Source organism: Flavobacterium sp. LMO8, from assembly GCF_009495755.1.
Lineage (GTDB): Bacteria > Bacteroidota > Bacteroidia > Flavobacteriales > Flavobacteriaceae > Flavobacterium.
The window spans coordinates 115,343-158,494 of sequence record NZ_WIBJ01000015.1 but is presented as its reverse complement, the minus strand read 5'-3'; the positions used below and the strand labels follow the sequence as shown (position 1 = coordinate 158,494).

At 32.7% G+C, this 43,152-nt stretch carries 41 protein-coding genes and 1 tRNA gene (1 of these 42 running past the window's edge); 27 read left to right on the top strand and 15 right to left on the bottom strand.

The features are described from left to right. The first annotated feature begins 57 nt into the window (after window positions 1-57). The 3 genes from GFJ94_RS02640 to GFJ94_RS02630 are packed head-to-tail and all read left to right on the top strand — an operon-like array spanning window position 58 to window position 2,190. Window positions 58-753, top strand: coding sequence for a head GIN domain-containing protein (locus tag GFJ94_RS02640; RefSeq protein WP_153200042.1), 696 nt, complete (start codon window positions 58-60; stop codon window positions 751-753). A gap of 49 nt (window positions 754-802) precedes the next feature. Next, the gene (locus GFJ94_RS02635) at window positions 803-1,498 is read left to right on the top strand and encodes a LysE family translocator (RefSeq protein WP_153200041.1); all 696 of its coding nucleotides are present in this window, start codon (window positions 803-805) and stop codon (window positions 1,496-1,498) included. A 53-nt stretch (window positions 1,499-1,551) separates the two neighbouring features. After that, a complete protein-coding gene (locus GFJ94_RS02630; RefSeq protein ID WP_153200040.1) occupies window positions 1,552-2,190 on the top strand; it encodes a GldM family protein in 639 nt (212 codons plus the stop codon). Between the two features lie 31 nt (window positions 2,191-2,221). On the opposite strand, the gene GFJ94_RS02625 is transcribed toward GFJ94_RS02630, so the two are convergent. Both GFJ94_RS02625 and folB read right to left on the bottom strand, forming a co-directional pair. After that, window positions 2,222-2,292, bottom strand: a tRNA-Cys gene (locus GFJ94_RS02625). Window positions 2,293-2,454: 162 nt separating this feature from the next. Beyond that, window positions 2,455-2,814: a dihydroneopterin aldolase gene (gene folB, locus GFJ94_RS02620; RefSeq protein WP_153200039.1), complete on the bottom strand. Its 360-nt coding sequence runs from the start codon at window positions 2,812-2,814 to the stop codon at window positions 2,455-2,457. 131 nt (window positions 2,815-2,945) lie between these two features. Between folB and GFJ94_RS02615 the strand changes: the two genes are divergently transcribed. Then, on the top strand, window positions 2,946-4,628 hold the full coding sequence (locus GFJ94_RS02615) for a glutamine--tRNA ligase/YqeY domain fusion protein (RefSeq protein WP_153200038.1): 1,683 nt from the start codon (window positions 2,946-2,948) through the stop codon (window positions 4,626-4,628). Between the two features lie 418 nt (window positions 4,629-5,046). On the opposite strand, the gene GFJ94_RS02610 is transcribed toward GFJ94_RS02615, so the two are convergent. Beyond that, on the bottom strand, window positions 5,047-6,021 hold the full coding sequence (locus tag GFJ94_RS02610; RefSeq protein ID WP_153200037.1) for an SPFH domain-containing protein: 975 nt from the start codon (window positions 6,019-6,021) through the stop codon (window positions 5,047-5,049). A 98-nt stretch (window positions 6,022-6,119) separates the two neighbouring features. Here GFJ94_RS02610 and GFJ94_RS02605 point away from each other — a divergent pair, with 98 nt between their 5' ends. Next, window positions 6,120-6,767 (top strand): PorT family protein, encoded by a 648-nt coding sequence (locus GFJ94_RS02605; RefSeq protein ID WP_153200036.1) that lies wholly within the window; start codon window positions 6,120-6,122, stop codon window positions 6,765-6,767. 34 nt (window positions 6,768-6,801) lie between these two features. Here the strand turns inward: GFJ94_RS02605 and gltX are convergent, their stop codons facing one another. After that, a complete protein-coding gene (gene gltX, locus GFJ94_RS02600; protein ID WP_153200035.1) occupies window positions 6,802-8,316 on the bottom strand; it encodes a glutamate--tRNA ligase in 1,515 nt (504 codons plus the stop codon). A gap of 210 nt (window positions 8,317-8,526) precedes the next feature. Between gltX and GFJ94_RS02595 the strand changes: the two genes are divergently transcribed. The 7 genes from GFJ94_RS02595 (at window position 8,527) to GFJ94_RS02565 (ending at window position 18,682) form a co-directional block, all read left to right on the top strand. After that, on the top strand, window positions 8,527-11,841 hold the full coding sequence (locus tag GFJ94_RS02595; protein ID WP_203228638.1) for a DUF4175 family protein: 3,315 nt from the start codon (window positions 8,527-8,529) through the stop codon (window positions 11,839-11,841). Beyond that, window positions 11,834-12,253, top strand: a complete 420-nt coding sequence (gene ybeY, locus GFJ94_RS02590; RefSeq protein ID WP_153200034.1) for an rRNA maturation RNase YbeY — start codon at window positions 11,834-11,836, stop codon at window positions 12,251-12,253. Before GFJ94_RS02595 ends, ybeY begins: the two co-directional genes overlap by 8 nt. Window positions 12,254-12,309: 56 nt before the next feature. Beyond that, window positions 12,310-14,181 (top strand): tRNA uridine-5-carboxymethylaminomethyl(34) synthesis enzyme MnmG, encoded by a 1,872-nt coding sequence (gene mnmG, locus GFJ94_RS02585; protein WP_153200033.1) that lies wholly within the window; start codon window positions 12,310-12,312, stop codon window positions 14,179-14,181. Window positions 14,182-14,285: 104 nt separating this feature from the next. Beyond that, a complete protein-coding gene (locus tag GFJ94_RS02580) occupies window positions 14,286-15,134 on the top strand; it encodes a bifunctional 2-polyprenyl-6-hydroxyphenol methylase/3-demethylubiquinol 3-O-methyltransferase UbiG (protein WP_153200032.1) in 849 nt (282 codons plus the stop codon). A 241-nt stretch (window positions 15,135-15,375) separates the two neighbouring features. Next, window positions 15,376-15,951 (top strand): OmpH family outer membrane protein, encoded by a 576-nt coding sequence (locus GFJ94_RS02575; RefSeq protein ID WP_153200031.1) that lies wholly within the window; start codon window positions 15,376-15,378, stop codon window positions 15,949-15,951. Window positions 15,952-16,027: 76 nt separating this feature from the next. After that, entirely contained in the window at window positions 16,028-18,301 is a 2,274-nt protein-coding gene (locus tag GFJ94_RS02570) for a helix-turn-helix domain-containing protein (RefSeq protein ID WP_153200030.1), read from the top strand. A 69-nt stretch (window positions 18,302-18,370) separates the two neighbouring features. Next, window positions 18,371-18,682, top strand: a complete 312-nt coding sequence (locus tag GFJ94_RS02565; RefSeq protein ID WP_153200029.1) for a GIY-YIG nuclease family protein — start codon at window positions 18,371-18,373, stop codon at window positions 18,680-18,682. Between the two features lie 182 nt (window positions 18,683-18,864). Here the strand turns inward: GFJ94_RS02565 and GFJ94_RS02560 are convergent, their stop codons facing one another. Together GFJ94_RS02560 and GFJ94_RS02555 are read right to left on the bottom strand one after the other, a co-directional pair. Next, the gene (locus tag GFJ94_RS02560) at window positions 18,865-19,254 is read right to left on the bottom strand and encodes a DoxX family membrane protein (RefSeq protein WP_153200028.1); all 390 of its coding nucleotides are present in this window, start codon (window positions 19,252-19,254) and stop codon (window positions 18,865-18,867) included. Between the two features lie 2 nt (window positions 19,255-19,256). Then, window positions 19,257-20,408: a DNA polymerase III subunit delta' gene (locus tag GFJ94_RS02555; RefSeq protein WP_153200027.1), complete on the bottom strand. Its 1,152-nt coding sequence runs from the start codon at window positions 20,406-20,408 to the stop codon at window positions 19,257-19,259. A gap of 156 nt (window positions 20,409-20,564) precedes the next feature. Here GFJ94_RS02555 and pgk point away from each other — a divergent pair, with 156 nt between their 5' ends. From pgk to GFJ94_RS02535, 4 genes are all read left to right on the top strand, one after another. Next, the gene (gene pgk / locus GFJ94_RS02550; protein WP_153200026.1) at window positions 20,565-21,752 is read left to right on the top strand and encodes a phosphoglycerate kinase; all 1,188 of its coding nucleotides are present in this window, start codon (window positions 20,565-20,567) and stop codon (window positions 21,750-21,752) included. Between the two features lie 65 nt (window positions 21,753-21,817). Beyond that, on the top strand, window positions 21,818-23,332 hold the full coding sequence (locus GFJ94_RS02545) for a lytic transglycosylase domain-containing protein (RefSeq protein WP_153200025.1): 1,515 nt from the start codon (window positions 21,818-21,820) through the stop codon (window positions 23,330-23,332). A gap of 15 nt (window positions 23,333-23,347) precedes the next feature. Further along, window positions 23,348-24,331 carry a DUF4837 family protein gene (locus GFJ94_RS02540; RefSeq protein ID WP_153200024.1) on the top strand — a complete coding sequence of 328 codons (984 nt, stop codon included), beginning with the start codon at window positions 23,348-23,350 and terminating at the stop codon, window positions 24,329-24,331. A gap of 37 nt (window positions 24,332-24,368) precedes the next feature. Continuing rightward, complete coding sequence (locus GFJ94_RS02535) at window positions 24,369-24,815, top strand: GNAT family N-acetyltransferase (RefSeq protein ID WP_153200023.1); 447 nt, start codon at window positions 24,369-24,371, stop codon at window positions 24,813-24,815. 159 nt (window positions 24,816-24,974) lie between these two features. Here GFJ94_RS02535 and GFJ94_RS02530 read toward each other — a convergent pair whose 3' ends face one another. From GFJ94_RS02530 to GFJ94_RS02505, 6 genes are all read right to left on the bottom strand, one after another. Continuing rightward, window positions 24,975-25,826, bottom strand: coding sequence for an OmpA family protein (locus tag GFJ94_RS02530; protein ID WP_153200022.1), 852 nt, complete (start codon window positions 25,824-25,826; stop codon window positions 24,975-24,977). Between the two features lies 1 nt (window position 25,827). Then, on the bottom strand, window positions 25,828-27,462 hold the full coding sequence (locus GFJ94_RS02525; protein ID WP_153200021.1) for a S41 family peptidase: 1,635 nt from the start codon (window positions 27,460-27,462) through the stop codon (window positions 25,828-25,830). A gap of 73 nt (window positions 27,463-27,535) precedes the next feature. Beyond that, entirely contained in the window at window positions 27,536-27,907 is a 372-nt protein-coding gene (rnpA, locus tag GFJ94_RS02520) for a ribonuclease P protein component (RefSeq protein ID WP_153200020.1), read from the bottom strand. A 49-nt stretch (window positions 27,908-27,956) separates the two neighbouring features. Further along, on the bottom strand, window positions 27,957-29,834 hold the full coding sequence (locus GFJ94_RS02515) for a M1 family metallopeptidase (RefSeq protein ID WP_153200019.1): 1,878 nt from the start codon (window positions 29,832-29,834) through the stop codon (window positions 27,957-27,959). A 77-nt stretch (window positions 29,835-29,911) separates the two neighbouring features. After that, window positions 29,912-31,507, bottom strand: coding sequence for a S8 family peptidase (locus GFJ94_RS02510; protein WP_153200018.1), 1,596 nt, complete (start codon window positions 31,505-31,507; stop codon window positions 29,912-29,914). A 73-nt stretch (window positions 31,508-31,580) separates the two neighbouring features. After that, a complete protein-coding gene (locus GFJ94_RS02505; protein ID WP_153200017.1) occupies window positions 31,581-32,441 on the bottom strand; it encodes an MBL fold metallo-hydrolase in 861 nt (286 codons plus the stop codon). A 144-nt stretch (window positions 32,442-32,585) separates the two neighbouring features. On the opposite strand from GFJ94_RS02505, the gene GFJ94_RS02500 reads away from it, so the two are divergent. The 4 genes from GFJ94_RS02500 to sufD are packed head-to-tail and all read left to right on the top strand — an operon-like array spanning window position 32,586 to window position 36,481. Further along, window positions 32,586-32,915, top strand: a complete 330-nt coding sequence (locus GFJ94_RS02500) for an iron-sulfur cluster assembly accessory protein (protein WP_133609171.1) — start codon at window positions 32,586-32,588, stop codon at window positions 32,913-32,915. A 10-nt stretch (window positions 32,916-32,925) separates the two neighbouring features. Further along, the gene (gene sufB, locus GFJ94_RS02495) at window positions 32,926-34,374 is read left to right on the top strand and encodes a Fe-S cluster assembly protein SufB (RefSeq protein ID WP_153200016.1); all 1,449 of its coding nucleotides are present in this window, start codon (window positions 32,926-32,928) and stop codon (window positions 34,372-34,374) included. A gap of 36 nt (window positions 34,375-34,410) precedes the next feature. Further along, on the top strand, window positions 34,411-35,163 hold the full coding sequence (gene sufC / locus GFJ94_RS02490) for a Fe-S cluster assembly ATPase SufC (RefSeq protein WP_153200015.1): 753 nt from the start codon (window positions 34,411-34,413) through the stop codon (window positions 35,161-35,163). A gap of 1 nt (window position 35,164) precedes the next feature. Further along, window positions 35,165-36,481: a Fe-S cluster assembly protein SufD gene (gene sufD, locus GFJ94_RS02485; protein WP_153200014.1), complete on the top strand. Its 1,317-nt coding sequence runs from the start codon at window positions 35,165-35,167 to the stop codon at window positions 36,479-36,481. A gap of 62 nt (window positions 36,482-36,543) precedes the next feature. On the opposite strand, the gene GFJ94_RS02480 is transcribed toward sufD, so the two are convergent. The 3 genes from GFJ94_RS02480 to GFJ94_RS02470 all read right to left on the bottom strand — a co-directional run bounded on the left by GFJ94_RS02480 (window position 36,544) and on the right by GFJ94_RS02470 (window position 39,138). After that, window positions 36,544-38,187, bottom strand: a complete 1,644-nt coding sequence (locus GFJ94_RS02480) for a serine hydrolase (RefSeq protein ID WP_153200013.1) — start codon at window positions 38,185-38,187, stop codon at window positions 36,544-36,546. A 169-nt stretch (window positions 38,188-38,356) separates the two neighbouring features. Further along, window positions 38,357-38,803: a hypothetical protein gene (locus tag GFJ94_RS02475; protein ID WP_153200012.1), complete on the bottom strand. Its 447-nt coding sequence runs from the start codon at window positions 38,801-38,803 to the stop codon at window positions 38,357-38,359. After that, on the bottom strand, window positions 38,800-39,138 hold the full coding sequence (locus GFJ94_RS02470) for a PadR family transcriptional regulator (RefSeq protein ID WP_153200011.1): 339 nt from the start codon (window positions 39,136-39,138) through the stop codon (window positions 38,800-38,802). Before GFJ94_RS02470 ends, GFJ94_RS02475 begins: the two co-directional genes overlap by 4 nt. A gap of 140 nt (window positions 39,139-39,278) precedes the next feature. On the opposite strand from GFJ94_RS02470, the gene GFJ94_RS02465 reads away from it, so the two are divergent. The 7 genes from GFJ94_RS02465 to GFJ94_RS02435 form a co-directional block, all read left to right on the top strand. After that, window positions 39,279-40,493 (top strand): aminotransferase class V-fold PLP-dependent enzyme, encoded by a 1,215-nt coding sequence (locus GFJ94_RS02465; RefSeq protein ID WP_153200044.1) that lies wholly within the window; start codon window positions 39,279-39,281, stop codon window positions 40,491-40,493. Window positions 40,494-40,505: 12 nt separating this feature from the next. Continuing rightward, window positions 40,506-40,976 (top strand): hypothetical protein, encoded by a 471-nt coding sequence (locus GFJ94_RS02460; protein WP_153200010.1) that lies wholly within the window; start codon window positions 40,506-40,508, stop codon window positions 40,974-40,976. Between the two features lies 1 nt (window position 40,977). Next, window positions 40,978-41,397, top strand: coding sequence for a SufE family protein (locus GFJ94_RS02455; protein WP_153200009.1), 420 nt, complete (start codon window positions 40,978-40,980; stop codon window positions 41,395-41,397). Between the two features lie 48 nt (window positions 41,398-41,445). Next, window positions 41,446-41,859 carry a GxxExxY protein gene (locus tag GFJ94_RS02450; RefSeq protein ID WP_153200008.1) on the top strand — a complete coding sequence of 138 codons (414 nt, stop codon included), beginning with the start codon at window positions 41,446-41,448 and terminating at the stop codon, window positions 41,857-41,859. Between the two features lie 42 nt (window positions 41,860-41,901). Next, window positions 41,902-42,225, top strand: a complete 324-nt coding sequence (locus GFJ94_RS02445; RefSeq protein WP_153200007.1) for an SUF system Fe-S cluster assembly protein — start codon at window positions 41,902-41,904, stop codon at window positions 42,223-42,225. Window positions 42,226-42,297: 72 nt separating this feature from the next. Continuing rightward, the gene (locus tag GFJ94_RS02440) at window positions 42,298-42,801 is read left to right on the top strand and encodes a DUF2480 family protein (RefSeq protein WP_153200006.1); all 504 of its coding nucleotides are present in this window, start codon (window positions 42,298-42,300) and stop codon (window positions 42,799-42,801) included. A 36-nt stretch (window positions 42,802-42,837) separates the two neighbouring features. Continuing rightward, window positions 42,838-43,152 carry the start of a DUF3078 domain-containing protein gene (locus tag GFJ94_RS02435; RefSeq protein WP_153200005.1) on the top strand. It continues 528 nt past the right edge of the window, so only the first 315 of its 843 coding nucleotides appear in the window; its start codon is at window positions 42,838-42,840; its stop codon lies beyond the right edge, outside the window.

Here is a 43,152-nt window from a genome sequence, read left to right as displayed (position 1 = left end):
ATACAAATGTTAATAATCATATTGACATTAATGTATTTTAAAAAATATATTTAAAAAATGAAAAAAATAGTTTATAGTTTACTGTTAATTAGTTCGATAGCTTTTGCTCAAACCGGCACGAGCGATAGCGAACTGGCGAAGCAAAAACAAGTTGGCGATTTTACCAAAGTAACCGCTTTTGATAAAATTGATGTAAACTTAGTAGCTTCATCTGAAAATAAAATTGTTTTAACTGGAGCTAATTCGCAAGAAGTAGAAGTAGTTAACAAAAATGGTGAATTAAAAATCAGAATGCCTTTAACTAAAATGTTAAGTGGAGACGATGTTTCCGCTACGGTTTATTATAAAAAATTAGATGCTGTTGAAGCAAATGAAGGAAGTAGAATTGCTTCAAAAGATGAAATTTCAGCGATTAATTTTGATATTATTTGTAAGGAAGGTTCTGAAATTAAACTAATTAATTTACAAGCTGATAGATTGCAAGTAAGAACTTCTGCAGGAAGTATTGTTACCATTAAAGGAAATGTAAAAAATCAAGATATTTTATCCAATTCTGGTGGAAAATACGATGGTCAAGATTGTAAAACGCAACAAACAGTAGTTACAGTAAACGCTGGTGGAATAGCTCACGTATATGCAACTGATTTAGTCGATGCTAAAACAAGAGCAGGTGGTGAAATAAAAATCTACGGTAAACCAAAACAAATCAACGAAAAGAAAATAGCTGGAGGAACTATCGAACAAGCGAAGTAATTTGATAATAATTTCTTAACTTCGTAGTTCCAACTTTTAACTTCGTACTTTGTACTTACACGATATACTTACCGCAATTCCTTGGGGACTTTTGTTAGCTTTTTCAATTGGTCCTGGTTTTTTTGTTTTACTTGAAACCAGTATTACCAAAGGTTTTAGAGCGGCATTTACTTTTGATTTAGGAATTGTTTTTAGTGATATTATTTTCATTTTAATAGCTTATTTAAGTACCAATCAACTTTTAGAACAATTAAAAGATAATCCAACTCTTTTTGTTATTGGCGGAATTATCATGTTGGCTTACGGATTAATTTCGTTTATTCAACTCAAAAGAAATTTCAAAAAGCAAACAGAAATTGAGCAAGACGATGATAATATTCCAAAGAAAAATTACTTTGCTTTATTTTTTAAAGGTTTTTTATTGAATTTTATCAATATTGGTGTTTTAGGTTTTTGGATGATGATTATCATTACATATGGACCTCAAATGGAAATGAACACTTCACGAATTTCTGTCTTTTTCGCCTCAATTTTAGTATTTTATTTATTGTTTGATGTGGCTAAGATATTATTAGCAAAACAATTGAAGCACAAATTAATTCCAGCAAATATTTACAAAATCAAACGAGTGATTAGTATGGTAATTCTAATTTTTGGTTTGTTTTTTATCCTACAAGGTTTCTTCCCAAAAGAAAAAGAAATGATAACGAATAAGTTGTTACCTGATACAACCGTTAGTGAGTAATATTTTTAATGTTTGTCATCCTGAACTCGTTTCAGGATCTAATTTTTAAACCTATGAAATACATTTTATTCTTCTTGTTTTCTCTATCAATTTACGCTCAAGACACCATTCCAGCTTCAAAAAGTGTTGTTGCTTTAGATAAAATGAATGTGGTTTATCGTGGTGTTCCAAATCCTATTTCAATTGCTGTAAATGGGGCAAAATCATATCTTGTTTATGGAAAAGGTGTATCAAAAAAAGAGGACGGAAGTTATGTTCTTCGTCCCGGTTCTGGAAATGAAACCATAGTATTTGTTGAAATAGAAAATTTTAATGGTTATAAAGTTATTGAGGAACATGTTTTTAGGGTTATAAATTCATCTGCACCAAAAGGAACATTAAACGGTTATTATACTAATAGAGGAGAGTTGCTATTTACTTTAAATGAGTTAAAAAGCGCTATTGTTGGTGTAAATTTTATAGAATATTTTGGAAATGAAATTGAAGTAAAACAATTTAATATAAAAATTCCTAATCAACCAACGATTACAGTCTCAGGAAATACTTTTTCAGAAGAAATTGTTAATCTTTTTAAAAAAGTTAAAAAGAATGATGTGATAATCATTTTTGATATTAAAGGTGTATACGCAGGAAAATATGACGGTTTAATAAAAAAACCAGCACCTATAACTTTTAGAATTGTAAAAGAATAAAAAAACCTCCTAATTTCTTAGAAGGTTTTAGAGGCATCGCCCGGATTCGAACCGGGGTAGACGGTTTTGCAGACCGCTGCCTAGCCGCTCGGCCACGACGCCATTAGTTGAACGGACTGCAAATGTATATAAAAAGTTTAAAGTTTAAAAGTTTAAAGTTTAAAAGTTTACCATTTTACCTTATTTTTTAGTTGAAAAAATAAACATTAAAAATCATTATAGACTTAATTTTTTAACTGCCAACTATTTACTGAACACTGAATACTAATTTCTAAACTCTTCCATTTCAATAGTCACCGCTTCTACATCACCACCAATTGGAGGATTTAGTTTTGAAACCGCTAATTTTATTCGAGAAATTGACGGAATTTCCGCAAAACATCTGGTAATAATGCGTTGGGCAACATGTTCTAATAATTTAGAACGAATCGCCATTTCTTCCACTACAATTTTATTTAATAACACATAATCAACCGTATCAGCTAATTCATCGGTTTGAGAAGACTTACGTAAATCGGTTTTAATTTCTAAATCTACACTATAATCCGAGCCAATTTTTCCTTCTTCTATCAAACAACCATGATAAGAGAATGTTCTGATATTTTGTAATTTAATAGTTCCCATAAATTTTTAGTTTCAAGTTTGAGGTTTTTTTGGTTTCAAGTTGTTTTTCTTTATTCAAAGTTACATAAAACCTGAAACTTTTAAACTTGAAACCTGAAACATTTTCTATCTTTGCATAAATTTTTGATACTATGTCAACAGAAGAAAAATCATTGAATTTTATAGAACAAATCATTGAAGAAGATTTAAAAAATGGTTTGTCAGCAGATAAATTACGTTTTCGTTTTCCACCAGAACCAAATGGGTATTTGCATGTAGGTCATGCCAGTGCTATTTGTTTAAATTTTGGTTTAGGAATCGATTATAAAGCGCCAGTAAATCTTCGTTTCGACGATACTAACCCTTCTAAAGAAGAGCAAGAATATGTTGACGCTATTAAGCGCGATGTAGAATGGCTTGGTTTTCAATGGGATAAAGAATGTTATGCTTCTGATTATTTCCAACAATTGTATGATTGGGCAGTGGAATTAATCAAAAAAGATAAAGCGTATGTAGATAGCCAAACTTCGGAAGAAATGGCGCAACAAAAAGGAACTCCAACGCAACCAGGAACCGATTCTCCTTACAGAAATCGTTCTATCGAAGAAAATTTAGACTTATTTACTCGCATGAAAAACGGAGAATTCGAAAAAGGAACTCACGTTTTACGTGCTAAAATTTCGATGGGTGCTAACAATATGTTGATGCGTGATCCTATTATTTATCGTATCATGCACGCACATCACCACAGAACAGGAAACGATTGGTGTATTTATCCAATGTATGACTGGGCACATGGTGAAAGTGATTATTTAGAACAAATTTCGCATTCATTTTGTACGTTAGAATTCTTACCTCACCGTGAATTATATGATTGGTTCTTGAATCAAATTTATGACCCAACAAAGGTGCGACCAAAACAAAGAGAATTCGCGCGTAGAAATTTATCACATACTGTTGTTTCTAAACGTAAATTATTGCAGTTAGTTGAAGAAAAGCATGTTACAGGTTGGGATGATCCGCGTATGAGTACGATTTCTGGTATGAGAAGACGTGGTTATACACCAAATTCTATTGTAAATTTTGCTAACACAATCGGAATTGCAAAACGCGATAATTTGATTGATGTTTCGCTTTTAGAATTCTGTGTTCGTGAAGATTTGAATAAAGTTGCACCTCGTGTAATGGCAGTTTTAGATCCTGTGAAATTAGTAATTACGAATTATCCTGAAGGTCAAGAAGAATGGTTAGAAGCCGAAAATAATCCGGAAGAAGAAGTAATGACATACAGAAAAGTGCCATTTTCTAAAGAATTATATATCGAAAGAGAAGATTTTCAAGAAGAAGCACATAAGAAATTTTTCCGATTAACTTTAGGAACTGAAGTACGTTTAAAAAATGCGTATATCATTAAAGGTGAATCAGTTGTAAAAGATGAAAACGGAAAAATCACAGAAATTCACGCTACTTACGACGTAGATTCTAAATCAGGAAGTGGAACAGAAGCAAGTCAAAGAAAAGTAAAAGGAACTATTCATTGGGTTTCGATTCCTCACGCAAAAGAAGCTGAAGTTCGTGTGTATGATAGATTATTCACCAACGAAAGTCCAGATAAAGACAAAGAAGTAGATTTTAAAGAATTTATCAACCCAAATTCATTAAAAGTAATTACAGGTTATGTGGAACCAAGTTTAGTTACTTCAAAAGAATTAGATCATTTTCAATTTCAACGTTTAGGATATTTCTGTGTTGATAGAGATTCAACAGCTGAAAAATTAGTTTTCAACAAAACGGTTGGTTTAAGAGATACTTGGGCAAAAATTTCGGAATCTTAAAAATTTCGCTTTTGTCATGCTGAATTTATTTCAGCATCTAAATTTATATTTCAAACGTGTCAGGTTTTTAAAACCTGACACGTTTTATTTTATATATAAATCTTATTTAATAATTAAAAAATAATCATAAAAAACTATTATTAGTAAAATCTATTAAAACTCAATTTTTAATAATTAAAAACTTAAAAAAGTGACTTTCATAAATAAATTCTAATACAACAACTTTTTTAAGTAAAGTGTTTTTACATCTTTGTTAATGAAAGTGGCTGAAATCGCTTATTTTAATTTTAAGCAAAAAATCACTTGTTTTTAATCCTGACAGGTTTCAAAAACCTGTCAGGATTCTTTTTTAAAAATGATATACAAAAAAACCACCAATTAAAAATTGATGGTTTTGAAATTTAATTTGATAATTCAATTATACTTCTTCAGATTCTTCTTCAGTTCCAAATTCGTCTTTTTGATTTTTCTTACTCACTTTTTTGATGTTACCTTTTTTCATCATTTCACCTACTTGGTTTGAAGCACTAAAAGAAGCTACCATGTTGTTTAACATATCACTTCCGGCTTGAGGTGAATTTGGTAATAAAATTAAATTACTATTTGCATCTGCACCAATGGCTTGTAAAGTATCGTAATGTTGCGTTACAACAATTAAAGCGGAAGCTTCTTGAGAATTAATTCCCACTTTGTTCAACACATCTACAGATTCTACTAAACCACGAGCAATTTCTCTTCTTTGGTCAGCAATACCTTGACCTTGAAGTCTTTTACTTTCTGCTTCTGCTTTTGCTTTGGCAACAATTCTGATTCTTCCAGCTTCTGCTTCGTATTCTGCTGCTGTTTTTTCACGGTCAGCCGCGTTAATACGGTTCATCGCATTTTTAACTTGAATATCTGGATCAATATCTGTAATTAATGTATTGATGATGTCATAACCATAAGTTGTCATCGCTTCGTTTAATTCACGTTTTACTGCAACTGCAATATCATCTTTACGTTCAAAAACGTCGTCTAATTTTAATTTTGGAACTTCAGCACGTACTACGTCAAATACATAAGAAGTAATCTGATCGTGTGGATATTCTAATTTATAAAATGCTTCGTATGCTTTTTCTTGTAATACTTTAAACTGAACCGAAACTTTCATTTTAACAAATACGTTATCTTTAGTTTTGGTTTCGATGATGACATCTAATTGTTGAATTCTTAAATTAACTCTTCCAGCAATTCTATCCACAACCGGAATTTTTAGATGTAAACCTGAATTTCTCAAGCTAAGGAATTTTCCAAAACGTTCTACAACCACCACAGTTTGTTGTTTTACGGTAAAGAAAGAAGATAAAAGGACAATTAATCCAACGAAAATAATTGGAAACATAATAAACTCCATAATGTTTAGTTTTTAGATTTATAGTTATACGCTTTTTAAAGTAAAAAGTTACAAAAACAAATTTATAAACCCTATTTTTGCCACCTAAATTTATATAAATGAAGAAATTAGTTTTTATTTTTCTAATAATTTCAAGTGTTGCAATGGCGCAACGTGGACACAAAGACAGTAACCGAATAGGAATTGGTGCGGGTTTAACCCAATTAAATATTTATACCGATAATTTTACCGTAACTCCAGAAAGTGGATGGATTGGTGGTTTAAGTGTTAGAGGAAACTATTATAACAACTGGCAAATGAGTTTTGGTATGTTTTTTACGGATAGTAATTTCTCTATTCCAACATTAAAAGGATTGCAACAAACGCAAACGAATTTTAAAATGTCGGCGGTTCAAATTTATATTGTACCAAGTTATGTAGCGGTTAAAGACCATTTAAATTTAGAATTTGGTCCAGTTTTACAAGTAAATGGTAAATTAGGAATTGATAAAGACGATGAAAACAATTTATTGTTAGATCAACCCGGTTTAATTGCCAAAGACATTGTAGATGTTTCTAAAATTAACGCCAATTTCTATGTGGGAATTAACGGTGGAGTCAAAAATGTAAGAGCAAGAATAGGTTATCAATATGGTTTAACGAATTTCTTCGGAAACTTAAAAAACAACGATAACGTAAAGTTACTTGGCGAAAAAATGAAAGGAAATATTGGTTTGATTAGTGGTCAGATTACGATATATCTTTAACCAAAAACCCTCTGAATTCAGAGGGTTTTCTTTTTTATAAACTAGCTATTGCTTTTTCAATTCTTTTCACCGTTTCGGCTTTTCCTATCATTTCGATAATGTCGAATAAATGTGGGCCTTTTAAAGTTCCTACTAAACTCAATCGCAACGGTTGCATTACTTTCCCCATTCCAATTTCGTTTGTTGTCATCCATTCTTTTAATAAGGTTTCGATGTTAACTGAAGTAAAATCTTCAATTTTCTCTAATTCTGAAATCACATGTTGCATTAATCCTGGTGTTTCTTCTTTCCAGTTTTTAGCTGCTTTTTCATCGTAAGATGTTGGCGCTTCAAAGAAATAATCGGCTAAATCCCAAAACTCATTCACAAAATGCGCTCTTTCTTTAATCATTCCCACAATCTTTGTCAAATCGAGCGATTCCGAAACTTCGGAAGAGATTCCTTTTTTATTTAAAATTGATTTAAAGCTTTCCGCTAAACTTGCATCACTTTGCTTTTGTAAATACTTATGATTGAACCATTTATTTTTCTCTGGGTCAAACTTCGCTCCTGCTTTGTGAATTCGGTTTAAATCAAATTTTTCTACCAGTTCTTCTAATGAGAAAATCTCTTGTTCGGTTCCGTCATTCCAACCTAATAAGGCTAAAAAGTTGATCACCGCTTCTGGGAAAAATCCGTTTTCTCTATAACCTGACGATTTTGTCATGCTGGAAGCATCATTCCATTCTAAAGGAAATACTGGGAATCCCATTTTATCACCATCACGTTTTGATAATTTTCCGTTTCCAATTGGTTTTAAAATCAATGGTAAATGTGCAAATTCGGGTGCGTTCCAACCAAAAGCTTTGTATAATAAAACGTGTAAAGGCATCGATGGCAACCATTCTTCACCACGAATTACATGCGAAGTTTCCATCAAATGGTCATCCACAATATTCGCTAAATGATACGTTGGCATTCCATCCGATTTGAATAAAACTTTATCGTCTAATAAATTCGTATCAAATTTAATATCGCCACGAATGATGTCTTTTAATTCTAAAATTTCATTCACAGGCGTTTTAAAACGGATAACATAATGTTCACCATTTGCAATTCGTTCCGTTACTTTTTCACGTGAAACTGTCAACGAGTTATCCAAATGTTCTCTAACCGAATGATTATAAATGAATGTATTTCCATTGGCTTCTGCTTCTTTTCGCATTGCATCTAAACTCTCAGCCGTATCAAAAGCATAATACGCCCAACCTGAATTAATCAATTGGTCCGCATATTGTTGATACATCGCTTTACGTTCGCTTTGACGATAAGGTCCGAATTTTTCATTTTTCCCAACGGTTTCTTCTGGCGCAATTCTCAGCCATTCTAAAGCTTCAAAAATATAGGCTTCTGCTCCTGGAACAAAACGCGTTTGATCGGTATCTTCGATTCTTAAATAGAAAGTACCACCATGTTTTTTTGCAAATAAATAATTGAATAAAGCGGTACGAACACCACCAATATGCAAAGGTCCGGTTGGACTAGGTGCAAATCTTACTCTTACTGACATTTCATTAAATTTTGTGCAAAGATACGATTTGAATTTTGATTTCGTTGATGATGGATGATGGAAGTTAGATGATGGAAGTATGAAATAAAACCTGAAACCTGAAACTTTAAACCTGAAACAAAACTCATATGTTAAGTTTCACCAAAAACCTATTGACTAATCACGTAAGATGTTGTAATTTTATCGGTTATAAATAGTATATCAACAATATTGGAAGCAAAAAGCATCATTTTCGATAAGCTCGAAGGGTTTATCAAGAAGTTTTACACCAACGAACTGATAAAAGGAGTCATTCTTTTCATCGGTTTAGGCTTGTTGTATTTCATTTTTACTTTATTGATTGAATACTTTTTATGGCTATCCACATCCGGAAGAACTATTTTATTCTGGTTGTTTGTTGGTGTTGAATCGTTTTTATTGATTAGATTCATCGCTTTTCCGTTGTTTAAATTATTCAAATTACAACAAGGAATCAATTACGAACAAGCGTCGGAAATCATTGGAAATCATTTTTCGGAAGTACAAGATAAGTTGTTGAACTTTTTACAATTGGCCAATCAAAGTCAAACTTCCGAATTATTAGCAGCCTCAATCGAACAAAAAGCAGCTTCGTTACAACCGATTCCATTTTCAAATGCTGTGAATTTTGCTAAGAACAAAAAGTTTTTGCCTTATGCGATTATGCCAATTCTATTACTGATTTTGTTCTTCGTTACCGGAAATTCCGAAATCATTTCGAATAGTTTTGCTCGAGTTGTGAATTATGAAACGAAATTTGCTCCACCAGCTCCTTTTGAATTTGTGGTGTTGAATAAATCTTTAACCGCACAACAGAATTCCGATTTTGTACTTCAAGTTAAAACGCAAGGAAAAGTAATGCCTGAAAATATTGCCATTCAAATTGGTGATGAAGAATATTTTCTACAAACCACTAAACCTGGAGTTTTCGAATATACGTTTTCAAAATTATCAAAAGATGTTACCTTTTCTCTTTTAGCAAATGGATTAAATTCGAAAGAGTATCAGATTAATGTTGTCGATGTTCCTACGATTGCCAACTTTGAAATGGTGTTGCAATATCCTTCTTATTTAGGTAAAAAATCCGAAGTTATTCAAGGAACTGGAAATGCTGTGGTTCCCGAAGGTACAGTTGTGAATTGGAGAATTAATGCTTTGTCAACGGATAAAGTGAGTTTCAAATCGAATAATCAATTGAGTGTTTTTGCCAATAAAGAAAACAATTTTTCGCTTTCAAGAAGAATATCGGATAATTTGAGTTACGAAGTAATTACATCGAATAGAAACATCAACGAGTTCGAAAAATTGTCGTATCAAATCGCAACGATTAAAGATCAATATCCAACAATTTCTGTTCAAATTGCTCCTGATTCATTAAAATTAAAATCAAAAATGATGATTGGTCAAGTTGCCGATGATCATGGTTTATCGAAGTTACAAGTTGTTTTTTATCCAAAAGGAAATCCTTCTGCAACACGAAAAGCGAATTTAGCCATTAATAAACAAGCGGTGGATCAATTTATTTATTCATTTCCTAATGGTTTATCTATTGAAGAAGGTGTAAATTACGAATATTACTTTGAAGTATTTGATAATGATGTAGTTAACAATTATAAAAGTGCAAAATCTTCGGTTTTTCTTCATTATGAATTGACTGAAGAGCAAAAAGAAGACAAACAGTTGCTAGAGCAAAATGAGAACATTAATAGTTTAGAAAAATCGCTTCAAAATCAAGAGAAGCAAATTTCTGAATTGGACAAACTGCAAAAGATGAATAAAGAGAAATCTAGTTTAGATTTCAAAGATCAAAAGAAGGTAGAAGACTTTATCAATCGTCAAAAACAACAAGACGAAATGATGAAAGAATTCACTAAAAAGTTAACTGAGAATTTGGAAGAATTCAATCCAAAAACACAAGATAAAGACAAAGAAGAATTATTACGTCGTTTAGAAGATGCCGAAAAGCAAGTAGAAAAGAATGAAAAACTTCTTAAAGAATTAGAAGAGCTTTCTAAGAAATTAGAGAAAGATAAATTATTTGACAAAGCGGATAAGTTAAAACAAAATGCAAAAAATCAACAACAGAATTTAGAACACTTAGTCGAATTGACGAAACGTTTTTACGTAGAACAAAAGGCTGAACAGATCGCAGATAAATTAGACAAGCTTGCTGAGAAGGAAGAAAAATTAGCTGATGACACTAAAGAAAATAACAAGGAAAATCAAGATGCCATCAATAAAGAGTTTGACGATATTAAGAAAGAACTTGAAGATTTAGACAAAGAAAATAAAGAATTAAAAGCTCCAATGGATATTCCTAATGATAAGAATGAACAAGAGGATGTGAAAAAAGACATGGAGAAAGCTTCTGAGGAATTGCTAAAACAAAACCAGCAGAAAGCAAAACCAAAACAAAAATCTGCTGCTGCAAAGATGAAACAGATGAGTCAGAAAATGGCCCAATCTATGCAATCAGGTGAAATGGAACAAATGCAAGAAGATGCTAAATTGTTACGCCAGATTTTGGATAATTTATTAGCTTTTTCATTCGATGAAGAGAGTTTAATTAAGACAACTAATTCATCTCAAGTTCGTTCTTTGCAATTAAACAAAGTATTAAAAAAGCAACAAGATTTGAAGCTTCAATTCAAACACGTAGATGATAGTTTGTTTGCTGTTGCCTTACGTAATCCAAAAATTACCGAAACCATTCTAAATGAAGTTGGCGAAATTCATTATAATTTAGACAAGACTTTAGAAACCTTAGCAGATAATAATATTCAGAAAGGAGCTTCACATCAACAATATGTTTTAACCTCTGCCAATCGTTTAGCGGATTATTTAAGTAATGTTCAAAGTGAAATGAACATGGAAATGCAAGGTCAAGGTTCGGGAAAAGGCAAACCAAAACCAGGCGGAGGAAAAGGAATGCAGTTACCAGATATCATTAAACAACAAGAAGGTTTAGGTGAAAAAATGAAAGACGGTATGAAACCCGGAGATAAACCCGGAGATAAGCCAGGTGAAAAGCCCGGTCAAGGAAAACAAAAGGGGCAATCGGGTGAGAATGGTGAAGATGGAGAAAATGGATCTGAAGGAAACGCTGGTAAAGTTTTAGAAATTTTGAAAGAGCAAAGACAGTTGCGTGATGCTTTACAAAAAGCATTAGAAAAAGAAGGAATGACAGGTCAAGGGCAGAATGCTTTGAATCAAATGAAGGATATCGAAAAACAACTAATTAATAAAGGTTTTAAAAACGAGACCTTGCAAAAGATGTTGAATTTAAAACACGAACTTTTAAAATTAGAAAAAGCGATTCAGCAACAAGGAGAAGATACTAAGCGTCAGTCAAAAACAAATGATAAGAACTATAATGGTATCACTACTCCACTTTCAAAGGAATTAAAAGAATATCTGAATAGTGTTGAAATATTAAACAGACAAAGCTTACCTTTGCAACCCAATTTTAACCAGAAGGTTCAAAACTATTTTAAAGACAATGATTAGTTTTAATTACGAAACAGATTTCGAACTAGAAAACGAAGCACAATATGTAGATTGGATTTCTCGTATTATTGAATCTGAAGGATTTGATGAAGGTGAAATTAATTATATTTTTTGTGATGACGAATACTTACATAAAATCAATGTAGAATATTTAGATCACGATACTTTAACCGATATTATTAGCTTCGATTACACAGTAGGAAATTTAATACAAGGTGATATCTTCGTTTCGGTGGAACGAGTTAAGGATAATGCTGTTGATTTTAATGTTTCTTTTGAAGAGGAATTAAAACGTGTATTATCACATGGTGTTTTACACTACTGTGGATATAAAGATAAATCTCCAAATGACGAAGCTTTAATGCGTTCGAAAGAAGAAGAAAAAATGCAAATGTTTCACGTGGAACATTAAGCTTATAAACTAGAATTTTTTTAAATGTTTCACGTGGAACATAATATTTATAAAAGATGTTTTTAAATCAATATGATGTAATTGTTGTGGGTGCTGGACATGCCGGTTGTGAAGCTGCTGCTGCTGCTGCCAATATGGGGTGTTCTACTCTTTTGGTGACAATGAATCTTCAAAACATTGCACAGATGTCGTGTAATCCTGCCATGGGAGGAATTGCAAAAGGACAAATTGTGCGTGAGATTGATGCCTTGGGCGGATATTCTGGAATTGTTTCAGACAAGACCGCAATCCAATTCAAGATGTTGAATAAATCAAAAGGTCCTGCGATGTGGTCGCCAAGAGTGCAATCGGACAGAATGCGTTTTTCGGATGAATGGAGAACGATGTTGGAGAACACTCCGAATTTGGATTTCTACCAAGAAATGGTGGCTGGGATTTTAGCTGAGAACGGAAAGATTGTTGGAGTGAAAACTTCACTTGGAGTGGAAATCAAAGCAAAGTCAGTTGTGTTGACAAATGGAACTTTTTTGAATGGATTGATTCATATTGGTGATAAGCAATTTGGTGGTGGTCGTGCAGGAGAAAGTGCTTCTTTCGGAATCACAGAAGATTTAGTAAAATTAGGTTTTGAATCGGGAAGAATGAAAACTGGAACACCTCCACGAGTTGATGGTCGTTCTTTGGATTTTTCTAAAATGACAGAACAACCTGGTGATGAAGTTCCAGAAAAATTCTCGTATTCTAATTTGACCGCTCCTTTAAAAACACAACGTTCTTGTTGGATGTCCTATACTTCGTTAGAAGTGCACGATATTTTACGTGAAGGTTTTGACAGAAGTCCAATGTTCAACGGAAGAATCAAAAGTTTAGGTCCTAGATATTGTCCTTCGATTGAAGATAAGATTAATCGTTTTGCTGATAAAGAACGTCACCAACTTTTCGTAGAACCAGAAGGTTGGACAACTTGCGAATATTATATCAACGGCTTCTCTACTTCGTTACCAGAAGATGTTCAATTCAAAGCTTTACGTTCGGTAGCCGGATTTGAGAATGTGAAATTTTTCAGACCAGGATATGCAATTGAATACGATTACTTCCCTCCTACGCAATTGCAACACACTTTAGAAACTAAATTAGTAGAAGGTTTGTATTTCGCAGGACAAATTAATGGAACAACTGGATATGAAGAAGCAGCTTCTCAAGGTTTGATGGCAGGAATAAATGCTGCTTTAAAAGTTCAGAATCGAGAACCGTTTATCCTTAAAAGAGATGAAGCGTATATTGGAGTTTTAATTGACGACTTAATTACTAAAGGTACAGAAGAACCTTATCGTATGTTTACTTCGCGTGCTGAATACAGAACTTTACTTCGTCAAGATAATGCCGATTTTAGATTAACACCAAAAGCATTTGAAATAGGTTTAGCTAAAGAAGAACGACTAATCCGAATGGAACAAAAATTCTCCCAATCAGATGCAATGGTAAATTTCTTTAGAGAAACAAGTTTAAAACCTGAAGAAGCTAATCCGATTTTAGAAGCTAAAGGTTCTGCTCCAATGAGTCAACCCGATAAAATGTTTAAAGTGTTCTCTCGTCCTCAATTGGATTTGGAAGATTTTAGAAAGTTTAAAAAAGTAGCAGCTTATATCGAAGAACATAATTTAGATCAAGAAGTAGTTGAGCAAGCCGAAATTCAAGTGAAGTATTCTGGTTATATCGAAAAGGAAAAAAACAATGCTGATAAGTTGACTCGATTAGAAGATATGATTATTCCGGATAATTTCAATTTCGATAAAATCCAATCCATTTCAATTGAAGCCAAACAAAAATTAAATAAAATTCGACCAAGAACTATCGCACAAGCATCACGAATTAGCGGAGTTTCGCCAAGTGATATTTCAGTGTTGTTAATATATATGGGAAGATAAGAAAGTGTTCAGTGTTCAGTTTTTAGTATTCAGTAAAAAATGTTTCACGTGAAACAACGCCGTCAACCCTATTAAAATAAGCCTTTCGCACAAAAATAAAATAAATGAATTTTTTAGAAGATAAAAGTTTTATTACCGTTAAAGATTTTTCAGTTTCTGGAGAATCTTTTTCCTTGTTGTTAAATGAGGAATATCAAATCTTAAAAACGCATCCGCAACCTACGTTAGATAAATTAGGTTCGTATTACGAATTCGAAGATTATATCTCTCACACCGATGGAAAACGTACGTTGTTTGAAAAAATGTATCACTTCATCAAAAGAAAAGCAATTCGTGATAAAGTCAGTTTGATTAATTCGTACCAACCTTTGAAAGGAAGAATTTTAGACATTGGAGCCGGAACAGGAGATTTTCTTTTAGAAGCTAAAAATCAGAATTGGGAAATCTTAGGAATCGAACCTAATGATAAAGCAAAAGGAATTGCTGTTGGAAAAGGAATTAAATTTGGCGACACGATTGAAAAATTAGAAAGCAATTCGTTTGATGTGATTACCATGTGGCATGTTTTAGAACACGTTCCGGATGTTGAACATCAAGTTGCTGAATTGAAGCGTTTGTTGAAACCTTCGGGAACGATTATTATAGCGGTTCCTAATTTCAAATCGTACGATGCAAATCACTATAAAGAATTTTGGGCTGCTTATGATGTGCCACGACATTTGTGGCATTTCTCAAAAACAGCTATCGAAAATTTATTCGACAAACAAAATATGAATATAGAAGATATTAAACCAATGTGGTTTGATAGTTTTTATGTGTCACTTTTGTCAGAAAAATATAAAACTGGAAAAATGAATTTCATTTCAGGATTTTTTATTGGTTTGATCTCAAATGTGTCGGGATTCTTCAAAAAGGAGTTTTCATCACATATTTACGTGCTAAAAAACAAGTAAAAATCATTTTAAAGCGATTTTAGACATTTTTTCATTCAATTTGATATGATTTGTTGTCTATTTTTAAATGATTTATCTCAATTAATTTATAAAAGCCACTTTCTATAGCTTTAAACTATTAGATTGCGTTGTTTAAATAAGAAATCCTTATAATCGAAAAATAAATAAAAAAGCAACAAATTTGTTACTTTACAACTTATTATTACTTTTACGAAAAATTATTAATTACCAATATAGAAAAATGAAAAAATTAGTATTGATTTTAGGTGTTGCATTAAGCGTTTTAGCATGTAACAAAACAGAAACAAATTCAAAAGAATTTAAAACAGCATATATCAACACATCAGAAATAATCGAAAAATACGAAAAATTTAAAGATGAAGATGATAAATTCAAAGTTAAGTCGGAAGAATTAGGTCGTCCTTTAGAAGCTAAAGTTAGAGCTTTTCAAGCTGAAGCTCAAAATTTTCAAAAAAATGCTCAAGCAAAAGGACCACAATGGGCACAACAAATGGGTGCTTCATTACAACAAAGAGAACAACAATTAGGAATGGAGCAAAATGCTTTAATTCAACAATTACAGCAAGAAGGCGCCGTTTTAAAAGATACTTTAATTAGTGAAGTAAAAAAATTCATCAAAGATTACGGTAAAAAGAAAGGTTATGATTATGTATATGGAACAGGTGATGCTGCAACAATTTTGTATGCGAAAGACAATTATGACATTACAAAGGATGTTTTAAAAGAATTAAATGAGGCTTACAAATCGACAAAGAAAGACGACAAAGTAGCCACTAAGGAAGAAGAGAAAAAATAATTGAAAGTCCCGAGTAATCGGGACTTTTTTATTTATAATCGTTTCTATATATTTGTATTTCAAATTTATATGCCAAATGGAACCATTATCAGCCGCAGCTAGTTACACCCTCCGATTTATTAATCAAACCAATAAATCCATCTTCCTTACCGGAAAAGCTGGAACCGGAAAAACCACACTTTTAAAGGAAATTATCGCCACAACACACAAAAACACAGTTGTTGTCGCACCTACCGGAATTGCCGCTTTGAATGCAAATGGCGTTACGATTCATTCGATGTTTCAATTGCCTTTTGCGGCTTTTATTCCTGATAATAAGCAACTTCCACATTTTTCAGACACTTTAAAATTTGAAAATCGCGATTCTCTTGGACGTCATTTCAAAATGAATAACGTGAAACGTTCCGTAATTCGAAATATGGAATTGTTAGTTATCGATGAAGTTTCCATGCTACGTGCTGATGTGTTAGATGCGATGGATTTTATGATGCGAAAAGTACGCAGAAACGAAAGACCTTTCGGTGGAGTACAAGTTTTATTTATAGGAGATTTATTACAATTACCACCAGTAGTGAAAAATGAAGAATGGGAAATGCTAAAGAATTATTATCGAGGTATGTTCTTTTTTCATTCGCACATTATCCAGCAATATCCGCCTTTATACATCGAATTAGATAAAATTTTTCGTCAAACCGATACCGAGTTTATTGATGTTTTGAACAATTTACGACACAATAAAATTACTTCGGAAGATGTCAAGATTCTAAATCAATTTGTACAACCCAATTTTGATCTGAAGAAAAATAAAGGTTTTATCATTTTAACCACACACAATTCTAAAGCCGATACCATAAATGCGCAGTCATTAAAAGATTTAGAGGGGAAACAATTCACTTATTTACCAGAAATCACAGCTGATTTTCCTGAAAAAATTTATCCATTAGAAGAAAAATTGCAACTTAAAGTCGGAGCGCAAGTCATGTTTATTAAAAACGATTTGAATTTCGAAAAGCAATTTTTCAACGGAAAAATGGGCGTCATAAGTTCGTTAACCGAAAAGGAAATTTTTGTTCATTTTCCTGAAGAAAACAAAACGATTGAAGTCGAACGCTACGAGTGGCAAAATATTCGCTACAAAGTCAACGAAAATACTAAAGAAATAGAAGAAGAAGTCATCGGAACTTTTGTCCACTACCCTATCAAGTTAGCATGGGCAATTACTGTACATAAAAGTCAAGGGTTAACATTTGACAAAGCAGCGCTCGATGTATCGCAAGTTTTTGCGCCTGGACAAGCGTATGTGGCTTTATCGCGTTTACGTTCGTTAAAAGGGCTTATTTTGCTTTCTCCGTTGCGAATGAATGGCATTTCAAGCGATGAAGAAGTGCTTAATTATGCCGAAAACAAAGCTTCGGAAGAAATCTTACAACATTCGTTAGCTAAAGAAACCTTGATTTTCTGGTTGAATACTTTACTTAATTCATTTGATTTCAAAGAATTAGGTCAAGAATGGCGCAATCATTTATTTAGTTATAATTCCGAAGCACCGAAATCGCCAAAAACAAAGCATAACAATTGGGCAAAAACGCAACAACAAAAAATAGCTGAAATTTTAGAACCTTCTGGAAAATTTCTATCGCAATTGCAGAAAATTTTCTACGTTGAAAATTTGGATGTGAATTTCATAAAAGAACGTTGTGATGCGGCTTATCAATATTTTTTCAAAACGTTAGATGTTGTTGCTGAAGAATTGTTGTTGAAAATTGAAGAAGTCAAACGCATCAAAAAAGTAAAAACGTTTCATGATGAATTACTGGTGTTAGAAGAACTCCAAATCAAAGCGATTTTACAACTTAAAAAAGCAAAATTACTCACCAACATCATTGTCGAAGGAAAAGAAATTTCGAAGAAAAATTTAATTTCGGAAGACATGAGTACCTACAAAATCAATAAGTTAGTGGTTGTGGCAGAACGCTTTAGAACTTCGCATGCTGCTTTAGTAGAAGACGATGAAGATGTTTCGTATTACACCGATTCGAAAAAGAAAAAAACAAAAGAGCCAAAAAAATCGACTTACGAAGATACGCTAGAATTGTGGAAACAAAACTTATCGATTTACGAAATTGCGAAACAGCGAAAGCTAACACCACAAACGATTTACAACCATTTTGCTAAGTTAATTCAAATGGAAATTGTGCAAATTTCCGACATTTTACCAGAAGATAAAATTTCGGATTTAAAAGCCGCTTTCAAAGATTTTAAAGGTGAAAGTTTGGGCGAATTAAAAGAAATCCACGGCGATACATTCACTTGGGACGAGTTGCGATTGTATAAAGCGAGTTTGGGTTAAATAGAATTTTACCCTCAAAGTTGTCATGCTGTCAAGCATCTCACATATAACACTTTAAAAGCCAAAATCATGATCGAATTCACAGAAGGAATCTACAACTTTTACGTTTACATTCTAACAAACAAAGCCAAAACCGTTCTTTACACAGGAGTTACAAATAATCTAAAAAGAAGATTAGAAGAACACAATGAAAAACTAAATCCAAACAGTTTTACAGCAAAATACAACCTTAATTATTTGATTTATTACGAAAAATATGGCTGGATTCAACAAGCAATTGCCAGAGAAAAGGAAATTAAACTTTTAAGAAGAGACTTGAAAATGGAGTTAATAAAAGAATTCAATCCCAACATGGAATTTTTGAATAAACGCTTTTCATAAGAAGTAAAAGAGATGCTTAACAGCATGACAAACGTTGTGTTGATGTTTTTGCGATTATTTTACTCTCAAATTTGTCATGCTGCTAAGCATCCCACACAAAGTTTAAACCCATTTTTTCCACATGAAGTTTGTCATGCTGTTAAGCATCTCTTGAACAAGTGAAATCTCTTTTGGACCAAAAATCAATTCAACCAAAAAACCACTAAAACGGCTGGAATAAAGTAAATAACAATAGTTCTTGCGCCATCGTAATCTTTTGCTAAACGTTGACCAAACAAAAGGAAAAGTAACGTAATACAAGACAAAATTGCACCATAAAAACCTAAACCTCTAATTACTACATCTTGTACTAAGTGTTGGATAATTCCCGAAACACATAAAATTCCAGAAACTACTTCCAATAAAAGAACAATTCCTAAAGCAAACGGAACTTGTTTGGCTAAAATCGTATTCGCAAAATGTCCATTAAGCCATTCTACATTGCCTTTCCAATCTTTAATTTTATCATATCCAGATTGTAAAAAAGTGATGGCTAAAAAAGCTAAAACTAAAAGAGGAGCAACTTGTATCATAATTATGCGTTTTTATGGATTAATCGTGTTAGTTTTATGGATAAATCGGTTAAGATGATTTTGCTATTTCCGTTTCTTTCAATGTGGTAAATAGCATCTTCTAATTCTTTGTAAATATCTGAAATATTGGCGCCATTTACAAACGGAGCAAATTTTTCCAATTCAAATTTAGGCACTTTTGTTTCTAGGAAAACCAAATCATTCGCTTGATAATTAAGCAATAAAGCTTGTCTGAAAAAGTGAATGCAATAGTGTAAAAATTGTTTTTGCGTTTCTCTTCCGGTAGATGCAATGTTTTCGCTCCAAGCAATTAAATCGTTAATAGCTGCTGCATTTCCTTTGGCACGAAAAGCACTTCTTACCCATTCCACAAACCATTCGTCAAACGGAAATTCATCGTCTTCTTTTCGTAAAAAATGCAAAGCTTTGTTATAATTTCCTTCACTTTGATGTGCGATTTTTTTAGCAACTATTGGCTCACAATTTTCACATGAAACCAGAGCTTCTGCAATTACACTTTCGCTCAAACCAATGAAATCAATCACTTGACAACGGGAAAGAATGGTTTGCAACATATCGCTCGTGCTTTCGGTAATTAAAATAAAAACGGTTTTAGCTGGTGGTTCTTCTAATAATTTCAATAATTTATTTGCCGAAGGACCATTCATTTTATCCGCCATCCAAATGATCATGACTTTGTAACCACCTTCGTAGGCTTTTAACGCTAACTTCTTATTGATTTCAGTAGCTTCATCAACACCAATTAAACCTTGCTTGTTTTGAATTCCGAGGTTTTTCAACCAATCAAACAAACTTCCATAAGGTGATTCGGTTAAAAATTGGCGCCATTCTACCATGAAATTATCACTAACTGCATGACTTTTTATGCTATCTGTAGTGGCAACTGGAAAAACAAAATGCAAATCGGGATGCGAAAAATGTTCGAATTTTAGGTTACAAGTGGTGTTTTTGCCTACATTTTCTCCACCAATATTGCCACACAAAATATATTGCGCATATGCAATCGCCATAGGAAGTGTACCACAACCTTCGGGACCCACAAACAACTGTGCGTGCGGAATTCTTCCGGCTTCGGCACTCTTAGTTAAGTGATTTTTAATATGTTCCTGTCCTAAAATATCTCTAAAAAGCATGGAACAAACCTAATCAAAAATTACCAAAATTGGTAGAAAAGAAATCAAAAAAAAGGTTTTGCAAGATTTAAAAAAAACACAAAATATGATATTTGTTATAAAGATTTAAAATACAATAATTTATATTTGCAATCATCCGAATTAAAAAATCAATAAATGAAAACACTTAACGACTTCAATTTCAATAACAAAAGAGCAATTATCCGAGTAGATTTTAATGTGCCTTTAGATGAAAATTTTAAAGTTACCGATGCTACAAGAATCGAGGCAGCAAAGCCAACAATTGACAAAATTTTGAAAGATGGAGGAAGTGTTATTTTAATGAGTCACCTAGGAAGACCAAAAGGAGTTGAAGCCAAATATTCGTTACAACATATCGTTGCAAAAACAGAAGAAATTTTAGGTCAAAAAGTACATTTTGCATCGGATTGTATTGGAGAAGTTGCTGAAAATGCAGCAAAAAATCTACAACCAGGCGAAATTTTATTATTAGAAAATTTACGTTTTTATGCCGAAGAAGAAAAAGGAGATTTAGAATTTTCTAAAAAATTAGCTTCTTTGGGTGATATTTATGTGAATGACGCATTTGGAACAGCGCACAGAGCACACGCTTCAACAACTATTATTGCTCAGTTTTTCCAAGATGCAAAATGCTTCGGTTATTTGTTAGCCAAAGAAATTGAAAGTATCGAAAAAGTTTTGAAAAATTCAGAAAAACCAGTGGTTGCAATTTTGGGAGGAAGTAAAGTTTCTTCAAAAATTACGGTTATTGAAAATATTTTAGACAAAGTAAACCACATGATTATTGGTGGTGGAATGACATTTACTTTTGTGAAAGCTTTAGGAGGAAAAATTGGAGATTCTATTTGTGAAGACGATAAATTAGAATTGGCCATCGAAATTTTAAAACAAGCTAAAGAGAAAGGGGTTCAAATTCATATACCTGTTGATGTAATTGCTGCAGATGCTTTTTCAAATGATGCTAACACACAAGTAGTAGATGTAAAACAAATTCCAGATGGATGGCAAGGTTTAGATGCTGGACCAAAATCATTAGAAATTTTTAAACAAATTTTATTAGATTCAAAAACAATTCTTTGGAATGGTCCGTTAGGTGTTTTTGAAATGGAAACGTTTTCAAAAGGAACAATTTCCTTAGGAGAATTTATTGCAGAATCTACAACAAACGGAGCTTTTTCGTTAGTAGGTGGTGGTGATAGTGTGGCTGCTGTGAAGCAATTTGGATTAGAACCTAAGATGAGTTACGTTTCTACCGGTGGTGGAGCGATGTTAGAAATGCTGGAAGGCAGAACCTTACCTGGAATTGCAGCTATTTTAGATTAAGAATACAATAAAATGCTGGTTATTAAGTTATTAATGATTAGCACGCCCCAAAAACAAAAAACAGAATGAAAAAAAGTTTAATACTAACATCACTTTTTCTGTCGCTTTTTAGTTTAGCACAAGAGAACGCAGAAAAAGAGAATTTACTTTCGTTGCCTAAAATGTCTTATTTAGATTCATTGAAAACAACGTTTGTAAATCATAGCACAAGTAATTGTATTGATGAAAGATGGTTATCAGAATTAGCCAGCACGGAATTATCTGAAAATATGTTTTCTGATATTTCAAATTTCAATGCAGATACCGAAGTAAGTTACGAATTATCAACTGAATTATTAAAAAAGCGATTGGCAAAAATGGATGCTAAATCGCCTTTTAATATTGAATATCATCCAGCATTAGAAAACACGATTAAAGCTTTTTTGAAAAATCGTCCAAGAGCGTTTGAGCGTTTAATGGCAATTTCTGAATATTATTTCCCAATGTTTGAAGAGCATTTAGCAAAATATAACATTCCGTTAGAATTAAAATATTTAGCTATAGTAGAATCTGCATTAAACCCAAGAGCAAAATCACGCGTTGGAGCTTCTGGTTTGTGGCAATTTATGTATCCAACAGGAAAACAATTCAATTTAGAAGTTACTTCTTATGTAGATGAGCGTTACGATCCTTTGAAAGCAACGGAAGCAGCTTGTCAGTATTTATCAAGTTTGTATGGTATTTTTGGGGATTGGAGTATGGTTTTAGCAGCATACAATTGCGGACCAGGAAACGTTTCAAAAGCTATACGTCGCTCGGGCGGAAGTCATAATTATTGGAACATTCGTAAAAATCTTCCAAAGGAAACTGCAAATTATGTTCCTGCCTTTTTAGCTACTTTTTATATTTACGAGTTCAAAAAAGAACACGGAATTACGCCTAAAAAAGCACCTTTAACGTATTTTGAAACCGATACAATCATGGTGAAAAAGCAAATGTCGTTTAAACATATTGCGGAGTTATTGGATATTTCGGAAGAGCAGATAGAGTTTTTAAATCCGATTTATAAATTGAAGGTAATTCCATTTGAAGCAGACGAAGCGCATTATTTGCGTTTACCAAAAAATAAAATGGGATTATTTGTTTCTAATGAAGAAAAAATTTACGCCTATTTAGAATATTTAGATTCTTCCAAAGAAAAAACAAAAACAGATTTTATTCCAACATCAAAAGATTCTACTTATGTTGAAAGTTCTAAAATCGAAAGAAAAACACAGTATCACACTATTAAAAGCGGGGAAAGTTTAGGTAAAATTGCAGATAAGTATAACGTTTCCATTTCCGAATTAAAAAAATGGAATCATATTAAAGGGAATGTTATTCAGGCTGGAAAAAAGTTAAAAATTTATTCTGATAAAAAAGTAATTGTTAAATCAGACTCTAAACCTAACAATGACGGGACTTATACTGTTAAAAATGGCGATTCGTTATTCTCTATTTCAAAACAATTTCAAGGCGTTTCTATAGAAGATTTAAAAAAATGGAACGATATTAGTGGTGACAATATACAACCCGGAATGAAATTGAAAATTAACGGATAAATAATTGTTTTCACCATGAAAAAAATAGCCATTTTAACTTTTGTAGCCTTATCTTTTTTGTCTTGTAAAGAAACTTCGAAAGAAGACCAAAAAGCCGTATTATCTGAATCTAATGGAAAATTAAATAATGTTTCAATTATTATCGATGATAATTTATGGAACGGAGAAATTGGAGACAGTATTCGTAAAAAGTTTGCTGCGCCTGTTGATGGATTGCCTCAAGAAGAACCATTGTTCACTTTAAATCAATATCCTACAAAAGTTTTTGAAGGATTTGTAAGAAAAAGTAGAAATATCATAATTGTAAAAAAAGACAAGGAAGCTGGTTTTGCTTCAAATGTTGATAAATTTGCTAAGCCACAGAATGTTTTTTTTATTTCAGGAACGGATACAGAAGACGTTTTGAATGTTTTAGAAGAAAAATCATCTGAAATAATCAAAAACATTAAATCTTCCGAAATCATTGAGAATCAAATTCGAATGAAGAAATCGTTGGTTTCGGATGCGCAAGTTCAAAAAAAGTTTGGTGTGAGTTTACAAATCGGCTTTGGATACAAATACGATATGGTGAAAGACAATTTCATTTGGTTACGAAAAGAATTTACCTCAGGTTATAACAGTATTTTAATTTACGCTGTGCCAATTAGCACTGTAGAAAAAGATAACAATGTCATCGCAAACATTACAGCAATGCGTGATGAAATTGGAAAAGCTAACATTCACGGAACACTACCAAATACTTGGATGATTACAGAAGCAGCTTATGCACCTTATTTATTTGATGTAAACGTTGCAGGTAGAAAAACCTATTTAACCAAAGGAACTTGGGAATTGAAAAACGATTTCATGGCTGGACCTTTTGTTAATTACGCCATCAAAGACACCAAAAATAATCGTTATTTAATTTTGGAAGGATTCACTTATAATCCGTCAAAATCGAAGCGTGATTTAGTTTTCGAATTGGAAGCCATTATTCAATCTGTTAAGTTTTTAAAATAATATCAAGTTCCCTTCATTGGGAACTTCTTTTTTTATCATGGAAATAACATTCAAAATAAAGCGATTTAACGAGCTTTCTACAGCCGAACTATATTCTGTGCTGCAACTTCGCTCTAAAGTGTTTGTGGTGGAGCAAAATTGCGTTTATCAAGACATTGACGGCAAAGATGAGAAAGCACATCACGTTTTAGGCTATTACAATGGCGATTTGGCAGCGTATTCTCGTTTGTTTAACAAAGGCTATTATTTTGAAGAAACTTCAATTGGACGAGTAGTGGTAAGCCCAAAATACCGCGATAAAAAATTTGGTCACGACTTAATGCGCGTTTCTATAGAAGCGATTAAAGAAAATTTCAACGAAACTGCTATAACCATTTCCGCTCAAGAATATCTAAAAAAATTCTACAAATCACACGGATTTACCCAAACCAGCGAAATGTATTTGGAAGATGATATTCCGCATATTCAGATGAAGAGGAGTTAGGAGTATTGAAATCGTTTTCCACGTCTAGTTTGTCACGCTGTTAAGCGTCTCTTTTAAACAAAAGGAACACAAAGAAGGCATAAAGTTCACTAAGATTTAGTTTCAAGTTTCAAGTTTTGAAATTTTGTTTGAACTTGCCTTTGCCCTTGAAATTAAATTTTACTTCTTCGGTTCTATAGCAACCACATCGTTTTTAGTAATTAAAAGCTCCACTCTTCGGTCTAAAGTGCTTCCTTTTTTTAGTGATTGTGTGTTGCCATATCCTTTAAATGTCATACGTGTTCTACTAATACGTTTCATCAAAAAGTAATTATACACTCTTTTGGCACGGTTAATAGATAATTCACGTTTTTTAGTATGACGATCAACAGCTTCTTTTTGAAAGGTTGGCGTACAACAAACGTGACCTTGAATCTCGAAGTGAATGTTTTTGTATTTGTGTAATTCTAAGGCAATTCGGTCTAATTCTTTCTTGGCTTTGTAGGTTAATTGGCTACTTCCTCTTTCAAACAAAACGTGGTCAAGATAAATTCTATCGCCTACAATTCTATCTTTTTTAATCGTACTATAAACACCAGGAATTTTTAAATCTTCAATTACAATAGGTTTAAAATTCACAACTACGTCTACTCTTCGGTTTTTAGAACGCGCTTCTGGAACGTTTGTTTGCATGTCTTCATCAAGCATGATTCTACCTTTTCCTTCAAGCGTAATGATAATTTTACTTTTAATACCTCTTTCAATCAACTTATTTTTTACAGTATTGGCTCTATTGGTTGATAAAGTGTAATTGTAAGCATCTTTTCCTCTATCATCACAATAACCAAAAATTTGAACCGATTCGATTCGTGTTGTATCAATTTTGCTTACAAAGGCAACAACGGCATCAGCTTGTTCATCTTTTAAACTATATTTATCAAATTCGAAGAATATCGAGTGTACTTCTTCATCTTCTTGAGCAAAGGAAACAACTGTAAAAAGTAAAAATAGTAGGGAAAATAAACGTGTCATCTTATTTTTTTAATATCGATATGTATTGGGTTTGATTGTTCAATAAAGCAATTGCCTTTTCAATTTCTATATTTTCTTTGGTGTAAAATTGATATAAGCCTTCGCGATATTGGTAACGTGTAATTAAATCTTCCTGAATTAGTTTTTTGATTTGGTTCTTGTTTTTGTCTAATTCCAATTCTTGATTTTTTTCAATAGCCAATTCCAATTGTTTGTACTCATTCGCAATTTGAGCATCAATCTTTTCTTTTTTGGCAGTTTCTAGCACGTTTTTTAGCGCTTTATTTGTTTCTGTGTCTAAACTAATTTTTTCTTGTTTCAAATACGTTTTAAAAGCATTATAATCGGCATCACTTACTGTTGGTATTCCATTTAACGTTGGATTTTTATAATACCACTGTGTTCCAAAGTTAAAAATCGCATCCGTTTTAGTAACAGCGTCGGTTATATTAGCCAATTTAGTTTCCTCAATTTGAATATCAGGTAAAACGCCTCCACCATCATAAACGGTTCTTCCAGCTTTGGTTTTAAAAGCATTGAAATCGTCTTGTGATTTTTTTATGGCTTTTCCGTTTTCGTCTTTTTTTGAATAATCCAAAGCTTGAATACATCTTCCAGAAGGTGTGTAATATCTTGAAATTGTTACTTTTACTTGCGTTCCGTAAGATAAATCTAATGGGCGTTGTACCAAACCTTTTCCAAAACTTCTTGATCCTAAAACCACTCCTCTATCTAAATCTTGAATGGCTCCTGCGACAATTTCTGAAGCCGATGCGCTTTTTCCATCAACAATTACTACTAATGGAATTTCTAAATCGATAGGTTCGTTTTTAGTACGATATTCCGAATTATGTTTTGGGTTTTTCGATTTGGTCGTAACAATCAATTCGTTTTTCGGAACGAAAAGATTACAAATATTCACTGCTTCATGCAACAAACCACCCGGATTTCCTCTTAAATCTAAAATGATTTTAGTGGCACCTTGTTTTTTTAAATCCAACAAAGCATTTTTAGTTTCAAAACTAGCTTTATCAGTAAATTTACTTAGAACAATATAACCTGTATTGTCTTTTAAAAGCGCTAAAAATGGAACTGCTTTTATTTCAACATCGTCTAAAATAATGGTTGCGTTTTGCGTTTTTCCTTGACGAATGTATTGAATTTCAACTTTTGTGTTCTTAGCACCACGAAACAATTGCGATGCGTCTTCTTTGTATTCTTTTAAGCTAATATCTCCAATTTGAATTACCTCATCGCCAGCTTTTAATCCAGCTTTATCAGCAGGAAACCCTTTATAAATTTCTTTCAAAAACACTTTTCCGTCTCTTCTTTGCACCATAGCGCCAATTCCGGTGTATTCGCCCGTATTGTTGATTTTGAATTTTAAAACATCTTGTTCGTTAAAGAAAACGGTATACGGATCCAATTCCTTAAGCATGTTTTTAATGGCAATATCCATCATTTCGCCTGGATTGGTTTCATCCACGTAGTTTTGGTTGACGGTTTTGAAAAGTCCGGTGAAAATTTCGATTTGTTTCGCAATTTCAAAAAAGTCGTTCTTGAAACTAACACCTACAAAAAGGAATGTTGCCGCAACAACGGGAATGATTATTTTTCTACTGAAATAACGTTTCATGTATAGAAGTATTGATTGATACGAGTTTACGAAAGTAAAGAATCTTGAGCAAAAATTAAACCAAAAGTACAATTTACTTCTGCCTTTCGTTGAATTTTTGAAAAAGTTGGATGGTTTTCTCTTCAATTTCTTGATAAGAAAGGTGCTCTTTTGTTTGATAGAAAAACATAAATGCATGCGGTTTTTCTAAATGATCAATTAAAATATGCTTGTTTAAACGATAGGTTTCGCGCAAAACACGTTTGAAATAATTTCGGTCCACTGCTTTTTTGAAGTATTTTTTTGATACCGAAACACCCATTTTAATCAGTTCTGCATTAGGTTCTATATTTTCAACATAAACTAAACGTAAAGGATATTTTGAAACCGATTTCCCTTCCGAAAACAACAAGTCAATTGTAGTTTTGCTTTTTAATTTTTCGTTTTTAGGATAAGTGAATTTCATGAAGCAAAGGTATAAAAAAAGCCGACTCTTGAAAGTCGGCCTCTAAGTACTATTTTTTTAAAAAAATATTGTCTTCTTTGTTTATATCCGCCATTAAATTTTCTGGGTCAATGGTGATAGATTTTATTTTAGCTTTTGGTTTTGCAATTTCAAAAGTGAAAGTAGGATGTGCCCAATCCCAACCTTTTAAAACATTTCCTTTAATTCCAGCATAAGGATTTGGTTTATCCCATCGCATTAACGTATTTGGAATGTAGAAAAATTCTTTGGTTCCATCAGTATATTCTACCATAACGTCTAATGGCATTGGCATTCTTCCTTTTCTTTCAAAAATTACTTTTGTGTTTGCAGCGTTTGCTTCAGAAACTTCTTTAATGCTGTAATCAATCGTATTGGTTGTCAGTGTCCAATCTAACAAATACCAATCTAAATTAGCGCCAGAAACTTTCTCAGCAACTCGTTTAATGTCATTTGGAGTTGGATGCGTGAATTTATATTCGTTATAAAATCTTTTTATGGTTTTGTTGAGGTTTTCTTGCCCAATTAAATAACCCAATTGCGCCAGAAACACTTCTCCTTTACTGTAAGCTGAAATACCATACGCCATATTTAAATCATAACGATCTGCGTGTGTAGAAAGAGGTTGCTCTTTTCCTGATTTTGCCAAGTAAATGTAGTTTTTATAAGAATCTTCAAACGGATTTTCTGGTGTTTTTGGAGGCAAAATTTTGTTCATCGCTAAGTTAGAAATGTACGACGTAAAACCTTCGTCCATCCATTCGTGTTTGGTTTCATTGGTAGCTAATACAAATTGGAACCATGAATGCGCCATTTCGTGTGCGGTTACACCAACTAAACTTCCAAAAGCTCTATTTCCAGTAATTAAAGTACACATGCCATATTCCATTCCGCCATCACCACCTTGGATAACTGAATATTGTTTGTATGGATATTGTCCAACATTTTCATTGAAAAACGCCAACAATTCCGCTGTTTTAGGTTGCATTTTTTTCCAATTTTCTAAATTTTCTTTCTTGTTTTTGTACAAGAAATGCAATTCTACATTATTTGGACCTAAAATCATGTCGTGTATGAATTCGTTATCCGCTCCCCAAGCAAAATCATGTACGTTTGGTGCATAAAAATGCCAAGTTAGATTTTTGGTTTTCTTTGGATGAACCACATTTACACCCGCATCTTGATAACCATGACCGATTTCGTTTTTATTTTGTAAATAACCTGTTCCGCCAATAGTGTACGTTTTGTCAATCGTGATTTTCACATCAAAATTTCCCCAAACACCATGAAACTCTCTTGCTATGTATGGATTAGCATGCCAACCTTCGAAATCATATTCGCATAATTTTGGATACCATTGCGTCATCGATAAGGCAACGCCTTCTTCTGACATTCTTCCTGAACGACGAATTTGCAACGGCACTTGACCATCAAAATCTAAGGAAAGCGTAGTTTTTTGTTTTGGTAAAATAGCTTTTGCTAACGTAACTTCTAAAATTGTACCAACAATTTTTGTAGTTGCAGTAGCACCATCTTGTTTGAAATTAGCGATTTTTAAATAGCCAATTTCATTTGGTTTCAACGTACTAATTCTACTTTCTTTTACATCTTTACCTTCTTTTTTAAAGGTTTTTACCATGCGCTTATCAGGATCAGAAATGGCTTGAAGTCTTGCATCCATTTCGCTTCCCGGTTGAAAGGCATTATTGTACAAATGATAATACACTTTGTGTAGCGTATCATTAGAATTATTGGTGTAAATAATTTCTTGTTTTCCAGTATATTGAAATTTTTTCACATCCATTTTCACATCCATTTTATAGTCAACGTGTTGTTGCCAATACCCTGGATTTGGATTATTTTGTGCGAAACCAATACAAGAAGTAAGTAAAAAAAGTAATTTTTTCATAAATCAATTTTTAAAAGAAAAACCTACAAGAATTTGACAACCTGTAGGTTTTGGTTTTTACTAAAGTAGTGAAATTTTTATTTTTTCGCCATTTTTTCAGCTAATAGCAATGCATTGTATGCATTTACGATTCTACCTGATTTTGAAGCGTCAGCAAAATTAGCTTTGTGTTTGTCTTCTCCAATCGTTACTGTGTTTTTCAACGGAGTACCACTTTCCATAATAATTTGTTTTACTTGAACCGCAGTTAAACTTGGATAGTAAGAACGAATTAATGTTGCTACACCAGCTACGTTAGGTGAAGCCATTGAAGTTCCTTGTAAATATTCGTAAGTGTTTAATGGAGTAGTAGCATAAATTTTTTCTCCTGGTGCAAAAATATCAACATTGTTTTTTCCGTAATTAGAAAAATCAGCTACCATTTTGCTTCCATAAGTTGGCGCTAAAGCTCCGATAATTAGAACATTTTTAGCATACTCTGGAAAGTTGTCATAGGTATCGTTAGGATATTTGTTCGTAACATCTAAATCGTATGATTCGTTACCAGCAGCGATAACTACTAATACGTCTTTCGATTCTGCATATTTGATAGCATCGATAACCCATTCTTTGTTTTGAGAAAAATATTTTCCAAAAGAACCGTTGATTACTTTTGCACCATTATCTACTGCATAACGAATTCCTAAAGCGATATCTTTATCATATTCATCACCATTTGGAACAGCTCTAATTGCCATTATTTGAGCGTTGTTTGTAACACCATCTCCACCTTTATTGTTGCCTCTAACTTGAGCTACAATTCCTGCAACGTGTGTTCCGTGTTTTGCTTCTTTTGGCTCTGGACCAACTACGTTATTGTTACCGTATTTGGTGTCTTTTAAATCGTTTGGATTGTCACCTACAATTTTTCTACCATCAAATTCTACATTTAAATTGTAGTTCATTTGACCATAAATATAATCCTTGAATTCTTCAATTTGTTTGTCGAAATCTGGTTTTGAAGTAGTACTTAAAACTTGCATAAAAACAGCTTTTGGTTGAGCCAAAGATGTTTCAGTTGCTGGAATTGCTTTAACTTCCTCTAAAGTAAAATTACTTTTCTTGAAGTAAGTAGCTAATTGTTTTTCAGCATTTAGAATAAAATCTAATTGTTGTTTTTGAGGTGTAAGTCCTTTTAATTCTTCTTCTAATTTTGCTTTCGCTTTATCATAATCTGGAGTTCCAGGACCTTTTTTAACAATACGTGTCATTTCTAATTGCTCATGAACTGCGTTTCCTAAGAAATTCCATCCGTGCATATCGTCAATGTAGCCGTTTTTGTCATCGTCAATTTTATTTCCAGCAATTTCTTTTGGATTGGTCCAAATCACCGCTTTTAAATCTTCGTGGTTGATGTCTACACCCGAATCTACTATTCCTACGATAACTTTTTGTCCTTTTTTGCCTTTTAGTAATTCTTTGTGAGCTTTGTCTACACTCATTCCAGGAAGCGTATCTTTTACTAAGTCTAAATGACTCCAGCGTTGCAAATCATTTTCAGCAACAGTAGTTGTTTTTAAAGGTAAATTATCAATATTTTCAACCGGAGTTGATACCATTTTTTGCGATCCACAACTTGCTAAAACAAGTCCTAAAGCTAAGCTTAAATACAGTGGTCTAAAAATTTTCTTCATATTCTCAATTAATTAATTTCAGTTATTGGACTGAAGTGTTTTGTATTTGTTACAGTTATAGTTGTTTTTAACTTTATTTTAAAATGTCTTCACATTTGAAAATTTCTTTTAATCGAACTCCTTTTTCGGTATGCTGAACTGTTATAATTTGATTGTGAGCATCGTGTTCTAGCCATAAATAATAATTATTGTCTGCAGCGTTGTTTAAAAATATTTGTTTTTCATCCATTGATAATAATGGTCTTGTGTCGTACCCTGTTACATAAGGTATTGGAATATGGCCTGCAGTTGGGAGCATATCGGCACAAAAAACAATGGTTTTTCCGTTGTAGTTGATGTGAGGTAACATTTGTTTTTCTGTATGACCATCAGCGTAGAAAATATCAAACCCTAATTCGCTTGAAAAACCAAAATCACTATTCGGGCGATTGATAAATTGTAATTGTCCACTTTCTTGCATTGGGATTAAATTTTCATGCAGAAATGATGCTTTTTCACGAGCATTTGGTTTTGTTGCCCACTCCCAATGATTGTCATTCGTCCAAAATTTTGCATTTTTAAAAGCGACTTCGTAACCCGTTTTATCTTTGTTCCAGTTTACACTTCCACCACAATGGTCAAAATGCAAATGCGTCATGAACACATCTGTAATATCATCGCGATGAAAACCAGCATTTTTTAATGATTTATCTAAAGAGAGATCACCCCAAAGTGAATAATATCCAAAGAATTTCTCCGATTGTTTATTTCCCATTCCGGTATCAATCAACGTCAATCGGTTTCCATCTTCAATTAATAAGCATCTTGCAGCAATATCAATCAAATTATTTTCGTCGGCTGGATTGGTTTTATTCCAAATGGTTTTAGGCACTACACCAAACATGGCGCCACCATCTAATTTAAAATTTCCGGCTTCAATAGGATGTATTTTCATGGTCAAAACAATTTTCAGCCAAATTACAAAAAATACTATAAATAGAAACTATGAATCGATAAGTTATAAAAATGTTAGCAACTCTTGTAAAAAGCAATTTAAGGCTTATCTTTGCAGTTAATTTAGACAAAATCAAAATAAGAAATGATTAAAGTATCTGATACAGCAAGTAAAAAAATCATCAGCATGATGCAAGAAGATGGTTTTGATGCAGCCAAAGATTACGTGCGAGTAGGCGTAAAAAGTGGTGGTTGCTCGGGTTTGTCTTATGATTTAAAATTCGACAAAGAAATAGGAGAAAACGATAAAATATTTGAAGATAATAATGTAAAAATTGCTGTTGAGAAAAAGAGTTTTCTTTATTTGGCAGGAACAATATTAGAGTTTTCGGGTGGTTTAAACGGAAAAGGATTTGTTTTTAACAATCCAAATGCACAAAGAACGTGTGGATGTGGAGAGAGTTTCTCTCTATAAATCAAAAAATATGAGTAAATATACTGAGGACGACTTAAAAGTCGAATTAGAAAATAAAGAATACGAATACGGATTTTATACCGAATTGGACTCGGAAACGTTTCCTATTGGGTTAAATGAAGACATTGTTCGTGCGATTTCAAAGAAAAAAGAAGAGCCAGAATGGATGACAGAATGGCGTTTAGAAGCTTTTCGTGCTTGGCAAGAAATGATTGAGCCAGAATGGGCAAACGTGCATTATGAAAAACCAGATTTTCAAGCGATTTCATATTATTCGGCACCTAAAAAAGCCGATCCGAATAAAAAACTAGAAGATGTTGACCCAGAACTTTTGGCGATGTACAAAAAGTTAGGAATTTCGGTTGATGAACAAAAGAAAATGAACAATGTAGCGATTGATATCGTGGTAGATTCGGTTTCTGTAGCAACTACTTTTAAGAAAACATTAAACGAAAAAGGCATTATTTTCTGTTCGATTTCGGAAGCAATTAAAGAACATCCTGAATTAGTTCAAAAATATTTAGGAACCATTGTTCCCCAGAAAGATAATTTTTATGCGGCTTTAAATTCTGCGGTTTTCTCTGACGGAAGTTTCTGTTACATTCCAAAAGGCGTTCGTTGTCCTATGGAATTATCAACCTATTTCCGAATCAATCAAGGAGGCACAGGTCAGTTTGAAAGAACGTTACTAATTGCCGATGAAGGAAGTTATGTTTCTTATTTAGAAGGTTGTACGGCTCCAAGTCGTGATGAAAATCAATTGCATGCAGCTGTTGTAGAATTAATTGCAATGGATGATGCCGAAATTAAATATTCAACGGTTCAAAACTGGTATCCAGGAAACAAAGAAGGAAAAGGTGGCGTTTATAACTTTGTAACCAAAAGAGGTTTGTGCGAGAAAAACGCTAAAATTTCATGGACACAAGTAGAAACGGGTTCGGCTGTAACTTGGAAATATCCATCGGTTGTTTTAAAAGGTGATAATTCAATTGGTGAATTTTACTCAATCGCCGTTACTAATAATTTCCAACAAGCCGATACTGGAACGAAAATGATTCACTTGGGTAAAAATTCCAAATCGACGATTATTTCCAAAGGAATTTCTGCAGGAAAATCACAAAATAGTTATAGAGGATTAGTGCAAATAGGAGCAAGAGCTGAAAACGCGCGTAACTTCTCTCAATGTGATTCGCTTTTAATGGGGAATAATTGTGGTGCACACACGTTTCCATATATCGAAAGCAAAAATGCTTCGGCAAAAATCGAACACGAAGCTACGACTTCAAAAATTGGAGAAGACCAAGTGTTTTATTGTAACCAACGTGGCATTCCAACCGAAAAAGCCATAGCCTTAATCGTAAACGGATTCAGTAAAGAAGTATTGAATAAATTACCAATGGAATTTGCAGTGGAAGCCCAAAAATTATTGGAAATTTCGTTAGAAGGCTCTGTAGGATAATCAATCATAAATTAGAATAAATAACACATTTACAAAATGTTACAAATAAAAAATTTACACGCTTCGGTAGAAGACAAAGACATATTAAAAGGAATCAACCTTGAAATTAAAGCAGGAGAAGTTCATGCGATTATGGGACCAAACGGTGCCGGAAAATCTACCTTATCTTCTATCATTGCTGGAAACGAAAACTATGAAGTTTCTCAAGGCGAAATCTTTTTAGACGGTGAAGAAATCTCAGAATTAGCACCAGAAGAAAGAGCGCACAAAGGTGTTTTCTTATCGTTTCAATATCCAGTGGAAATTCCAGGAGTTTCGGTAACGAATTTCATCAAAACGGCAATCAACGAAAGCAGAAAAGCCAACGGAAAAGAGGAAATGCCAGCGAATGAAATGTTGAAGTTAATTCGTGAAAAATCAGAATTATTGGAAATGGACAGAAAATTCTTGTCGCGTTCGTTAAACGAAGGTTTTTCGGGTGGTGAAAAGAAACGTAATGAGATTTTTCAAATGGCAATGTTAGAACCAAAAATCGCAATTTTGGACGAAACCGATTCAGGTTTAGATATCGATGCTTTACGTATTGTTGCAAACGGAGTTAATAAATTAAAAAACGAAAACAATGCTGTTTTAGTGATTACACATTACCAACGTTTGTTAGATTATATCGTTCCAGATTTTGTTCACGTTTTAATGGACGGAAAAATCGTAAAAACTGGTGGAGCTGATTTAGCTTTAGAACTAGAAGAAAAAGGATACGACTGGATTAAAAACGAACAAGCAGTATAAAATGGAGTTGAAAGATAAATTATTGGCTTCTTTCATGGCTTTTGAAGAAAAGATTGATACACATTCTGAACTTCATGAGTTAAGAAGTCACGCCATAAAAAATTTCGAGAGTAAAGGTTTTCCGACTAAAAAAGAGGAAGCTTGGAAATACACGTCGTTAAATTCGATTTTAAAAAATGATTTCTCGGTTTTCCCAAAGAAAGAAAATGCGATTGAATTTAAAGACGTAAAAAAGTATTTCTTACATGAAATAGATACGTATAAAGTAGTTTTCATCGACGGAATTTTCAGTTCGTTTTTGTCTTCTACTACACATGATGGTTTAGATGTTTGTTTGATGTCTTCGGCATTGACAAAACCTAAATACAAAATGATTGTGGATACGTATTTCAATCAAATTGCAAATAAAGAAGATAGTTTAACGTCTTTGAATACTGCATTTTCATTGGAAGGCGCTTATATCAACATTCCGAAAAGTAAAGTAGTAGATAAACCAATTGAAATCATCAATTTCTCAACAGGAAATGAAGCGGCTTTGATGGTACAACCTCGAAACTTAATTATTGTAGGTGAAAACGCTCATGTGCAAATTGTAGAGCGTCATCAAAGTTTGAACAGTAATCCAGTATTGACCAATTCGGTTACCGAGATTTTCGCTCAAAAACGTGCTATTGTTGATTATTACAAAGTTCAAAACGATGAGCAAACTGCCAATTTGATTGACAACACTTACATTGCGCAAAAGCAAGAGAGTAGAGTAGCGGTACATACGTTTTCGTTTGGCGGAAACATCACAAGAAACAACTTGAATTTCTATCATCAAGGTGAAAGAATTGATTCAACCTTGAAAGGAATTACCATTATTGGCGATAAACAACACGTAGATCATTATACGTTAGTGCAACACGCAACACCAAATTGCGAAAGCCACCAAAACTATAAAACGATTTTACACGATAGTTCAACTGGTGTTTTCAATGGAAAAATCTTCGTAGAAAAAGAAGCGCAAAAAACCGATGCATTCCAACAAAACAACAATATTTTAATTGGCGATAAAGCTACTATCAACGCAAAACCACAATTGGAAATTTTTGCCGATGATGTAAAATGTTCACACGGTTGTACGATTGGACAGTTAGACGAAAGCGCGATGTTCTACATGCAACAACGTGGAATTCCTAAAAAAGAAGCAAAAGCTTTGTTGATGTATGCTTTCACAAGTGAAGTAACCAATAGTATTAGAATACCAGAATTAAAAACGAAAATTGCTCGTATTATCGCCGATAAATTAGGGGTAAATATGGGATTTGATTTGTAGATATGTCATTGCGAGGAACGAAGCAATCTATGGACATGAAAGCCGCCTTTTGGGCGGTTTTTTCATTGTTTTACAAATTCAATTTCAGAGATTGAACCATCGCAAGATAAAAGCATTTTTTGAATTTTATTTTTTGAATTTCTAGTGAAATAATATAAGGTTCGGTCATTATTTCCAAATTCATCTTTTTGAACTGTTTCTAGTGCTATTTTATCATGATTTTTATATTTTAAATATAATTTATCATCTGTTTCAAAAAACTCATAAACAACATCTAATTCTTCAGAATAATATTTTCCAACAAATTCTTTAACATTAACTGTTTTAGAATCGATAAAGATGGCTCTTTTAAAATAAAATGGAGTGCCGCCAAAAGTGATTACCAAATCGTGTTTTTCGTTTTTCGTAAAATCATACTTAACACTTTCACTATTTATTCTATGGAATTTATTTTTTTCAAATCCAATTAAGGCAGTAGGTTTTTTGGCTCTTGCTCCTTTAGATTTTAGAGTATCATTTTCAACTAGAATTTCCATTTTCATGTCACTATTAATTTCCTTGTATTGCCCTACGAAAGAATTAAAAGCTTTTGATTTTTCTTTATACTTTTTAGCTGATTTTTCTTTTATAGCTTTAGTTTTAGGAAGAAATAAATCTAATATTTCATAGGAAATAGGTGTTGGATTTATAGATTCTAAATTGGTCATTATGATGATTCCAAGTTTCTTTTCAGGAATGGTAATCAATTGCGATTGGCCTCCCCAGCCATATCCACTATGACTAATGGTTGTAAATCCTTTATAATCATCAACCATTACACCACGTGCGTATTTTGCTTTTTCGCCATTTTCTAATTTCTCACATTGAATTAAAAAATTTGAAAGCGATTTGAATTCTGAATACGTTCCATTTAAAACACTAATCCATTTTACTAAATCTTCCACAGTTGAAGCCATGCTTCCAGCACCATAACTTTCTTGTATACTGGCATTTGTAATGTATTCACCACTTGATAATTGATGTCCAATGGCTTTGTTTTTGATAATTTGTTTATTAGAAACTTTAAAACAACTTGAATTCATTTGCAAAGGCTTGAATAGTTTTTCTGTTGCAAATTCATTAAGGTTTTTACCCGAAATACGTTCGATAATCGTAGTTAGCAAGTTATAGTTTGTATTACTATAAAGCACTTTTTCTCCAGGTTTGTTGTTTAAACCTCTTTGTTTTGAAGCAAGTTGCAAAACGGTTTCATTGTTATAATATTCTGCATCATAATCAAAACCTTGTAAATCCATTATGGCGTGATAATTTCTTATACCGCTCGTGTGATTTAGCAAATGTTTTATTTTTATTGGCGTTCCATAATTTGGCATTTCAGGAAGATATTTCCTTATGTCATCTTCTAAGGAAAGTTTCTTTTCTTGTACCAGAATCCAAATGCAAGATGCCGTAAATTGTTTCGCAATTGAAGCAATACTAAATACTGTTTTTGAATTGTTTTTTGTGTTGCCTTCAACCGAAGCTAATCCAATTCCTTTGGAATAAACTATTTTGCCATTCTGAACAATTCCGATACTTAATCCAGGAGAATTTGGCTTTTCAAATGATTGTAATAGCTCATCAATTTTCTTCGTTTGGATTTCTTGTCCATGAATTAAATAAGAAGCTAAAAAAGCAAATAGTAATAGTACGACACGAATCATCATTTAGCTGATTTATATTTCTGATAAAAGTAAGTTGGAACTAATCCGAAATTTAATAGTAAGAAGCCAGCAAAAACTATCATTCCCCGAAATGGCCAAACTAAAAATTCAAACATAGCGCCAATTCCAAGAATAAATGTGGTTAAAAAAGCCAAGATGTAAAACGATTTTGTCATAATTTTTTGTTTAATAAAATTAATTTTTGTGTTGAATGTTTGTATTTGTTATATAATGCAAATGGAATGATGATAAAAATTAATAGTCCAAATCCAGAAGCTAAGAGAATACTCGAGTAAGGCCATTGGTTTAGTTTGAATAAGAATCCCAATGCCAATAACATTATGTTAAAAGTTGATAGTAAATAAAATGCTCGTTTTCTAGCTAAGAATGATTGAATCAATTTTTTTTCGTTTATCTCTTTTTGCATGAGTTGAAATGAAGCATATCCACCTAGATTTTCAATGGCTTCTTGATACGCTTTTTCGAAATCAGTTCCATTATAGCATTCAATATGAGTGCAAATATGATCCATTAAATCTTCTTTTAAATCAACATCTTTTATCTCATAGAACTCTAAATTTGTAGCTATGTAATTAATATTATTATCAGTTAATGTCATGATTTCAAAGCGTTTGAATTGAAAATAAGTTGCAATGTATTTATGAAATCATTCAATTCGGTAGTAATTTCAGCTATTGCTAATTTTCCTGAAGGTGTAATTTGATAGTATTTTCTAACCCGTTTTCCTAAAAATACTTTCTCTGTTTCTAGTATACCATCTGCTTCCAGTTTATGAAGAATGGGGTATAAAGCACCTTCAGAAATGTCAATTTTTCCTTTGGTTATTTCTTTAACTTTCTGGGTAATTTCATACCCGTACATTTTATCGCTTTCACTTATTAATTTTAAGATAATTGGTAGTAGCGTTCCTTTGGTTAATTCTTTACTATACATTTTACAAATATACATTTTATTACAATGTATTTACAAAAACGCTAAAATTATTTTGTATTGTGTTTTTATGTTGATTTTAACCTTTATTTATTCCAATTATAAACAATCAAGTTGTAAATTTGTACTCAAATTGTATGAAAATGTTTGATGTTCAAAAAGTAAGAGCTGATTTTCCCATTTTATCGCAAAAAGTAAATGGTAAACCCTTGGTGTATTTTGATAACGGAGCAACTTCGCAAAAGCCGCAAGTGGTTATCGATGCTATTTCAAAATATTACAGCGAAATCAATGCAAATATTCACCGTGGTGTGCATACGCTGAGTCAATTGGCTACGGATGCGTATGAAGTGTCGCGAAATACGATTCAAAATCACTTAAACGCAAAGCATAATTACGAAATCATTTTTACTTCGGGAACGACTTTTGGAATTAACTTGGTGGCGAATGGATTTGCAAGTTTGCTAAAATCAGGCGATGAGGTTATGGTTTCGGCTTTGGAACATCATAGCAACATTGTGCCTTGGCAATTTTTATGTGAAAAAACAGGAGCGAAGTTGGTTGTAATTCCAATGAATGAAAAAGGCGAATTAATCCTTTCAGAATTTGACAAATTACTTTCCGAAAAAACTAAAATCGTAACGGTAAATCACATTTCAAATGCATTAGGGACGGTTAACCCAATTGAATACATCATCGAAAAAGCACATGAAGTAGGGGCAGCCGTCTTAATTGATGGAGCACAAGCAACCCCTCATTTACGTCCAGATGTGCAAGCATTAGATTGTGATTTTTACGTATTTTCTGGTCATAAAGTTTGTGGTCCAACAGGTGTTGGAATTTTATACGGAAAAGAAGAATGGTTGCGAAAATTGCCTCCTTATCAAGGTGGAGGCGAAATGATTGCTGAGGTTACCTTTGAGAAAACAACGTATGCCGATTTACCCCATAAATTTGAAGCGGGAACCCCTAACATTGCGGATGGAATTGTTCTTGGAACTGCGATTGATTACATGAATGCAATAGGTTTTGAAAACATTGCCGCTTATGAACAAGAATTATTGGACTACGGAACCAAAAGATTACAAGAAATAGAAGGTTTAACGATTTACGGAACGAGTGAAAACAAAGCTTCGGTAATTTCGTTTAATATCGAAGGCATTCATCCGTATGACATTGGCACAATTATCGATAAGTTAGGTATAGCGGTTAGAACCGGTCATCATTGCGCCCAACCTATTATGAATTTTTTCAATATTCCAGGAACGATTAGAGCAAGTTTTGCTTTTTATAATACCAAGGAAGAAATTGATATCTTTGTAGAAGCGGTTAAAAAAGCGCAAATGATGTTATCTTAAAAAATTAAAATTATGAAAGCTGTTTTCACCATCTTAGCAACCTTTTTGATTACGATTACGAGTTGTAATTGTCAGAAAGATACGGCTTCTACTAATGTAACCTCTTCTGGAACAAAAATGCAAAATGAAATGCCTATTATTAAATATGAAGCGAATGCCAGAGGTTTAGCTTTAGCTGTGAAAGTTGAAAATCAAGTTGTTTCTATTTCTCGTGTGCGAAATTTTAAAGATTATGAAGAGAAAATCAAGATTTCAGATTCGGATTGGAAAGAAATTGTGATTTTAACGAAAGCAGTTGATTTAGCTAAAGTAAAAGATTTAAAATGGCCAACCGAAAAAAGATATTATGACGGAGCGGCTCATGCGAATATCACTTTTATTTCAGACGGAGTTGAATATCCAGCTAATGGATTTGATCATGGTTTTCCACCAGTTGAAATAGAAAAATTGGTAAACAAAATTTTGAAATTGACCGAAAAATAAAATGACAATTAAAGAAATACAAAACGAAATTGTAGACGAATTTTCCATGTTTGACGACTGGATGCAACGCTACGAATACATCATCGAATTAGGAAAATCACTACCGTTAATTGAGGAACAATATAAAGTTGACGAAAACATCATCAAAGGTTGCCAATCAAAAGTTTGGGTACACGGCGAAGAACAAGATGGAAAAATTGTTTTCACAGCCGATAGTGATGCGATTTTGACTAAAGGAATTATTGCGATTTTAATCAGAGCGTTTTCTAATCAATCTCCAAAGGATATTTTAGATGCAAATACTGATTTTATTGACGAAATAGGATTAAAAGAACATTTATCTCCAACAAGAGCGAACGGTTTGGTTTCAATGGTAAAACAAATAAAAATGTATGCTTTGGCATTTCAATCAAAGCAATAAACGTAAATTTTAATTACCATATAAGGCATATAAGAAAGTATAAGTTTTATGAATTATACAAAGCAAAATTTAAAGGATTTAGTTTATAATGTGAATGGAGCTGCTATTGAAGTTCACAAGAGTCTTGGTCCTGGTTTATTGGAAAGTGTTTATCATAAATGTTTAATACGTGAACTTGAACTTAGAAACATTAAATTTCAATCGGAATTATCAATTCCTATTCAATATAAAGGAATTGAAGTTGATGCTGAATTAAGATGTGATTTATTAATTGAGGAGAAATTAGTTGTTGAATTAAAATCAGTAACTGAAATGAAGCCTATATTTGAAGCACAGATTTTATCTTATATGAATTTATTAAATGTACCAATGGGATTATTGATTAATTTCAATGTAACAAATATTTATAAAGAAGGTCAGAAAACATATATTAACAATCTATATAATCAACTTTGGGATTAACTTATATTCCCTCATATGCCTTATATGGTTAAAAACAAAAAAATGGAAGAATTTAACGATACAATCAATTTAGGCGAAGACGTAGTCAAAGTTTTAAAAGGAATTTTTGATCCAGAGATTCCAGTAGATATTTACGAATTAGGTTTAATCTACGATGTGATGATTAATGAAGATAAAGATGTAAAAATCTTAATGACCTTAACATCACCTAACTGCCCTGTTGCAGAAACTTTGCCACAAGAAGTAGAAGAAAAAGTAAAATCGATCGATGCTGTAAAATCATGCGAAGTAGAAATTACATTTGATCCACCTTGGAGTAAAGATTTAATGAGCGAAGAAGCAAAATTAGAATTAGGAATGCTTTAAATAAGTAATCAGTGTTCAGTTTTTAGTTGGCAGTTTGCTGAACACTAATTTCTGAACATTGAACACTAAAATATGGACGAAATAATAAACAAAGTAGCACAAAGTTCTTTGATGGTATTCGATTTAGAAGATTACTATCCAGATAATCATGTAGTAGATTTAGATATTTCGCAATGGTTATTAGAAGGATTTATCTTAAAAGAATCCGATTTTCGTGAACAATTAAAAAACAACGATTGGTCTCAATTTGAAGACAAATATGTATCATTGTATTGTGCTACAGATGCCATTTTACCTGCATGGACATTTGCTTTAGTTTCGGTTTATTTAGCGCCCAATGCTTTAAAAGTAATTCATGGAAGCAAGGAGTTAGCAGTTATCGAATGGTATCAAGATATTTTGAACAAACTCGATTATACAGATTATTTTCAAAAACCATTAATTTTGAAAGGTTGCTCTAAAAAACCAGTTCCAAATCAGGTTTATACTTTAGCTATTCAAAAACTTATGAAAGTAGCTAAAAGCGTTATGTTTGGTGAAGCTTGCTCAGCAGTTCCGTTGTTTAAACAAAAATAAGTACCTTTGCGCCTTTAATTTTTAAAAATTTAAGGAATGAAAAAACTTTTTTTATTGATACTATTTGTTTCAACGGTTAGTATCGCTCAAGAAACAGCTATTGATACAACAAAACATTGGACCAGAAAAGGCGTTTTCACCTTTTTAGCAAATCAATCTTCTTTTAGCAATTGGCAAGCTGGTGGTCAAAATAACTTCGCAGGGAATGTTGGGGTAAATTACGATTTCAATTATAAAAATGGTGATTGGAATTGGGATAACAAAATAATTTTAGCGTATGGTTTAACTAAAATTAAAGGAGCTGATACACAAAAAACAGACGATAGAATAGAATTCAATTCGTTATTAGGG

Coding starts and splice junctions, on each gene's coding strand:
- GFJ94_RS02570 (WP_153200030.1), top strand. CDS start 16,028: ATGGAACCATTATCAGCCGCAGCTAGTTACACCCTCCGATTTATTAAT.
- GFJ94_RS02630 (WP_153200040.1), top strand. CDS start 1,552: ATGAAATACATTTTATTCTTCTTGTTTTCTCTATCAATTTACGCTCAA.
- GFJ94_RS02640 (WP_153200042.1), top strand. CDS start 58: ATGAAAAAAATAGTTTATAGTTTACTGTTAATTAGTTCGATAGCTTTT.
- GFJ94_RS02580 (WP_153200032.1), top strand. CDS start 14,286: ATGAATTTTTTAGAAGATAAAAGTTTTATTACCGTTAAAGATTTTTCA.
- GFJ94_RS02535 (WP_153200023.1), top strand. CDS start 24,369: ATGGAAATAACATTCAAAATAAAGCGATTTAACGAGCTTTCTACAGCC.
- GFJ94_RS02505 (WP_153200017.1), bottom strand. CDS start 32,441: ATGAAAATACATCCTATTGAAGCCGGAAATTTTAAATTAGATGGTGGC.
- sufB (WP_153200016.1), top strand. CDS start 32,926: ATGAGTAAATATACTGAGGACGACTTAAAAGTCGAATTAGAAAATAAA.
- gltX (WP_153200035.1), bottom strand. CDS start 8,316: ATGTCAGTAAGAGTAAGATTTGCACCTAGTCCAACCGGACCTTTGCAT.
- GFJ94_RS02475 (WP_153200012.1), bottom strand. CDS start 38,803: ATGACATTAACTGATAATAATATTAATTACATAGCTACAAATTTAGAG.
- GFJ94_RS02610 (WP_153200037.1), bottom strand. CDS start 6,021: ATGGAGTTTATTATGTTTCCAATTATTTTCGTTGGATTAATTGTCCTT.
- GFJ94_RS02545 (WP_153200025.1), top strand. CDS start 21,818: ATGAAAAAAAGTTTAATACTAACATCACTTTTTCTGTCGCTTTTTAGT.
- GFJ94_RS02440 (WP_153200006.1), top strand. CDS start 42,298: ATGGACGAAATAATAAACAAAGTAGCACAAAGTTCTTTGATGGTATTC.
- GFJ94_RS02465 (WP_153200044.1), top strand. CDS start 39,279: ATGTTTGATGTTCAAAAAGTAAGAGCTGATTTTCCCATTTTATCGCAA.
- GFJ94_RS02455 (WP_153200009.1), top strand. CDS start 40,978: ATGACAATTAAAGAAATACAAAACGAAATTGTAGACGAATTTTCCATG.
- sufD (WP_153200014.1), top strand. CDS start 35,165: ATGGAGTTGAAAGATAAATTATTGGCTTCTTTCATGGCTTTTGAAGAA.
- folB (WP_153200039.1), bottom strand. CDS start 2,814: ATGGGAACTATTAAATTACAAAATATCAGAACATTCTCTTATCATGGT.
- sufC (WP_153200015.1), top strand. CDS start 34,411: ATGTTACAAATAAAAAATTTACACGCTTCGGTAGAAGACAAAGACATA.
- GFJ94_RS02480 (WP_153200013.1), bottom strand. CDS start 38,187: ATGATGATTCGTGTCGTACTATTACTATTTGCTTTTTTAGCTTCTTAT.
- pgk (WP_153200026.1), top strand. CDS start 20,565: ATGAAAACACTTAACGACTTCAATTTCAATAACAAAAGAGCAATTATC.
- GFJ94_RS02575 (WP_153200031.1), top strand. CDS start 15,376: ATGAAAAAATTAGTATTGATTTTAGGTGTTGCATTAAGCGTTTTAGCA.
- GFJ94_RS02450 (WP_153200008.1), top strand. CDS start 41,446: ATGAATTATACAAAGCAAAATTTAAAGGATTTAGTTTATAATGTGAAT.
- GFJ94_RS02515 (WP_153200019.1), bottom strand. CDS start 29,834: ATGAAAAAATTACTTTTTTTACTTACTTCTTGTATTGGTTTCGCACAA.
- GFJ94_RS02560 (WP_153200028.1), bottom strand. CDS start 19,254: ATGATACAAGTTGCTCCTCTTTTAGTTTTAGCTTTTTTAGCCATCACT.
- GFJ94_RS02565 (WP_153200029.1), top strand. CDS start 18,371: ATGATCGAATTCACAGAAGGAATCTACAACTTTTACGTTTACATTCTA.
- mnmG (WP_153200033.1), top strand. CDS start 12,310: ATGTTTTTAAATCAATATGATGTAATTGTTGTGGGTGCTGGACATGCC.
- GFJ94_RS02470 (WP_153200011.1), bottom strand. CDS start 39,138: ATGTATAGTAAAGAATTAACCAAAGGAACGCTACTACCAATTATCTTA.
- GFJ94_RS02500 (WP_133609171.1), top strand. CDS start 32,586: ATGATTAAAGTATCTGATACAGCAAGTAAAAAAATCATCAGCATGATG.
- GFJ94_RS02525 (WP_153200021.1), bottom strand. CDS start 27,462: ATGAAACGTTATTTCAGTAGAAAAATAATCATTCCCGTTGTTGCGGCA.
- GFJ94_RS02530 (WP_153200022.1), bottom strand. CDS start 25,826: ATGACACGTTTATTTTCCCTACTATTTTTACTTTTTACAGTTGTTTCC.
- GFJ94_RS02605 (WP_153200036.1), top strand. CDS start 6,120: ATGAAGAAATTAGTTTTTATTTTTCTAATAATTTCAAGTGTTGCAATG.
- GFJ94_RS02460 (WP_153200010.1), top strand. CDS start 40,506: ATGAAAGCTGTTTTCACCATCTTAGCAACCTTTTTGATTACGATTACG.
- ybeY (WP_153200034.1), top strand. CDS start 11,834: ATGATTAGTTTTAATTACGAAACAGATTTCGAACTAGAAAACGAAGCA.
- rnpA (WP_153200020.1), bottom strand. CDS start 27,907: ATGAAATTCACTTATCCTAAAAACGAAAAATTAAAAAGCAAAACTACA.
- GFJ94_RS02615 (WP_153200038.1), top strand. CDS start 2,946: ATGTCAACAGAAGAAAAATCATTGAATTTTATAGAACAAATCATTGAA.
- GFJ94_RS02445 (WP_153200007.1), top strand. CDS start 41,902: ATGGAAGAATTTAACGATACAATCAATTTAGGCGAAGACGTAGTCAAA.
- GFJ94_RS02510 (WP_153200018.1), bottom strand. CDS start 31,507: ATGAAGAAAATTTTTAGACCACTGTATTTAAGCTTAGCTTTAGGACTT.
- GFJ94_RS02540 (WP_153200024.1), top strand. CDS start 23,348: ATGAAAAAAATAGCCATTTTAACTTTTGTAGCCTTATCTTTTTTGTCT.
- GFJ94_RS02555 (WP_153200027.1), bottom strand. CDS start 20,408: ATGCTTTTTAGAGATATTTTAGGACAGGAACATATTAAAAATCACTTA.